Source organism: Polynucleobacter sp. MG-27-Goln-C1 (assembly GCF_018881905.1).
In the GTDB taxonomy this organism is placed as follows: domain Bacteria; phylum Pseudomonadota; class Gammaproteobacteria; order Burkholderiales; family Burkholderiaceae; genus Polynucleobacter.
This window is the reverse complement of the sequence record NZ_JACVPM010000004.1, coordinates 57,672-104,802: the sequence shown is the minus strand read 5'-3', so window position 1 is coordinate 104,802 and position 47,131 is coordinate 57,672. Positions and strand designations below refer to the sequence as shown.

Sequence of the window (47,131 nt, the reverse complement as noted above, 5' to 3'; positions counted from 1 at the left end):
TCTTTAGCAGACATTCAAAGACCAACGGATCGTTGGTCCGTTGGGCAATCTGAATATTTCTAATTTCAACGCTGTTTAAAATCAAGTCAGAAATTTCTAAACCATTTGTATAGCGCCCTCATAACTATCGCTATACCCCCCCAACCGGATGGACACCCCTGGGGGTAGCGACTTATTTGTTTATTCAACTTATTCCAATCACCAACGGTTTGGTTATCCGATGATCTGGCGCAATCGACTAACGGTCTAGCTGACCGATGCTATCTCACCCAAACTCAGCGCTCTAGAAATAAAAAAGCCCCGCAGAGCGAGGCTTAGTAATACTTGGTGGGTCGGGCGAGATTCGAACTCGCGACCAACGGATTAAAAGTACATAACCCTAGTAAATTACTATTAAAATCAATAACTTAAAAATGGTGTGTTTCAAAGTGTGTTTTTAACTAATTCTTTCATTACATTGCAAGCATTACTTAAGTAATGCTTTTCTTACTGTGATTTAGTAAGAACTATAGAAGCAAGTTTATCAACATCAATATCTGTAGTGAGCCATTCATTCCACGCAGCTTCATAAGGCTCTCTACGTTGCTTTATTGCTTCCAACGCTTTTGTAGATGGCATTAGTAAGAGCTCACCAAGCTCAGCGTCATTAACTGAGCTATTTGAAAAGATGTAGGTTGCTTTTGCTAATTCATTCAAATCATCAGCTTTCTCTTTTGATTTTTTTATATCATTAAGTAGCATAAGTGCAGACAACGCCAATATAGCTTTTGAATGAGGTAGCGTCCGCCATCCCACTTGGTTTTATGTGCCTTGGACGCCATTAAGTGCTGCGCTACCAAAATTTGTCCCCATAACAGAATGAAAGCGCTTGGATATGACTGGAAGGATTCAGGCAATCCAATGGGATTCATCACTTAAGTAATGAATATTTATTCTAATTAATCAGAGGTTTAGTGCATCTAACGGCTCTTGCTTAATCCACCACTGTCTAAATCTATACAATGCAAGGTTAAGTCACCCTTTCCGCCAGCCAGATTCTGCGTTTGTAAGGACAAAGAAGATATTCATCAAGCCCCGCCATGACGTGGGGCTTTTTTATTCCAAAGGAGCATTACTGTTGCAGTCGAGCCGCCAAGTACTTCATGATGTTTTTGGCTTTGATCAATTTAGAGGTTCTCAAGAATCTATTGTTGAGCATGTAATAGCGGGCGGGGATGCCTTAGTCCTAATGCCGACTGGCGCCGGTAAATCACTGTGCTATCAAATTCCCTCACTCATTCGCCGCGGTGTGGGGGTAGTGGTTTCACCCTTGATTGCGCTAATGCAAGATCAAGTGGATGCCTTAACCCAGCTTGGTGTTAAGGCTTCGTTTCTCAACTCCAGCCTGGATGCGGCAACATCTCAACAAGTTACCACCCAACTGCTAGCTGGAGATCTTGACTTGATCTATGTGGCGCCAGAGCGTCTGATGAATCCTGGGTTTCTATCGATACTCGATAGACTCAATGCTGGCCCCGGAATTGCCTTGTTCGCTATTGATGAGGCGCACTGTGTTTCGCAATGGGGTCATGATTTCCGTCCTGAATATCGCCAGTTAACTGTTTTGCATGAACGATTTCCTCAGGTGCCACGTATCGCCTTAACAGCTACTGCGGATGCGCCAACCCGAGCAGAAATCGTAGAGCGCCTGTCTCTGGAATCTGCCGAGCAGTTTGTCTCTAGCTTTGATCGTCCCAACATTAAGTATCGAGTTCTACAAAAGCAGAGTGCCAAACAACAGTTAGAGCACTTTTTAAATGCCGAGCATGCCGATGACTCAGGAATTATTTATTGCCTATCGCGTCGCAGCGTAGAAGAAACTGCGCAATGGTTACAAGACCGTGGGTGGGATGCCATGCCGTATCACGCAGGACTAAGTGTTGAAACGCGTAGTACAAATCAAAAACGCTTCTTGCGTGAAGAAGGCGTCATCATGGTCGCAACTGTAGCGTTTGGTATGGGTATTGATAAGCCTAATGTCCGCTTTGTTGCCCATCTAGATCTACCCAAAAGTATGGAAGGTTACTACCAGGAAACTGGACGGGCAGGGCGTGATGGCTTGCCTGCAAACGCCTGGATGGCTTACGGATTTGGGGATGTAGTGAGCTTGCGACAAATGGTGGATGGTGGTGAAGCTTCTGAAGATCGTAAGCGGGTAGAGCGCCAAAAACTCAATGCGCTATTGGGCTTCTGCGAATCCACGACATGCCGCCATCAAGCGATCTTGCGCTACTTTGGAGAAACGCATGCCGGTAGCTGTGGTAATTGCGATAACTGCCTAGAGCCAGTGGCTACCTGGAATGCCACACATGAAGTGCAAAAAGCATTGTCATGCGTCTATCGAACGGGTCAGCGTTTTGGCGTAACCCATTTAATTGATGTGCTCTTAGGTAAAGTAACCTCTAGGGTGAAGCAATTTTTTCATGAGCAAGTGAGTACATTTGGTATTGGTGCAGAGCTCAATCAGGCCCAGTGGAATAGTGTCTATCGTCAATTGGTAGCAGGCGGTTACTTAGATGCTGATATTGCATTGCACGGTGGCTTAAAGCTAGTGGATGACATTGCTTTGCCAGTGTTGCGTGGAGAGCAAGAGGTTTGGCTGCGAAAAGAAACGAGTTACTCCAAGAGTAAGACTACAAAGTCCGGAGTAAAGAAAGGTTCTACACACCCCTTTAGCAATATTGCAGATGAAAACTTGTGGGAGGCGCTCAAGGCTAAACGTACTGAACTAGCGCGCGAACAAGGCGTGCCACCCTACGTAATTTTTCATGACAGTACTTTGCAGGAGATGGTTAACTCTACGCCAACTACCTTAGATCAATTCAGTCGTATTGGTGGGGTTGGGCAAGCCAAGTTGGAGCGCTATGGCGAACACTTCATTAAAGTCATTCGGGAAAACCTAGAATGAAATAAGACTTAATCAGCTATCTAAGATTGCCCATCACAATCTGAAGTACTTGCAGAATCAACAGTAATACCAGGGGTGATAAATCAAGGGCGCCAAAGTTGGGTATTGCTTTCCTAATTGGAGTGAGTAGGGGGTCAACTAATAGCGACACTAAGAACTGAATTTGAGTCCCTGCACCAACCCAAGAAAGAATGATGCTGGCAAAAACTAGACCAACTAGACCCGATAAGGTCAGGTCAAGTAGATCAATCAGTGCAAGTGCTAACCAAGAGACATCTATTGAGGTGGCGCCAGAGATAAATAGCAGGATCGTAATCTTGCACAAAATTAAAAGATAGGCTGCGACGCAACTCGCTAGATCAAAGCGACCAATACTAGGTATGAAGCGTCTTAGTGGAAGAACAATCCAGTTGCTTAAAGGCAGAATATAAGCACCAATGGACTTGCTTTGCCCCGCACCTAAATTGAAGGCAAGCCACTGTAAATAGCAGCGTAAAAGGCAGGCTCCCGCAACAATGCTAACGAGTACCTGAAGAATGAGATTGGCGATTTGTATCAACATCAGCATATTGTAGGGGGTTTAAACCGCATGGTGTGAGCGGCATTATTTAATTGGTGCCACAATTGAATGCAGAACCTTCAATTACTAGGAGTAGTCGTGCTCGATTCCCTTTTATTTAGTCGTATTCAGTTTGGTGCGAATATTTCTTTCCATATCCTCTTTCCAACCATTTCAATTGCGCTGGGATGGTTTCTCTTCTTTTTTAAGATTCAGCATATCCGAACTGGTTTGGATTATTGGCGTGAGGCCTATCAGTTTTGGGTCAAGATTTTTGCCTTGACCTTTGCCTTGGGTGTGGTCAGTGGCATCACGATGAGCTTTCAGTTCGGTACGAACTGGCCTGGCTATATGGAAACTGTTGGGAATATTGCAGGACCTTTGCTAGCCTATGAAGTGTTAACGGCGTTTTTTCTTGAGGCTACCTTTTTGGGTGTGATGTTGTTTGGTGCCAAGCGAGTGTCTCCCTTAATGCATACCGTTGCAACATTTTTAGTGGCTTTTGGTACAAGCCTCTCTGCGTTTTGGATCATTGCTTTAAATTCTTGGATGCAAACCCCGCAAGGCTTCATCATGATTGATGGCAGGGCGCATGCTGTTGATTGGATGGCGATCATTTTTAATCCATCTATGCCATACCGTTTAGGTCATATGTTATTGGCTTCATTTCTAACGGTATCATTCTTTTTGGCTGGAATTTCCGCCTATCGCTATTTACGTAATAGCCGCTCACCGGCCAATTTTCTGGTGATGAAGATTTCACTTACTGTGGCTGCTGTTTTAATTCCTATTCAGATCATGTTGGGTGATGCGCACGGTCTGAATACGCTTCACCATCAGCCTGCCAAGCTTGCTGCCATGGAGGGTATATGGGAAGGTGGCGCTGGTGTTCCTGCTGTCATTTTTGCAATACCTAATCAGCAAACCCGTACCAATGATTACGAGATTAGCATTCCGAAGTTGGCCTCTCTATATCTCACGCATAGCTGGGATGGAGAGGTAAAAGGATTGAACCAATTTGGAGATAAGATCCCACCAGTCGCCCCAGTGTTCTTTGCTTTTCGTGTGATGGTTGGCGTCGGCGTATTGATGCTGATATTTTCATGGCTAGCGCGTTGGCAGTTGCGGCAAGATCGACAGCTTCCTAGATTGATGGCAAAAGTACTGGTATTAATGACTTTCTCTGGCTGGGTGGCTGTATTGGCAGGTTGGTATGTCACTGAGATTGGGCGGCAACCTTACCTTGTCACAGGCGTGCTCACCACTGCTCAAGCAGTAACTACTTTGCCATCGAGCATGGTCTTTTCAACGCTATTCGCTTATCTGACGCTTTATGTGGGGCTACTGTTCGCCTATATTTGGGTAGTGTTTTATTTGGCCCGCCAGGCTGATAGTCAGGATGCTCAAAGTCAATTGACTCCCAAGAAATCAGACTCCTCTTTTAGTCCCTTTGGCGCTTAATCTATGAACACCATGGACCTTACTCAAGCCTCAGTCTGGCTGCCTTTATTTTTCTTTGTTGCGATGGGCATTGCCATGCTCTCTTACGTTGTTTTAGATGGCTATGATTTGGGCATTGGAATGCTGCTCAACCGTGGTACCGATGCAGAGAAAGACATGATGATTGCATCCATTGGTCCTTTTTGGGATGCCAATGAAACATGGATCGTCTTAGGCGTTGGCCTATTGTTGGTTGCCTTCCCTTTGGCGCATGGTGTGATTTTGACCGAGCTATATTTGCCAGTTGCTGCTATGTTGCTTGGACTGATTCTGAGAGGGGTATCTTTTGACTTTAGAGTCAAAGTAAATATCGAACAAAAGCCACTGTGGAATTTGCTGTTTTATATCGGCAGCCTAGTTGCTTCTGTATCTCAAGGAATCATGATTGGACGCCTAATCGTGGGCTTTGATTCTGGAGCTTTAGGGTGGTTATTTTCACTATTAGTGGGTTTGTGTTTACCCGCTGGCTATGTGCTTCTCGGCTCTACTTGGCTGATATTAAAAACCGAAGGAGAGCTCCAGAAAAAAGCATTTCGATGGGCAAAGATCAGTCTATGGCTCACTGGATTTGGTGTTGCTTTGGTATCCGTTGCAACCCCGTATTTCAGTCCTGAAATCATGAATAAGTGGTTTGCTTGGCCTCAGATCATCTGGCTCTCTCCGGTACCTGTCGCTACTGGAATTTTCTTTATGCTTACCTATCGATTTATTGATGCATTGGAAGAGGGGAAATCTAAAAAAGAGTGGCTGCCATTTGCTAGTGTCGTAGCAATATTTTGGCTATCTTTTTTTGGTATCGCCTACAGTATTTTTCCATACGTCATTATTGGAAAAATGACTTTGTGGCAAGCTGCCGCTGCAACTGAGTCTTTATGGGTTATTTTCTGGGGCGCAATTGTGGTATTGCCAACGATCCTGGGCTACACCCTATTTTCTTATCGCATCTTTAAGGGCAAAGCTACTGCGCTGACATACTACTAATAAGAGAGCAATACTTAGTCGCTAAATGTCACAACGTGATCAGCCACTAAGTGGATGCCAATCTTTTCACCAATCGCATGATCATGGTGGCTCGGTACAAAAGCAAAAATCTCAGTGCCGGATGCTAGTTTGAGGGTATACAGAAAGTCAGCGCCTCTAAAGGTCTTACGCACAACCTCTGCAAGCAAGGTGCTGTTGTCATCATGCTGAATATCATCAGCCCGTAAGAGGACATCGATTTCTTTTCCGACCTCTTTACTGCGATCTTCCTCTAAGTCGAGTTCACCCAACTCAATATTCACTTTGTTATTGGCCTGCACAACTCCCTTAACAAATACTCCACGACCAATGAAGTCCGCAATATAGCGATTGACTGGCTTGTGATACAGCTCATATGGGATATCCCACTGCAAGACTTTGCCGTCTGTCATCACGCCGACTTTATCTGCAATCGCAAAGGCCTCAAATTGATCATGAGTTACTAGTAGGGCAGTAATGTTGTTAGCTTTGAGGATCTCCCGCATCTCACCCGCAAGACGCTCTCTGAGTTCAATATCTAAACTAGAGAAGGGCTCATCAAGCAAAATTAAATCTGGTTCTGGTGCCATTGCTCTGGCTAGCGCCACACGTTGCTGTTGCCCACCACTGAGCTCATGAGGATAGGCATCAGCTTTATCTGCGAGGGACACGCGCTTGAGCCACTCAAGCGCCACAGAAGATCTTTGCTTGCTTGGTAAGTGTTGCAAGCCAAAGGCAATGTTCTCTAAAACGTTGAGGTGAGGGAAGAGGGCAAAGTCCTGAAAGACCATGCCTACTTTTCTTTGGTTTGGTGGGATGTGGATAGAGGTAGAGCTCACGACCTGATCGCGGAGGAGGATTTCTCCTGCTTTAACAGGCTCAAACCCACAAATTGCTCTCAGGACAGTAGATTTACCGCAACCAGAAGAGCCTAGTAGGCAGCCAATTTCTCCTTGGGCAAGATCAAGCTGGAGGGCTTTAACTGCAGTGACGCGACCCTGACCATCTCGACTTGGGTAGTCGATTTCGAGTCCTTTGATGGAAAGCAGTGCGTGAGCGGAGTTCATCCCTATAATTTTCTCATTAATACTAGTATTCAATGCTGGTGGTTTAATGCATAGCTAGAGTCTAAACGGATTGCCGATTTCATGAATCGTATTGTCGTGCCACTTGCCCTGTTGTTATTTTTGCCCCTATTTGGCTTGGCAGCACCTTTCCTATTCTCCGGCAATGATTTATTAGCTACCGGCACTCTCAGTCACCTCTGGAACTTTGTGCTGGGCGGATACATTGCCTCAACCTTGGTGCTTATTCTTGGTGTTGGAGTAGGGGTATTTATTCTTGGGGTGGGTAATGCTTGGATCATCGCTAGCTACGACTTCCCAGGTAAGAAAATATTTGAGTGGGCACTCATTCTGCCTTTAGCTGTGCCCACCTATGTCATGGCCTACCTGTTTGTAGATCTCTTGCAATTTTCAGGACCCATACAGAGCACCCTTCGTACCTTACTGGGAATGGATTCACTTTGGTTCTTTCCAGATCCGAGATCGCTGAGCGGGGCTATTTGGTCTTTCTCCTTTTGCCTCTTTCCCTATGTGTATCTCATTACGCGTACTGCATTTTTAGAGCGCAGTGGCCGATTGATTGAGGCTTCAGAAACGCTGGGCTATAGTCCGCTTCAAGGGTTTATGAAGTTGGTATTGCCAATGGCTAGGCCAGCGATCTTTGCAGGCATGGCTTTAGCCCTCATGGAGGTCTTGGCAGATTTTGGCGCCGTCTCCTACTTTGGTGTGCAGACATTTGCGACGGGCATCTTTAAGGCATGGCTTTCTTTTGGAGACCGCGTAGCAGCAGTTCAGCTTGCCCTTGGTCTTTTGAGTTTTGTTTTACTCATCTTCTTTATTGAGCAAAGTAGTCGCTCAAAATTGCGTTATGCCTCATCAGCGCAGGGGAGGCCGGTAGCGAAATCTCTGTGGGGTAAGAATGCCTTTTTTGCTTTTGCATTTTGTGGCGCTACGCTCTTGTGCGGATTTCTGTTGCCAGCATTTGCGCTCCTGCAATTACTTTTCAAACAAGGCCTCATGATCGATATTCGTTATCTTGATTGGTTGAGTAATTCTTTATCTGTTTCGATTCTGACGGCACTCATCTCTGTTGCGCTCGCCATATTCTTCGCTTACTCAGTGCGAATGAATGCGCGCCTAGCCTGGGTAAATCGATTGCTAGGTTTTGGTTATGCCTTGCCTGGCGCAGTATTGGCCATCGGCATTCTCTCTTTCCTAGAGATCTTTCAGCTTGCGTGGTGGATGTCTGCCAGCATGTTGGTACTGATCTACGCTTACTTGGTCCGCTTTCTTTCTTCTAGTCTGCAAAGTGTTGAGGCGGGGCTTGCACGCATAACGCCCTCCATGGATGCTTCAGCAGCGCTGCTTGGGCTTTCGAAGGGGCAGATTCTGAGGCGAGTACATGTGCCTTTGCTCAAGCGAAGCCTCATCACTGCTGGCCTTTTTGTCTTTGTGGATGTAATGAAAGAGTTGCCGGCAACTCTGTTGCTGCGCCCATTTAACTTTGATACCTTGGCTGTCGCCACCTATCAGCTGGCAGCGGATGAGCGTCTAGCCGAGCTTGCCCTCCCGTCTCTAACCATTGTTTTAGTTGGGCTTTTCCCTGTACTGCTGCTTTCTAGGGTCATCTCCAAATCTTAATTGATAATCATTCGTATTTGTGATAAATTAGATTTACTCTAATTCTGATCGTAAATACAGCAATGGCAACTCAAGCGATACACAAGTTCCTAGTCGCAACTTCATTGGTGCTAAGCAGCTTTATGGCTTTGCCATTACACGCTCAAGAAGCCAAAGAGTTGAATCTCTATTCAGCTCGACACTACCAAACTGATGAGGCGCTCTATGGCGATTTCACTAAGAAGACGGGTATCAAGATCAATCGTATTGAGGCTGATGACAATGCGCTGGCTGAGAGACTGAAAAGCGAGGGCGCTAACAGTCCGGCGGACGTGATTTTGATGGTCGACGCAGCGCGATTGTGGCGCGCGCAAATTGACGGATTCTTTAAACCTATTCACTCAAAGTATTTAGAGAGTCGCATCCCTGCAAACCTGCGCTCAAAGCCTGATCCAGAAGGATCAACTTGGTTTGGATTTTCGACTAGAGCGCGTCTCGTGGTTTACAACAAGGCAAAAGTAAATCCACAAGACGTCGACACTTATGAGAAATTGGCTGAGCCCATGAACAAGGGTAAGGTGTGTACACGCTCAGGCGCTCATCCATACATGTTGTCATTGATCGGAGCCATGATTGAGCGTCGTGGTGAGGCAGCTACCGAAGAATGGGCTAAGGGCATGGTGGCAAATATGGCTCGCCCTCCCAGAGGTGGTGATACGGATCAGATCAAGGCGGTTGCTTCGGGCGAATGTGGAGTGGCATTAACAAACTCTTACTACCTAGTTAGACTCTTGCGCTCAACTAAGCCGGAAGATCAGGCTATCGTTTCTAAGATTGGGTTTGTTTGGCCTAATCAGCAGACAACTGGCACGCACATCAACATTGCGGGTGGTGGTGTAGCCAAGAATGCACCGCATTCACAAGCGGCTATTCAGTTTCTTGAATACCTGGCTAGCGATTCGGCGCAAGAATATTTTGCTAACGGTAACAACGAGTGGCCTGTGGTGAAGTCAGTCAAGATTGAAAATGAAGGGCTCAAAATGTTGGGGCCATTCAAGGCTGAAAACATTTCAATTGCGGCGATTGGCAAGAATCAAATTGCTGCACAACGCTTGCTTGATCGAGTTGGCTATAAGTGAAATATATTAGGGAAAACCCTTGACTTTTAAAGGATTTTCGTTTACATTAGTGCTTCGCTGAGAGCCGGCTTTCAGCATAAGAAGCGTACAGACTAGAGTTTTACCGCAGTTGTGGAGACTGTCAGTACGCTTCTTAGAAACATCTTCAAAAGCAGTTGCCAGGTCACATCAGTGATCATCTGAAAATCAGAAATGGGCTACAGCAAATCAAAAAATATTTAAAAAGAATTCAAAATAACAGCAGGGTCTCTGCTCGTTTGCAATTTATATCCTGAGCCTCTGGCTCCTAAAGATCGCTAGAATGGATCCATTCTTTTAAAGACCTGGATTTCTATATGAAAATCATCTCGAGTATTTTAGTTTTTGCCATTTCAATGGCAATGCTGGCCTGTTCAACACCCAAAAGCGATTTTGGTGTCTATCGACAGTCTGATGGAACTATTGGGGTGCATGCACCAAAGTCTGCTAAAGATACGGAAGCTCAGGCGGCTGCGGAGGAGGAGTGTAAAAAACTAGGAAAGCGAAGCGCCACTATCGTTGAAACTCGTAAAACAGTAAACGACCGCTTTCCTATGACCTACATTTTTGTGTGCAATACCTATTAAGTTACAGGCTCTTAACTAAGCAACCATTTCTTAATCGATTTGTTTACGCACATTGCATCTAAAGCTAATCCAAAGAATTCTGAACCATTGGTGACCATGCTTTCAATCGCTTCAACCTTGCCAGATTTCACGCCACGTAAATAAGTTGCTGCACGATAGCGTAGGAAGTGTTCATTCTCACCTTCTTCATTATCTGTAGAGCAGATTTCTAAGCTGCCATAGCGAGTTTCTGGGTTGATATTCAGAATAGAGAGGCCAAGTGCGCCAATGAGTTTTTCTGGTACAGGAATTGGAACGTAAGAGTAGAGGGATACCAACTGCTCTTGCTCATCGACTTCAATGATGTGGTCAACATCGAACACATCTTTTTCTGTCAACTCAGTTTCACCAGAATCGCCGCCACCAAAGGTAGACTCAAATTGCAACATTGCTGTATTGCTATCTTTGGAGATTTCAATCATGTCAGGGTAGCCAAGCAAGCCTTTCCACCAGTACATCAGTGAGAAGGTGCAAGGTTTAACTTCAACTAAACCCTTATCGGTTGATTTGGCAAAGTACAAACCGTAGAACTCATCATCTTCCTCGAGTCCGTACTGATCGACTTTCAGTTTCTTTGGCGCAGCTGCCTTAGGAGACTTCTTGGCAGCTTTCTTTGGGGCAGGTTTTTTGGCTGCTGGCTTCTTAGCCGCTACCTTTTTAACTGCCTTCTTCGCTACTGGTTTTTTCGCAGTCGTCTTTTTAGCGACAGGCTTTTTAGTTGCTGGTTTTTTCACTACCTTCTTTACGGCCTTTTTGGCTACCACTTTCTTAGCGGCAACTTTTTTAACGGCTTTCTTTGCAGGGGCTTTTATTACCACCTTAGTAGCTACTTTCTTTTTTGCTGGAGACTTCTTTGTAGCCATGGTCTATTACCCTTCCTATTGGTAGTTAATGTGCTTAGCGCACTAGTCGATATTACTTCAGTTCTATCTACTTTTGCTGATACTTATATGGGGATTTACCTTGCAATATCAAGAGTCAATCCCCAATTGTTTTTTGGCTGCATTAAAGAAGGGCGGGGTGCTTGAATTTGAGCGCTAACTTGCTACACTGGAGCGGTGCAGTTATGAATAACCTCAACCTAAAGAGAATCTATGTTCCCTGAATATCGCGAGTTAATTACTAAGCTGAAAACATCAGATCGTCACTTTTCTCATTTATTTGATAAGCACAACAATCTGGATCAAAAGATTCAAAGAATGGAGGCCCACTCTGAGCCCAGCACTCCTGAAGAGATTGAGGTTTTGAAAAAAGAAAAACTCTTATTGAAAGACCAGCTATACGCTGTCTTGAAAAAAGCTAGCGCGGCATAAGACTGGCGGACCATCGGAACCCATATATGGGTCTGGTGGTCTCTAATTGAGACTTAGGCTTTCTTCAAAAAGCAGGCTTTGAGCAACATATTGCCTGCTTCGGTTTTGCAGTCCACCTCATGATCACCGGAAACCAGGCGGATTCCCTTAATCTTTGTCCCAACCTTGAGGGTTGTGGATGATCCTTTAACCTTCAGATCCTTAATGAGGGTGACCGTATCGCCATCAGCCAGTAAGTTACCGTTGGCATCCTTCACAATCAGAGCGCCTTCATCTTCTTCTACGCTAGCTGCCATTGGCCACTCATGGCCACATTGGGCGCAAACAAAATTTTCACCGTCAGGGTAGGTCATATCCTCTTGGCAGGCTGGGCATTTTGGTAGATTGGCTGAAGTATTCATGAGGCGTGACCGATGGAAGTAATTTAAGTCTCGATTTTAGTGCACGGTAGTAGGCATAAAGTTAGAATCGACTAACGATGAATAAAAAAATTAAGATTGTTCTAATTTCTATTGCAAGCCTTTTACTGCTAGTAGTGGCGGGGGTTTGGTATGCCTCCACAGCGATAGATCCAGCTCAACTGGTCAAGTTGCTAGCAACGTCTGTGAAAAGTGCCACAGGAAGGGATCTCAAAATTTCAGGGCCTGTATCACTAACTCTCTTTCCATCGATTACTGTTTCCGCTGAGCAGGTGAGTCTTAGTAACGCCCCGTGGGCAACAGAGTCGGACATGTTAAAGCTCCAGCGGATTGAGTTAGACATTAAAACCCTTCCTCTTTTGAGTAAACAGGTTGAGATTAATAGCATTAACTTAAGTGGCTTGGAGCTCTATTTGCGAAAGAACTCTGCCGGCAAAGCAAATTGGGACCTGAGTGTCGACTCAAGCTCAGCCGCATCATCAGCATCCAGCACCTCAGATAGTGGCTCAGCTAACGACAATCTGATGAGTTTGACAAATATTTCTATGCAGAACGCCAACATTCACTATGAAGATGCGAATGCTGTGAAATCTAGCTACCAGGTGCAGCGCCTTTCCGTATTGGGTCGCGGGGATAAGTCGGTCATCACGCTCAATATGAAATACAACTCGGTCGATGTTGGGCTAACTGGTTCAGTCGGCTATCTGTCTAAGGTATATAAGGACTGGGGCAGCTCTGCGCTGGAGTTTCCGGTTGATCTTAATCTCGCGATAAATGGGAAAGTGCTTCAGATAAAAGGTAGCCTGTCTAAAAATGCGCAATCTATGGCTGCGATCAATATGGTGTTGACCTCCAAGGCATTTGAATGGCCTAACCTTACAACTCCAGCTGCCAATTCCTTAAAGGGGGCGCAGCCCAGCTCGCAGCGACCAGCTCCAAGCTCTAAATATTTGTTTAGTGATGAGAGTTTGTCATTTAATTCATTGCCTCAGGCTACTGGAACAATCTCTGTAAATATCGCCGAACTTTCCCTGCCTAAACGCAAGCCCTTGCAGAACTTGACTGCGCAAATTCAGTTAAAGGGTGATGTGATTGAACTTTCTCAGGCTTCATTTCAATTAGGTAGTGGACTCGCCGATATTCAGGGAAAACTTTCCCAATTTACTGGCCAGGCTCCCGCTCTTGCGCTTAAGGGGGTAACTAAAAATTTCACCCTAGAGCAGCTTATGGGTAGCGTTGATCCCCAATCAAAGGTAAGCGGCGGCAATATGAAGCTAGCGTTTGATTTAAATTCAACCGGAATGAGCTTGCATCAGCTGGCTGGAAATTCGAATGGAAAAATTCAGTTGAGCATTAATCAAGCTCAAATGGGGACTAACTTTCTGAATGATGCTGGCGATTTTGTTGTCACAGTGCTTGACTCTATGAATCCCCTGCGCAAAAAAACTACCAACACGACTTTGGAATGTGCAGTAGCTTACCTACCAATTAGTAATGGGCAGATTAATATCGCTAATTCTGTCGGCATGGAAACCGACCGCTTGAATGTAGTGGTAGCTGGCTCGTTGAATCTTAAGTCAGAGACGGTTAACCTTACTATTGATCCCCAGGAAAAGTCAGGATTAACTACTGGCTTAGGTTTGGCTGGCTTAGTGAAAATAGGTGGGACTCTGAGTAATCCTAAGGCGGTGTTAAATCAGGCTGGAGTTGTCAATAGCGCCGTTTCCATTGGACTTGGATTCTTGACTGGCGGCGCAAGTATTTTGGCTGAGAACGCCAGATCAATGACCTCTAAAGGTCATCCTTGCCGCGATGCGCTCCACCCCTGGTCAGATATCTACCCTGGGGCGGAGTGATTCTTAAAACAATATTCCGCTGATAAAGAGGCTGAATAAAGAAATAAAGATGCTGGCGAAGAAAGCGGTCCAGAAACTGGAGATCGTAAAGCCGCCTACCACTGCAGAGACCAGCATCAGCACTAAGGCATTGACTACCAGCAGAAACAGCCCCATGGTAAGAACGGTTAGTGGCAGGGTGAAGAGAATTAATAAAGGCTTCACAACGGCGTTGGCAAAACCAAGCAGGAGGGCAGCAATTAACAGTGAGCCACCATCTGCAAAGCGCAAGCCACTAAAAAGATAGCTAGCGACCCAAAGGGATAGGGAGGTTAATCCCCACTGAAGTAAAAACGGTACTAAGTTACCCATAATGAATGTCCTTTTTTAAAAGTGCTGCGATATTTACCTTAAATGTTATCAGGGCTTTAATAGTGAGGAGGAATTTCGTCTTTTGGACTGGCACTGCCTGCACCATCACTACTGCTGGCTTGCTCCTTAATGGATTTAAGCTCGCGATATAGAAATTCAATCTGTTGTTGTTGCTTGTAGATGGTCTGATTCAGTTGGTCAATCAAATCTTCAGTAAAGCTGAGTTTGATTTCAAGGTTGGTGATGCGATCTTCCGTCATTTCAATTCCTCTGTCTTTATCTTAAGCGTCGACTAATTCAAATCGACCATCTTCCATTTCTGCTTTTGGTCTGATCCAAAAGTCATGCGACTGAAGTGATTCATATACGTAAGCTGGCTCTAGGTTAGCTTCAATATTGGCAAGTAACACCACTTTATAAAATCCACCCGTCTTAATATGTCTTAGCTTGCTGCCTGGCTTAAAGAGGCCGTCATCGGCATCCGCCATTTTTGGTTTGCTCATGTTAAAAAAGTGCTTTCTCGGTATGATCTAAGTATGACAAATGCTGTCCCGTACTCCATTCTAGATATATCTCCAATCCCACAGGGATTTACTGCTGGGGATGCCTTGCGTAACTCGCTGGATGTTGCTCAGCATGCCGAGGCTTTGGGCTACACACGCTATTGGGTAGCTGAGCATCACAATATGACGGGTAATGCTAGCTCTGCTACCGCAGTCTTGGTTGGCTACATAGCTGGAGGCACCAAAACCATTCTGGTTGGGTCTGGCGGTGTAATGTTGCCAAATCATGCCCCACTAGTCATCGCAGAGCAATTTGGTACTTTGGCATCTATCTATCCCGGCAGGATTGAGTTGGGCTTAGGGCGTGCGCCAGGCACTGACCAAATGACGGCGAGAGCCTTGCGTCGTGATTTGTTGGGTAGCGATGATCGCTTTCCGCAAGATGTGCGAGAGCTACAACATTACTTTGGCCCTGTTCAGGAGGGGCAAGCAGTAAAGGCTATTCCAGGTGCAGATACTGAAGTACCAATTTGGATCTTAGGCTCCAGTTTGTATGGCGCTCAACTGGCTGCTCATTTTGGGTTGCCTTATGCATTTGCTTCACACTTTGCGCCCGAGCAGTTGCTTGATGCAATGTCTACCTATCGTGAGTTATTTAAGCCATCTGATAAGTTATCCAAACCTTATTGTGCATTTCTGATGAATGTAGTGGCTGCCGATACTGATGAAGAGGCTGCTCATCTTTTCACTACTTTGCAGCAGAATGTCATTCGAATGCGTCGGAACACTCGTGGTCAATTACCACCACCGATTGCAAATTTAGATGACTTCTGTGAGTCACACGAAAAAGCTACCGCTGCTCATGCTCTCCGCTGCTCTGCCGTCGGCTCAATGCAGACGGTGAGAAAAGAGATGCAGTATTGGCTCGATCAAACTGGCGCTAATGAAATTATCATCACTGGCCAAATTTATGATCATCAAGCGCGCTTGAGATCATTTGAGATCGCTGCTGAAGCGGCCAAGGGATTGCGCTTTAGCTCTAAAGCCTAAAGGCGTTGTAGTCGCTGGTAATTAGAATATCTTCTTGAGCGGCTCGACTAGCAAGGTGAAGCAGGGCATTGTCTTTGCTGATAATTATCGCTGGCTTTAATTGATACGCTAGGTCTAAGAAGATCTGGTCATCCGGGTCTTGGCATTTCCAGGGCGCGGCGGCTAGGTTTGAATCGTCATGCTGCTGTGCGAGAGATTGCCATTGATTCATAATTGCGGCTTGAGTTACTTCATCGAGTTTAAAGAGGGGGCGCGAGATGACGTCGGCAAACTCCAATAAAGTCTTTTGGCTGGCAACTGCAGTAATGCTGCCATCCATAATTGCTTGTTTCAGGTTGATGGCTCGCTCGTCATTAAAGACAAAAATATCTAGCAAGATATTGGTGTCTAAAACTACCGGCTTCATTGCTGTTGATTACGCCAGATTTCTGGGGTGATGGTGACTTGACCCATGTCTGAAGAAACGTAGGCCTCTCCATCTTGAATATTGACATGTAGAACCATGCTGCGCTCGACTAACTTATTGAGTTCTTTAGCTTGCTCTGCTGGAATAGAAATTACCTGAAGGTTGCGAGCGCGAGTCAGCTTGTTCGCAATTCCATCCCACCAGATTTTGCTAGTGTGACCACCATAGCAATAGACGATGACTTGATCAGATCGCCCACAGGCTTTCAGGATGCGTCGTTCATCGGGTTGCCCTACTTCAATCCAAAGCTTGATGGCATCCGTAAGGTCTTTAACCCAAAGGTCTGGCTCATCGGTGTCGCTCAAACCTTTAGTAAAAGCCAAATCTTCTTGGGCTTGGAGGGCAAAGGCGATGATACGTATCATCATCCGTTCCTCGGTTTCCGAGGGGTGCTTGGCGATGGTGAGGGAGTGACTGCCGTAATAGTGGCGGTCAGAGTCTGCGACGTGGAGGTCGGCTTTGTGGATAGTTGCGCGTAGAGCCATGGCGCATTATCGCCTTTAAAAGGGGGTAAGCCGAATCTCCCAGTATTATTTAGAAAATTACCCTGATTTACTGTGTATCGTAGAGCCCCATGATCCGTATTACCGAACTTCGTCTGCCTATTAGCCATGCCCCTGAAGCATTGGAAGAGGCAATCTTGAAGCGCTTGAATATTCAGGCTAAAGACTTGATTCAGGTTGACGTTTTTAAGCGCAGCTACGATGCCAGAAAAAATGTCGCTCTTGCATTTATCTATACCGTCGATTTATCGGTAAAAAATGAAGAAAAATTGCTTAAGCAGTTTGCGAATGATATTCATGTCAGGCCATCCCCCGATACGAGTTACCACTTCGTTGCCAATGCTTCGCAAGTGAAGAGCCCAAGCTTTGAGCGTCCTGTCATCATTGGATTTGGCCCCTGTGGAATTTTTGCTGCCTTGGTATTGGCGCAGATGGGCTTTAAACCAATCGTATTAGAGCGCGGCAAACCAGTGCGAGAGCGTACTCAAGATACTTGGGGTTTATGGCGCAAGAATGTCCTTAATCCAGAATCGAATGTGCAGTTTGGTGAGGGTGGTGCAGGTACGTTCTCTGATGGCAAGCTCTGGAGTCAAATTAAAGATCCAAAGTTTTATGGCCGCAAAGTGATTACTGAATTTATCAAAGCGGGTGCCCCCGAAGAAATTCGTTACGTAGCTAAGCCACATATCGGCACCTTTCGATTAGTGGGCGTGGTTGAAAGAATGCGCCAAGAAATTATTGAGCTTGGTGGAGAGATTCGTTTCTCGCAAAAAGTAGTTGGCTTTGATATTCGAAATGATCAGATTGCGGGTGTCAAAATTGAAGGTCATGCTGATTTGCCCGCTAGCCATGTGGTGCTTGCTTTAGGCCACAGCGCTCGGGATACCTTTGAGACTCTTCATGCGGCAGGTGTTTATATGGAGGCAAAACCGTTCTCAGTGGGCTTCCGAATTGAACACCCTCAGTCTTTGATTGATAAAGCGCGCTTAGGGCCACATGCCGGCAATGAGCTCATAGGTGCAGCTGATTACAAGTTAGTGCACCACGCCAAGAATGGCCGCGCAGTCTATAGCTTTTGTATGTGCCCTGGCGGAACGGTTGTTGCCGCAACGTCTGAGCCCAATCGTGTTGTGACTAATGGGATGAGTCAATACTCTCGTAATGAGCGTAATGCCAATGCCGGTATTGTTGTTGGCATTACTCCTGAAGACTATCCGGGTGGCCCACTAGCAGGTATTGAGTTTCAGAGGGCTTTAGAGTCCAAAGCGTACGAATTAGGCGGATCAACTTACGAGGCCCCAGGCCAATTAGTAGGGGACTTCTTGGCTGGTAAAGCTTCTACAGAATTTGGTTCTGTCATGCCATCCTATAAGCCTGGCGTTCACTTAACAGACCTCGCTGATGCATTGCCTGCTTATGCAATCGAGGCGATTCGCGAGGCGATCCCCGCTTTTGAAAAGCAGATCAAAGGCTTTTCAATGAAAGATGCAGTATTAACTGGTATTGAGACCCGCACATCTTCTCCTTTACGGATTACTCGAGGCACTAACTTTCAGAGTCTGAATGTAAAAGGCCTTTATCCCGCAGGTGAGGGCGCTGGTTATGCCGGTGGGATCTTGTCTGCTGGAGTTGATGGGATTAAAGTAGCAGAAGCGGTAGCGCTCGACTACCTTTCTAAATAATCCAATAAGCTGATTTCTGATGAGTTCTGTAGTGCCTGTAACTACCCCAAATGAAAAAGAAGTACTTTTTCATCCAGAGCTATTACAGAAGTTTGATATCAATGGGCCACGCTATACCTCTTACCCTAGCGCCGATCGCTTTCACAACGTGTTTTGTGAGTCCGATTATTTGGGAGCTTTGCAGCGTGTAGCTAAGGTCAATGAGCCACTATCCCTGTATTTCCATTTACCGTTCTGCCCTAATATTTGTTACTACTGTGGTTGCAACAAAATTATTACTAAAGACCATGGTCGAAGCGCTAAGTACATCAAGTATTTAGCCAAAGAGATGGCAATGGTTTGTGCTGCCATGGGTGCTCAGAAAAAAATACCGGTGACCCAACTGCATTGGGGTGGTGGTACGCCTACATTTTTATCCCATGAAGAGATGACGGAGTTAATGCACCACACGCGTGAGCATTTCGACCTTCTTCCTGGCGGTGAATACTCGATTGAGATTGATCCACGACGAGTGACTGAGGCCGATATTGCCTTATTGGCTGAGTTGGGCTTTAACCGTATCAGTCTTGGGGTGCAAGACTTCAACCTCGAAGTGCAGCAAGCAGTGCATCGCGTGCAGACCATTGAGGAAACTCAGGCAGTAATGGATTGGTCTAGGAAGTATGGGTTTAAATCCAGAAGTGTGGATTTGATCTATGGCCTACCTAAGCAGACCCCGGAGACCTTTAAAGAAACTGTTGATGCGGTTCTCAAGATGAATCCAGATCGATTGTCGGTTTATAACTATGCGCACTTGCCCCATATTTTCAAACCACAGCGCAGAATTTCTGAAGTGGATTTACCGGGGGCTGCAGATAAGCTAGATATTCTGTCGAACACAATAAAAACACTTGGCGACGCAGGTTATGTGTTTATTGGTATGGATCATTTCGCTAAACCAGATGATGAATTAGCAATTGCGCAAAAAGAAGGCAAGCTTCATCGAAATTTCCAAGGCTATTCAACACAGGCTGAGTGTGATCTCTTGGCTTTCGGGATTTCTTCTATTGGTAAGGTTGACGATAGTTACTCGCAAAATGTACGCACTCTGGATGAATACTATGCAGCTATTGACGATGGCCATTTACCCACTCTTCGAGGTCTTCAGTTAGACAAAGATGACTTACTGCGTCGCGAACTCATTGGTGAGCTGATGTGCCAATTTTCTCTCGATACAGAACAGTTTGCTCATGCTCATCAAATCGATTTCCCGGCCTACTTCAAGACAGAAATTGAGGAGCTAAAGCACCTAGAGGAAGCTGGCCTACTCGAGTGGCAGGGCGCCAAGATGGTCGTTCCTATCAAGGGCAGGCTCTTGGCTAGACGAGTGGCTATGACCTTTGATCGCCATCTGAGGGAATCTCAGGCTAAGGGCACTTATTCCAAAGTTCTTTAATCAAATAAGAGCCAAAAATTGATCTATTTGATATGGATCAAAAACTCATCAAAACAGTGTTGCTTTAAAACCAATAAAATATTTCAGGAGCCCTTGCATTTGATGTGTATCAAATGGCTACCTCTTTTTCAATTTGAAAATAGATACATCAAATTGATAACAAAAAGGGGTACATCATGCGCATTAAAACTTTAGTAGCCGCAATGGCAGCATTAGCCTCATTGGCTCCAATCGCTGCTCATGCACAAGCAGCAGAAGAAAATCCTTGGATGATTCGTGTGCGCGCAGTTGATGTCTTATATCAAAATGGTCAAACTGGCGTTGCATCTGATTTGAATCTAAAGGCTAAGAATCAATGGATTCCGGAGTTTGACGTTTCCTATTTCTTTACTAAAAATATTGCTGCTGAGTTGGTGTTGACTTGGCCACAACAGGTAAACATCAACTCAAACATGGGTAATGTTGGAAAAATTACAGCTTTGCCACCATCTTTATTGGCTCAATACCACTTTACTGATTTAGGGGCATTTAAGCCTTACGTTGGTGCTGGTATTAACTACACTATTTTCGGTAACCGTCAGAACTTTCCAGCTCTTGGAAATACCGTTCAGGTTCAGCCATCAAGTGTTGGATTTGTGGGCCAGGTTGGTATGGACTATATGTTGGATAAAAACTGGGGCCTTAATATTGATGTCAAATACGCAACCATGGCTACTAATGTTCAGGCGGTGGATGGCGGCGCAAACCTCGGTAAATTGACTTTGAACCCATGGATGCCAGCTGTTGGTGTTACATATAAGTTCTAAGAATTCAGTTCTTAGTTCTTGAAATAGGGCCCCTGAGGGGCTCTATTTTTTTGTCTGCTATTTATTGAATGAGGTGATCGATTAATTTCTCAAACTTGGCTTCATCGAAGTGCAGATTGTCAAAGCGCTTTATAGCGATGTGCTCTGGTGGTTCAACCCTTCGTTGGGTATATTGATCCCAGTGCTTGAGTTTGTATTCATCTCGAGGATCTGCGCGCTTCTGCATGCGGCTTTTTGCTTCATCCTCATCAAGATCTATCCAGGCAATTCTGACACTCGAGACACTGGGTACTCCGAGCTCTTCGGGATTGAACATTCGACCACTTTGGATTTCACTTGAAAACGGACCCACTAGGATGACGTTGACTCCCAGCTGTAGATTTTCTTTGGCAATGGCGATCAGGCCTGCATATTCCCAATCCCTGAGGTTTTGAAGATAGAAGGGGCTATCGCGATCATTAGGATTATTAGTGGTGAGCTCCATTACGTGCGCGCTATAGGCTCCATACACCGTATCTTTATCCAAAAAGAAAAAGTCCTCCCCAGTCTTTTCAATAATGAGGGGTAGCGCCTTTTTAGCCAAAGTAGTTTTACCTGTGCCTGCATGGCCGGCAAAGAGGATGAGTCGGGGAGCACTGGGGCTGAGCTTGCAGGTCATTTATCTCTTTATTTGGAGGTATTGCTTGAGTAAATTCTACTTCTCAATCCCATGTTTATTGGAAATATCCCCACTTTGGGTGAAGTGACGATAATGTCGCCATGGCTTTAATCGTACTCACTGATGCAAAACTGGCTTTTGGCCACGTTGACCTCCTCGCAAATACTGCTTTCTCATTGGAATCTGGGGAGCGTGTTGGCTTAATTGGCCGCAATGGCACAGGCAAATCTTCTTTATTGAAGATCTTGGCCGGCATAGAAAAAATGGATGATGGTTTGCTGCAATATCAGCAAGGCCTCCGAATTGCCTATGTTCCGCAAGAGCCCATATTTGAGGCTGAGGAGACGGTATTTGATGCTGTATCCAAAGGCGTAGCTCAAGCCAAGGCTCTGCGTGAAGAGTATGAGGCTCTCAGCGTTGGGGAGTGGGATGATGCAGCCCACCATCGCTTAGACGAAGTGCAGTCCCAGTTAGAGGCCTTAAGTGGGTGGAATTGGGAACAGCGCGTTCATGAAACATTAGACCGTCTGCATTTAGATGCTGAAGTGAAGATTAATACTTTATCGGGCGGAACTAAGAAGCGTGTTGCCTTAGCTCGCGCTCTAGTAGAGATGCCAGATGTCTTGCTATTAGATGAGCCTACTAACCATTTGGATTTAGATTCAATTTCTTGGTTGGAAGATTTGCTAAAAGAGTACAACGGCTCTGTAATTTTGATTACCCATGATCGCGCATTCTTAGATAACGTCTGCACACAGATCGTAGAGCTCGATCGCGGTATCTTGCGGACCTATCCAGGTAACTTCTCAGCATACGAAGTATTAAAAGATCAGGAGATGAATTCCGAATCTCTGGCTAATGCACGCGCCGATAAGTTGCTTGCCCAAGAAGAGGTCTGGATACGTAAAGGTGTTGAGGCAAGACGTACTCGTAGCGTTGCCCGTATAGCGCGCCTTGAAGCACTTCGTACAACACGCTCGCAAAGACGTGATGCGGTTGGGCAGGTGAAGCTCGCAGTTTCAGCAGGTGATAGAAGTGGCAAGATTGTTGCCGACCTTCAGAATGTCTCTAAGTCTTACGATCGCCCAATTGTGAAGGATTTCACAGCAACGATTTTGCGTGGCGATAAAGTGGGTCTGCTAGGTCCTAACGGCGCTGGCAAGACGACGCTTCTTAAATTGATTCTCGGAACGATTGCGCCAGATTCAGGTACGGCAACCATGGGTACTCGTATTGAGGTGGCTTATTTTGATCAGATGCGCGAAGGTCTTGATCTCAATGCTTCACTTGAGGATTACATCAGCCCAGGTAGCGAGTGGATTGAAATTAATGGCAATAAGAAACACGTTAAGAGTTATTTAAGTGATTTCTTGTTCGCGCCAGAGCGTACCAATTCACCAGTAAGTACTTTGTCTGGTGGTGAGCGGAACCGCTTATTGTTGGCGCGCTTATTTGCCCGTCCTGCAAACGTCTTAGTTTTGGATGAGCCAACGAACGACTTAGATATCGATACCCTAGATTTACTTGAGCAGCTATTGCAGGACTATAAGGGCACCGTGTTCTTGGTCAGTCATGATCGTTACTTCTTGGATAACGTAGTTACCAGCATCATTGCTAATGAGGGCGATGGATTTTGGCGCGAGTATGAGGGGGGTTACGAGGATTGGAAGATTCAGAAGGCGCGCTCAGACAAGATTCGCGCAGCCAATGGTGGTGCTAAGGCCGAACCAAAACAAGAGGTAAAGACTGAGTCTAAAGTTGAATCAAAGCCTGTAGCTGCTAAGTCTGGGGTGCAAAAACTAAATGGCAAAGAGCGTCAGGAGTTAGAAGTCTTGCCTTTGCAGATCGAAACTTTGGAGACAGAGCAGGCGGATATTGGGATTGCGATGAGCAACCCCGATCTCTATAAAAATGAGCCTGAATTAGCTGCCAGCATGCAAGCACGCTTATCGGAGATCACTGCCGATCTTGATATCAAACTACAGCGCTGGGAACTACTGTTAAGTCGCTCAGAATCTTAATGTGATTTGAGGTATTTGGATTTGAGTCGTGAAAATGCCTCAAGTCCAAAAGATGCCACAAGGGCAATAAGCAGGGCGATAGCACTAGATGGCGCAGTCTTGATTGTATTCATCAGTAGTGCAGTGAATAAACTCAGATTGATTACGATCGCGCACCACAGAATTTTTGGATTCGCTCCAGTATGTTTGTGTACTCGAAGATGTCCGTAGGTAATTACCGCGTAAACCAATAGAAAAGCTAGGCTAGCCATTTGGCCCACTTCACTTAAGGGGAAGATTAGGGCTAGGACAATTACGCCAAGCGATGAGACGGTCAGTGCATGAAGATTATTTTTAAGAACTGTATTTCCTAGGACGCTAGAGACCTCATGCTTTTCTGCAAGGTCGGCTGCAATGTTAGAAGCTGCAAAAATAGTAGCATTGACCGCCGCAGCACAGGCTAGTAATGCAGAAATGCTAATGAGAATAAATCCAAGCTGGCCTGCTACCAATTTTGCTGCATCAGCTAGTACGTGCCCATTATCTAATTGCATGACGTTCAAGGGCAGGAGCATCACAACAGCCATGCTCACGGCTAAATAGGCAATCGTCACTAAGATCAGTGCAGAAAACATTGCTAGAGGCAATTCTTTCTGCGGGCTCTTCATGGCTGATGAAGAGTTGGTCACTACACCAAAGCCTTGGAAATTAATATAGAGAATGCCGGCAGCCACCGCAATCCCCTCTATGGAGCCTCCTGCCATGTGGTAACTCTTGAAGTCCGCATGATTAAACCCCATCGCCGAAAACACTAGAAGACTAATCACAACTAGACCAATGGCAAATGTTTCAGCCTTACCAACCAGACTAGGCCCGAGAAGATTCAGAAATGTACAAATCAAAATGATTGCTGCGGTAATGCATTTCAGAAGAGTGGGTGAGAGATCGCCGCCAAAAAGTGTATTGGTGTATTCAACAAAACCGGCTGCGTATAGAGCAGCAGCAATTAAGTAGGCAATGTATTGAAATAGATTGATGCCGCCAGAAATAAAACCAGGTCCAAAACTCATTACTGTAAAAGTGGCTGCTCCACCGCTGCTTGGATAGGCGGCACCGAGTTTTGCGTAAGAGTAGACCGAGAAAGAAGCTGCAATAGCGCCAATTAGAAAGGCTAGAGGCACGTGGGTGCCCGCATGCGAGCTTGCCAAGCCAAGTAGGGAATAGAGACCTGCACCCATCATTCCGCCGATGCCTAGCGCGGTCGCAGAAAAAAGACTAACGTGCTTTGCTTGTTTGGGGTTGCGTTTAAGTAAGCCTGAGTTCAATGGTGTTTAACCTACATTTGTGCGAAGTAGTTGGCTACGTAAGCGGGTGATTTCATCTAAGAGATCGAGCGCTAATGCGACCCCAGGAGTATTGAGCTCCAAGTCATGAGCAAGATGTGCTGCAGTTTTTGCTCGCTGTAGTGAATCTCCACTAAAGCGCCAGTCTTCTGGTGATGAACCAGTGGGGCTCAGCACACCTTCTGTTACCCAAGACATGATGAGATCCTCTGGTGCGCGTGTGGCTTGTGAAATTTCCACAATGCTCATATGCACCTCTTCTTCAACAAGACTACCTTCAATCCAGGTGATTTGTGTTTGCGTCATGTTCATCATCCCTTCAAGTGGGTTCTGGGGTTGAAATCAAAAGCTTTCTCTAGTGATTGATAAGCTTCTTTCTGCGCATCGGTATCGGCGCCAGGCAAAACAATATTGGGCACTACATATAGGTCACCAGCTTCTTTGCTGGGGATTCCTTTTTCCTTGAGTCGCATCTTGCGGCCCGTAGCTATTCCAGCCGGAATTTTTAATTCCAGAGTAGAGCCTGCAGGAGTGGGGATATTGACGGTTGTCCCGAGAGCAGCTTCCCATGGTGCTAGCGGCAGATCAAGATAAACGTCTTTACCATCTACACGGTAAATCGGGTTTGGATGGAAATCAATCTCAAGATATAGGTCGCCGGCAGCACCAGAGCCCATACCCGGTCCACCTTGACCTGCTAAGCGTAGATTTTGTCCGGCTTTAATGCCTTTAGGAATGCTGACATCGAGTTTGCGCTCTTGAGTGCTGACATGCCCATTGGCATCTTGAGTTGGCATATGCAGGGCAATAGTGCGTTTGGCCCCATTGTAGGCATCAGCTAGATCGATCAATATTTTGGCGTGATGATCTTGGCCTTTGAAGTCCATGCCTTGGCGTGGGTTCCCACCACGACCACCTTGGCGATGTCGACCTCTGCCAAAGAGGGATTCAAAGAATTCACTTTGATCGCCTTCATAGCCGTTGCCAAATCCACCATGACCACCGCCAAAGTTGCCGTCAGAATATTCAAATCCTTCATTCCAGTTTGGTGGTGGAGTGAAGTCTTGACCATTTTTCCAATTGGCACCCATGCGATCGTAAGCAGCACGCTTTTCTGTATCCTTGAGAACGGAATAGGCTTCGCCGACCGCCTTAAATTGTTCTTCAGCGCCAGCTTCTTTATTCACGTCTGGGTGATATTTGCGAGCTAGCTTTCTGTAAGCCGCTTTAATCTCTGCTTCGGTTGCGCCGCGCGCCACACCGAGTGTTTCGTAGTAGTCCCTGAATTTCATAATTCCAATGAATTCCTGATTAAATCAATAAGTTCAATTCTACAGTCCCCGGCGGTGATTTCTGGCTTCTTTTGGGCAAAGAAAAAGCGGGCGTCTTGCCCGCTTTTAGCGATCTTGAGCTGCAGCCACGCTTAACTCATTACCCCAATTTGCCAAGGTACAAACTCGTAATCCCCTAGACCTAATAATTCGCTTTTAGAGGCCTCTCCGGAGGCTGTTCTGAGGAAGAGTTCAAATATACGTTGCCCCATCTCCTGAACTGAAACCGTGCCATCTAAGATCTCACCACAATTGATATCCATGTCTTCGGTAAGTCGCTCATACATCGGTGTGTTGGTAGCAAGCTTGATGCAAGGAGCTGGTTTTGATCCAAACATGGAGCCACGCCCTGTAGTGAACGCAATTAGGTTTGCGCCCCCAGCAATTTGACCAGTTGCGGAGACAGGATCAAAACCGGGTGTATCCATAAATACAAAACCCTTAGCCGTTACTGGCTCTGCATATCGATAGACCTCCATTAAGGGCCCAGTGCCGCCTTTCATGGAAGAACCGAGGGACTTCTCAAAAATATTGGCTAGACCGCCGATTTGATTTCCGGGACTAACTTGCCCATTGATTTGGACATCACGGCCAACAGAGTATTCATCTTTCCACCAACGAATACGTTGGATTAATTTCTCACCAATGGCCTTACTCGCTGCTCGACGAGTGAGAGTGTGTTCAACACCATAAATCTCAGGTGTTTCAGAAAGAATGCCTGTACCACCATGACGCGACAAAATATCAATCGCAGCGCCTAAGGCTGGGTTTGCAGTAATCGAAGAGAACCCATCTGATCCGCCGCACTGTAAACCAACGCAGAGGTGACTTGCAGATACGGTCTGCCGTTTCACTTTATTGGCTTCTGGAAGGAGTGCTTTTACAGCCTCAATACCTGCTTCAATTGTTTTGCGGGTGCCACCAGTTTCTTGCATGATGAAGGTGTGCAAGGTAGAGTTTTCTTGTAAGGCTTCTTGCTCCATCAATCCTTTGAGTTGATTGCGTTCGCAGCCTAGGCCAATGATGAGGGCGGCAGCGAGATTGGGGTGCTGAGCATAGCCCGCCATCGTTCTACGCAGTAGTTGCATTGGTTCGCCACTCATTTCCATGCCGCAGCCGATGTCATGACTAAAGGCAACAACACCATCAACGTTGGGAAAGTCTTTCAGGCGTTCAGGCGTAAACCATTCCGCAATTTTATTGACGACTGTTGCAGAACAATTGACTGTGGATAGGATGCCAATGAAGTTGCGAGTGCCTACTTTCCCATTGGCGCGAACATAGCCTTGAAATGTTGCGCGCTCAGACTCTGGTAGTAGGGCGGTGGGTTTGTATTCACTGGCATAGGCATAGTCGCGATCGAATTCACGAAACTCGGTATTGTGACTATGCACCATCGTGCCAGCTTCAATATCGGTATTGGCAAATCCCACGGTCACGTTGTATTTCAGGATGGGTTCGCCTTTAGCAATTTTCTTGGCAGCAATTTTGTAGCCTGCTGGAACCTGGCTGCGGCTCGTGAAATTTTCGCTTGGTACCACTTCGCCAATAGCCACATCAACCCGTGCAACCACGATGTTGTCGTTTGGATGAAGGCGAATAATGGGGCCTATTAGGCGCTTTTCTGAAATCTCGATCATGGGAATGTATTCAAATTGATAGGTTCGTCAGTTAGAAGATCATCGTAAGACGCAAGCAGCAAATTTTTAATGACTCAGGTCAAAGATAATCACTTCAGCATCACTACCGTTGCTGATGAGTAATTCAGCCTCGTTTTCTATCAGCAGGGCATCGCCACCAGTTAGAGGGATGCCATTGATCTGCAGTGAACCCTTCACAAGGTGAGCATAGGCCTTACGCTCAGGATCCAGATCCAATTTCTGGGATTGGGATTCATCAAATAGACCTGCATACACCCTGGCATCCGCATGAATTTTTACCGCATTACCCAATCCATCTGGAGAAGCAATCAAGCACAGCTTGCCATGCTTATCTGCAGGTGAAATAGTTTTTTGCTCATAACTCGGAGGGATTTCCATTGCATTTGGCTCAATCCAAATCTGTAAGAAGTGGGTGGTTTGATCCTTAGCGTGATTGAACTCGCTGTGGGTAACGCCAGTTCCAGCACTCATACGCTGAACATCCCCGGGAGGAATGCCTTTGATATTCCCCATGCTGTCCTCGTGAGCTAATTCACCAGACAAAACATAACTGATGATTTCCATATTGCGGTGGCCGTGCTTACCGAAACCCATGCCCGCAGCCACCCGATCCTCGTTGATCACCCTTAAATTGCCCCAGCCCATAAATTGAGGGTCGTGATACCCGGCAAAAGAGAAGGAGTGATAGCTTTTAAGCCATCCGTGGTCAGCGTAGCCACGGTCTTGAGCTTTTCTGAGGGTTAGCATGATGAAGGTCTTTTCTGAAAGGGGATAAGCCCATTATGATTAGCTTTTGACATATTTGCTGATTGGCCTTCCATGGGAAGTATCAAACAAGACATTAAAGAAACCTACTTAGGCGTCTACGAGACTGCCCAAGAAAAGTGGAGTGACTTTACCCAGTTTTTGGTAGAGGCATGGCCTATATTGGCAATCCTTTTATTGGGTTTAATGGGGGTTTGGTGGTATGCCGATCCACCGCCACCAAGACATGTTGTGATGGCAACGGGGCAACTCGGAGGCTCCTACCATGCTCTAGGAGAGAAATATGCTGCCTTTTTTGAGAAAAAAGGAATCACCCTTGAGCTTTTGCCAACGAAGGGCGCCGAAGAGAATGTTGCGCATTTAGTTGACCGAAAGGATCCTGTGCAAGCAGCCTTTGTACAGGCTGGTGCGTTTAAACCCCATGACATCGTTGGAGTTCAATCTCTGGGAACAATATCGTATGACCCGATCTGGTTATTTTATCGAGGCACTGAGGTCAACACGAATGATTACCAGGAGATAAAAGCGCGATCTCGTTACTTTCTCAACTCCAAAATATCGGTAGGTATAAAGGGTAGCGGAACTCATGCGCAGGCGATGAAAATTCTGAAGGAGAATGGATTCGAGGAGGGAGCTAACTTTCTTTATCTTTCGGGAGCAAAAGCAGTTGAGGCTTTGCAAAAAGGCGAGATTGATGCGGCATTTATTGTTGACGCTTACGAAGCCCCTAATATTCAGACTCTCTTAGCGGATCCAAGTTTGCATCTATCTGCGTTCCCCAGGGCGGAAGCCTATGCCCGTTTATTGCCTTATATGCAAATTCTCAAGGTTCCAGCTGGTGGATTTAGTTTGATACGCAATTTTCCTTCTAGAGACATTCAGCTGATGGCGTCAACTACCAATTTGCTGATTGATGACAGAATGCATCCAGCACTACAATTTTTATTCTTAGAGGCCGCTCGCGAGATCAATGGAAAAGCCACCTTCTTTTCGGAGCGTGGTGAGTTTCCTGCTTTCAAAAATACTGGCTTACCGCAAAGCCCAGTTGCTTTGCATTACGAAAAAAATGGCTCCCCATTATTGATGACCTATTTGCCCTTTTGGTTGGCTGAGTTAGTCAATCGTTTGATTTTTGTACTCCTGCCATTCTGTGCCTTGGCTTATCCAGTTCTGCTGACATTGCCCGGCTATCGTAATAAGCGCATGCTTCGAAAGATTAATCAGCTTTACGGAATCCTAAAGACTTATGAGCAGGAGTTGATCAATAACTTCCAGCCAGAAAATAAAGACGAGTATCTCAAGAAGTTAGACCTATTGGAGTATCAAGCTCTTCAGTTAAAGGTTTCTAAGAATATGTCCGGTGATTACTACTCCCTGCGTACCAGCATTGACTATGTTCGCAATTGCCTGAATCGGGGCGTTCATCCCTATCAATTCAATGAAGAGAATGGTGGCGTATAGTTTGCTAATACCAATCTAATACGCAATGCTTATGAAACCTTACGACCATCCTGCTCGAAAACAGTTGCATGAAGAAGTGCATGCCCGACCGCCTATCGCGCTTTGGCCAAATGAGAGGGTGCTGTCTCAGTCTTTCTTGCTTGATGCAGATTCTCGTCAGTCTCAAATTAAGTGGATTCAAAAACTCAGTGCTGCATTAGGCATTGCTAATGACGGTGAGCAAGATCACTCTTTCAAGATGCTCACTCTGGCACCTGAGCCAGAGAGGGTGCTAATTAAGTGGGAGCTACATGGCGAGTTTGCAACTATCGCAGCCATTGTGCATAACCCCGCAAAAATTACTGGACCACTACTGGATTCCCGTCTCGCCCTAGAGAAGAGCTTAGATGGTTTGTTTCACAGCCTGGGCTGCCCAACCATTGTTGAGGCAGGCGGCGAAAGAATTTCTGCGCTAGATCTGGCATTTGAGCATCGCCCTTTGTTTGCAGAGGCTCAAGAGGTGTCTGCTATTTTTAGCGGACATACTGTATTGGGTAGCTATATTCTTTCAAGCAAGAAGGCGCAGCTTTGGACAGACTTATATTTGGATGAGGATGGCTACATCTCTTATTTCATTCCTCATGATATTTTGGGCTCACGTCAGGCTGGTCGCGTAGCGCGAGCGATTGCTGAAGCTGAAACCTATCGAATGGCTGCAATGATTGCTTTCCCGGTTGCCAAGAGTCTCTCCATGCCGCTGAGAACTGCTGAGTCGGAATTAGCGGAGTTATCTAAAAATATCTCTCAACTCCAAACTGAATCAGGCGTACATACCGAAAAAGATGGGCAGTTTTTAGGAGAGCTTTCTCATTTGGCGTCAAGAGCAGAGCAGTGGATATCGGGATATGGCTTGCGCTTTACTGCTGCTGAGGCATATAGCCAATTACTCAGCAAAAACTTATATGAGCTAGCAGAGTCTCCAATTCCGGGTGTGCAATCTCTCTCTGAGTTTATGGACCGACGTTTTCAGCCTGCTATGGGTACCTGTATTTGGACTCAGCGTAGATTAAAAGAATTATCCGATCGCATCTCGAGAACAACACAAACTTTGAGAACTCGTATTGAGTTTGTGAATGAAGAGCAGACACAAAAATTGCTAGCTAGTATGGACCAGCGTGCACGTCTTCAATTGCGCTTACAGGAAACTGTGGAGAGCCTATCAGTTCTAGTATTGACTTACTATGCTGTGAGCTTATTAGCCTATGTCGCAAAGGGTGGCAAAGAGGCAGGCTTTGCTATTCATCCGGAAATTGTTGCTGCAATTGCTGCTCCAGTGGTAGCTATCATCTTCTTGTTCATTAGCAAGCGACGACGTAAGAAAATTGTTGAGATGGGTAAATCTCTGTAGACATTAAAAAAGAGGCCGAGGCCTCTTTTTTAATGAACGCAAATACTCCTTAACCTAGGCTATCGGCCCAGATGTTGTGCGCCCAACCCCAAGCATAAACACCCTCAAGGGTGGATGGTGCAGGTGATAAGCCACCAGAACCTGGAACAGTCTTGAAGGTTTTCTCGGCAGCGTTGTATTGATGAACGCTAGCAACGTGAACCACTTCACGATCATTTACAAAGCTGTAGCAAGTATTTGTCAGGACTGGTGCTGGATTGACTTCCCAGCCACTCAACTCTGCAACGATGGCTGCAGCCGCAACTTTGGCATGTTGGTTGGCCATATGACCAGATTTCGGCATTGCTGGCGCAATCTGAATAGAGTCACCAAGTACGTGAATATCTTTGCGTGCAGTCGACTCAAAGTTCAGGAAGTTAACATTTACCCAGCGGCCATTGGAATTAGCTAAGCCAGTTTTAATGGCGATTTCACCAGCAGACATTTGTGGGAGAACGTTCAGTACATCAGCTTTCACATCATCCTCAACTTCGAGCTTGAGCGTTTTGGTTTTTGCATCAACGCCAACTACATTGCTCTTTGGTCGGTATTCAATGATTCCAGCATACTGTTCAGCCCATACCTTCTTGAATAAGGCGCCCTTGGATGTCACATCTTGATTGGCATCCAAAATGACGACCTTGCCTTTAGGGTTGTGGGTCTTGAGGTAGTTGGCAACCTGGCAGGCGCGCTCATATGGCCCAGGAGGGCAACGATATGGAGCTTCCGGAATGCTAATGGCAAAAGTACCGCCTTCACGCATAGCAGCAATTTGCTTATGCAGAGCAACAGTTTCTGGACCCGCTTTCCAGGCCTGGAGAGTGACACCATCTTTGTTAGCTTGCGCAAGACCCTCAATGCTCTTGAAATTCAGTGAAACACCGGGAGACACGATCGCTTTGTCGTAACGCAAAGTTTTGCCTGAGGCGAGCGTTACCGTTTTCTTGTCTGGATCAATACTGCTGACACTGTCTTGAATAATCTTGATGCCATGACGCTTGCTGAGAGTGTCGTACGGAGATGTAATTTCGGCTAGAGTGCGCGAACCACCAATAACCAAATTGGACATTGGGCAGGAAACAAATGCGGTGTTTGGCTCAATCAGAGTCACTCGTGCAGTGTTATTAGAGAACAGGCGCAAATATTTAGCAGCAGTAGCGCCGCCATATCCACCGCCAATGACTAAGATTTCTGCTTTTTGTAAATTCGCTGCTTTTGCTGGACTGGAAAGACCTGCAAGTAGACCTACTGCTGCAGCGCTCTGACCTATAAAATGTCGACGATCCATGGCGCCTCCTTATTGTTTCTTGCCAAGTTGATTGGCAATAGTGGTGAGTTGTTCGTCTGTATAACCTTTGGCAAGTTGCGGCATGATCGTGCCTTCACGAGCGCCAGACTTAAATGCTTTTAACTGGGTCAGCATTTGTTCGCTTGTAAGGGTATTGATCAGCGGCATACCGCCATCAACCACTCCTTTGCCATCTGTGCCGTGACAGTTGGCGCAGGTTGCAGCCAGACCACGCTTATATAGTTGGTCGGCAGTTTGTGCGAAGCTGAGTCCGCTCCACTGGCTTAAGCCAATGAGGGTGCTGACCACCAGAATGGGTTTTAAATACTTCACTTGCATAGGGATAATCTCCGTCTTACATACAGCTGTTCTTAGGATGATGCTGATTGACTCTATCTTAATCAGATGGGGATGGGATTGGTGGTTTTACTTAGATTGATTTTCAATATGCTCAGAACCAAATACAAGGGTACTGCTCATGATGGTTTTTTAGCCTGCACCCTCAAGACCTATAAACTAGCGGTATGCGTGGCTCCTTTACTTACCGAAATGCATTCTTCATCCTACTTCTAGGTGTATTTACCTATCTGTATGGTTTGGATAGTCGCTTTGCCCCAAAGAATGGGGATGAATATCCCTATATGCACATCGTCCGGATGACAGCTGATGCTGGAGCTTGGTTGCCCCTCCAATCCGAGATGGATGGCATTAAAAATACCAAGCCGCCTTTGGTGTTTTGGGAGGGTATTGCTAGTACAGGGTGGGGTAGTGACTGGACGCTCTTGGCGCTGCGTTGGCCCAGTGTTTTATATACCGGCCTAACAGCATTGTTCTTATTTCTGGCGGTAGCTCGGTATAGCGGCAAAAAACAGACTGGCCTATTGGCGGCTTTGGTATGGCTTTCCTTTTTTGCGACCTATCGCTATGGCCGACCATTTTTGACAGATCCCCCCGAAGTGTTTTGGTTGAGCCTGCCATTCTTTGCGCTGCTCTATTGGGGTAGAACTGCATTTGAATCCAAGCTATTTTTTCCGGTGATGGCGGGTGCCTGCTTTGGCATAGCTTTACTCTCAAAGTCTTTTGCCTATATTGCCCCCGCCACATTTGCCTTGGGCTTGTTTTACTGGCGCTGGCGTGAGTGGAGCATTCCGAAGGTCTTGTTGCAGGACTTATATAAAGTGATATTGATTGCTGTTCTGGCTTTGGGTGTATTTGCACTCTGGTTTTTGTTGGACCCATTTCCGGAGGCGGTCTGGAAAGAATTTGTATTGGGTGAGAATGCCGGCAAGTTCGAGGCGCGTAGCTCTAACTACCTTTTAGATCTGGTGCGTGGCGGCGACAGTATTTGGATGTTGGCTTTAACCACCTTAGCCAATGCTGGACTATTTACTTTCGTATTGATCTCCGCATTGATTCAATCTTGGAAACAGCGGCGCTTCATATCGCTTGAAGAGGGCTTATTGCTGCTTTTAGTATTGGCATTCTTTATCGTATTTAGCTTGCCAAGTCAGCGCTCCAGTCGCTACCTATTGCCGGTGATGCCAGCATTTGCCGCCTTGATTGCAATGTACTGGGATCGATTGCCTTTATGGGGATTCCGAATTGCATTGATATTGCAGTTGATATTGCTTTCCGCTCTTGCTTGGGTAGGCGGAAATTTGCAGCTATCAAATTTCTTAGGTCAGCCCGGTATCTGGAATTACTCACCGTGGCACTGGGCCTTTATGGGAGTTGCGATCGCTTTAGTGTTGTTAGGTCTATTCAGCCGAGAGCGCAGTAAGACCATTGCTTTGGCGGCCTGCTTTTTTTGCTACTGTGCGCTTACCAGTAGCTTGGCTCCACTGGAAGGTACCTTGGGTCGATATTCACAATCCACCATCCAAGGTGTTGTCGGGCAAGATGTTTGGGTGCCTTGCGACTATCGCGCTAAGGATGAGGAGTATCGGCTCTTATTGCCGGGTGCAAAGTTACACGGCTATTTAGCAAAAGATGCCAACCAAGTCGATGTATTGAGTAGCACTTACCCATTAGTTGCGCTGCAATCCCCGATCGGCGTAGAGCCTGAGCTTTGTGACTCCTGCAAGGTTGTAGGCAAACGTATGGAGATGAGAGCCCGTCATTCTGATGCGGAGATTCGGGCGATACTCAAAGGTCATATTGGAGAGCACCTATTTGTGAATGAATATTTAGTTTCTACACCTGCAGCAATTGCGTTGCCAGTGGTGGGTAAGGATGCTTGTCGATGAGCCGTGTAATTGCCCTCTGTTTTTTATTACTTGCCTCGGTATTGGGCTACCTCCATATTGATAGTCGCCCAGCATGGGCGCCTTTTGCTGTCCCTTACACAGTCGATAGTGCACATCAATCAGAGGATTCTCCTGAGACACCTGAAAGCAATAAACCAGCAAAGACTTTAAAAAATGCTGCGCCAGTGAAGCTGGCTCAACCTAGTTTGCGGATGGACTGGCTGCCCGATACTGGAGCTCCATCAGTACATGCAGCATCTTTAATCGCGCTAAAGGATGGTGGAGTGAGAGCCTTCTGGTTTGCGGGGAGTCGTGAAGGTGCGCCTGATGTAGTTATTAATACTGCTGTCTTTGACCCGCAGGCGTCTAGGTGGAGTGCTGCAACTGTTGTAATGGATCGAGTCAGTGCGGAAAAAGGTTTGTCCCGCTACATTGCCAAATTGGGTAACCCCGTTCCAGCAAGAATGGCCGATGGTCGCATGCAGTTATTTTTTGTCACTGTTTCTATTGGTGGTTGGGCAGGTAGCTCAATTTCATCGGTGATTTCAGATGACGAGGGTTTAACTTGGGGTCGACCACAGCGACTTATTAGCTCACCATTGATTAACCTCAGCACCTTGGTAAAGTCACCGGCCATGCTATTTGCGGATGGGCGACTAGGATTGCCGGCATATCACGAGTGGATTGGTCGTTTTGGAGAGTTCCTCAGAATTGATGCGAGTCAGGTGATTGATAAGCGACGTATGAGTTCCGGTAGGGGTGCGATTCAGCCTGTTGTCTTTAGTGATGGACCGCAAGATGCAAGTGCTTTTTTCCGTCAAACTCGATCCAGTTCTCAGCCAAAGCAAATCCCCGTAAGCGAGACCAACGATGCTGGGCAGTCCTGGGCGGTAACAAAGGATCTTGAGATCCCAAATCCGAACTCTGCTCTTGCTGCGCTGACTTTGGCTAATGGTACGAGATTGATGGTTCTTAATAATATTGAGGCAGGTCGCTATCGTTTGGTGATGGTAATGCGTGAATCTAATTCTGCTCAATGGCAGGTAATACAAGTTCTCGAAGATGATGAGTCTTTAGCTAATGATCAGCATCGAGAGTTTTCTTATCCATACTTAATTTCTGCCAATGGTGAAGATGCGCACCTTGCCTATACCTGGGATAGGAAAAAGATTAGGCATGTGTATTTTCCGGCCGCTTGGTTTAAGCATGCTGTAAGCAGTCTTAAAGAAAGGGAAGCGCAATGATGACTTCATATTTACAGCCCATTGCCTTGCTGGAGATGTCGCTTACTTGCGCAGTAGTGCTCATTGTTCTTTTAGAAAAGTTAAGCTCAAAAGAGATTCCATTTGCAGTGCGCATTATCTTGGCTCTGCTATTGATCAACTTATTTTTCTGGCCGCTAGGAATGTCATTGGAATTACCTCTATCTGCTTATGTACGCGGCGTTACTGGTGATCTTAGTATTGTGACAATGCTCTTGTTGTGGAGCTCCATACTTCCTGCTGCTAAAAAGACGCCGCTTGGATTTAAGGTGCCACTGGCACTCATTGCAATTGCGTTTTATCCCTTGGCGCTTGGCTTTGGCATGATGGATCCTTATGCGTGGGGCTATGGCTCCATTGGCCTCTTGATTGCTGTCGTTCTCTTCGCCATTGTTTGCGGTCTTGCTGGTTGGACTAAGGGTGTTTGGATTATTTCTTTTGCGATCATTGCCTGGGCAGCGCATTGGCACGAATCAGCAAATCTTTGGGACTATCTCTTGGATCCTTTCTTAGCTACATGGGCTCTGTTTGCCATCCCCAGTGCGATTTATCAGAAGCGTCGTGAGAAGGCGCAGTCGGGCTACCTCTTTAGGGCAGGCTGATTATTGCTGTCTAATTTATCTAGTGAATTTTAGGTAACAAAAAAGCCAGCAGATCGCTGGCTTTTTTGTTTGCTGCTATACCGAAATTAATCTGGAATATTCGCTTTGCGAATGACTGGACCCCAGACGTTGATTTCTTTCTCAAGGTGATCCTTGAGGCCTTTTGCAGAAATCTTATCTGCTGGCACGATATCAATGTTGGCATCTTCCAAGCGCTTCTTCACATCAGGCGTATTCAATGCTTTCTTCAAGGCGGCATTGATTTTGTCCTGGATTGGCTGTGGAACACCTTTTGGAACATACACACCATGCCAAACTTTCACTTCAAAGCCTTTGAGGCCTTGTTCGTTCAAAGTTGGTACGTTAGGAATTGCTGGCAAACGCTTCATAGTTGTTGTGCCGAATGCTTTTACACGACCATCCTTGATGTAAGGAATAGTTTGTGTAGTTTGGTCGCATAAGAGGTCAACTTGACCACCCAAGAGGTCGGTCAAAGCAGGACCGGTACCTTTGTAAGGGATGTTCGTCAATTTCACGCCCATACGACTTTGAAATAATAAGCCGCATAACTGTGACACTGCGCCTGGACCAGCGTTAGCCATCGTTACTTTTGAACCATTAGCCTTGATATAGGCTTCAAGTTCTTTAAAGTTATTAGCAGGCAAATCTTTTTTGCCCAGCAGTACCATTGGTACATCAGCTACTTGGCCAATGTAATCAAAGCTAGTCATTGGGTCATACGGGAGTTTGTCGTACAGCGCGTTTGCTGTAGCCATACCCATATGGTGAATGTACATTGTGTAGCCATCTGGAGCCGCGCGAGCTACCTTGGTAGAGGCAATCGTGCCACCAGCGCCAGGAACGTTCTCAACCACAACAGTTTGACCTAAAGCCTGACCCATAGGTACGGCGATCAAACGCGCGATTGTGTCAGTTGGACCACCAGCTGCAAATGGCACAACCAACTGAATAGATTTAGTAGGCCAATCCTTTTGGGCGGAAGCAATATTGCTACCCAATAAAGTGCCGGCGCTGACTACTGCAGCAATGCCAGCGAATAGGGTTTTTTGTAATTTCATATATGTCTCCGTTAATGTGTAATGCGAGCTAATTTTGCCACCATTATTTACTGTCGGCTTTAGGGTTTACCAGCAACCGCCAGCGTCCTTTGGGCTAATAAGACAACTGGTCGATCAATCATGCGGCCGTCTAATTTCACAGCGCCACCTTTGGATGCCTTGTCCGCTTCAATCACGCGCTGTGCCCAGGAGACCTCCGCAGCCGTAGGCATAAAGGAATCCTTAACTAAAGCAACCTGTTTTGGATGAATACACAGCTTGCCTCCGAACCCCATTCTTTTGGCGCGCTCTGCATCATCAGTAATGCACTCAATATTGTCTGTAGAAGGAGTAACCCCATCAATTGGAGGGGCAATCTGGGCTAAGCGTGAGGCCAGCACAATCTGAAAGCGCGCAGTTTGCAGTTCAGTTTCTTGTGCGTCACACACCATTCCTAAGTCGGCCTGTAGATCAATGTTGCCTAATGCCAAGCGCAATACCTGATCAGAGTTTGCAATCTCATTGAGATGATTAAGGCCGACAGCAGTTTCAATCATCGGAATGATTGCTGTATTTGGCAGAATTTGTGCTGCACCATTAATTTGATCGAGCGATTCACTTTTCGGAATAAGTAAGCAGGCAGCATCCAATTCTTGAACCAAGATAAGGTCAGCTGCGTAAAACTTAGTGCCGGGAGAATTCGAGCGAATAATCAAGCGCTTTTTTTGTTCCGCAGTAAAAGTAGTCCAAGCAGCACGTATAGCTGCGCGGGCAGATTCTTTATCTTCTTCGGCTACCGCATCCTCTAAATCGATGATGACGCCATCAGCTCCACTATCCAATGCTTTTACAAAACGTTCTGGGCGCGTCCCCGGAACAAATAAGAAGGTGCTGCTAAAGCCGATAGGTGTATCAAGTGGGTTCATATTTGTGGCTTTATTGAATGTGAAGCGAAAAAATAAACAACTCAGAATTTATGAGATCAACAGGCCAATCTTGGACTGCTTACGAATATTCCACAAGCGTTCAATGGCGGCACTCATCTCACTTGGCGTTGCGCCACCACTGAATGCAGCAAGACGCATTGCCTTATCTGTAATTTCAGTGCGACTGAGGGTGTTACCAGGATCGCCTTTAGGTTCATCAACGCGGCCCTCTAAAACTTCGCCATTATTTAAATAGACTTTCACTTTGCCAATCCAGCGTTGAGGGTAGGCACCATCTACTTCTGCATCCAGAGTCATGGTGACGCGATCGCGGAAGGCGCAAATCTCCTGATCATGAAAGTGCTGATCGAATTCTTGCAGGCCAGCAAATTGATAATGGGCAATCAGAGCGAGCACAGTACCCATTGAAAACTTGGATTGGTGAACCGTTGCGGGATCGGTGACTGGTCCCAGCACATCAATTGCACCTTGGTGAACCAGCGTTTCTACTTTAGCAATATCACTAGGCTTGAGGTGATGCGCGAGCATGACTTGCAACAGGGCGTCTGCAGCAGGATGGGTATGACGACATGAGGCGTGATATTTAAAGCTAGTCTCCGCAATAGTCCAGCGACTACCCAGTCGATCAGTCAACTTGCTAGGGTCTGCATCGCTCGACATGCCGGCAGCCAAACCTTGCTTGCCTTCTAAGATATGTTCTGCACCAGTAAAACCAGATTGTGCCAAGTAAGCAGACATCAAACCAGTAGAGGCAGCGTGCGCAGTATGTAGTTGCTTAGAGTCAGCGGCATCCCGCAGAAATTCCCAAAGACCGGCCGATTGCGTTCCCGCAGAGCCAAAGGCATGCAACATTTGGGTAGGGTTCAATTTGAGTAAATGACCTACGGCTGCAGCTGCTGCCAGGGTGCCTGCGGTACCTGTAGTGTGAAATATCTTGTAATGCGAGCGACCTAAAAATTCACCAACCCGAATACCGACTTCATAGCCAGCAACAGCAGCAACCAACAGATCTTCACCTGAGGCGCCAATCGTTTGTGCTGTCGCTAGTGCCGCAGGAAACACCACGGTAGCTGGGTGAAATACGGAGCCATTGTGAACATCATCTTGTTCGGCAACATGTGATGCTGCTGCATTAGCGAGTGCGGCTAAGAAGGGGCTTGAGTTGTTTCGGTTAATCAGAATTTCAGCAGAGCCAGGATTAGCAGCATTAAAGCCGCCCATGTTTTGCGCAAACTGCGTAATCGTTTCTACTGGACGTGATCCTTTGCCAGCGATTGCTGAGCCAAACCAATCAACCAATAAATCTTCGGTGCGCGCAATCACCTCGTCGGGAATGTCGCCAATTTTTAATTCAGCAGCAAATGTTGCTAAAGCTTTAGATAAATGCGGGGTAGTCATTGAGTAAAAATTTCCTAAGCTAAAACTGCAGTGGCTTGCATGGTGAGCCAACCTTCGTGGTCTTCGGCCCAAATGGAAATTGTTTTTCCGGAAGGATCTTTCTCTAGATCAGGCTTAGCGCTCACCTTAAACACGTTGATATCAAAAGTAGGCCGTATAGCTCGGAACTCAAAACTCTTCAGTTGGCAACCTGGAATACTCTGACGCACAAGATCTACCAACAAGGTTGCAATTAAAGGGCCGTGAACAATTAAGCCTGGGTAACCCTCTACTTCAGTAACGTATTTGCGATCGTAATGAATGCGATGACCATTGAATGTCAGGGCTGAGTAGCGAAACAATAAAACATCATCTGGGGTAATTGTTTTGGACCACGTAGCTCCAGTGGGTGCTGGAGTTGGCGCAACTGGTTTGTCATCCGGGCCTGGTGCATCGCGATACACGATGTCATGCTCTTCAATTAAAGCTAAGCCATTTTGATTGGAGATTTCATGTTTGACTAATACGAAGATGAGATCACCAGTGCGACCTGCTTTGTGCGTAACGGATTCAATTCTAGAGACGCGTTCGATTTCATCGCCTACAGAAAGAGGCGCTAGCCATTGAACTCGACTGCCAGCCCACATTCGACGTGGCAGCGGAACGGGCGGTAAAAATCCGCCACGCTTAGGGTGACCATCAGGACCGATTTCAGATTGAAGGGCGCACGGTAAGAAATAAAGCCAATGCCACAACTCCGGAAGAAAAGTTCCGTCATTCGGAGCAGGATCGGGTCTATCGAGCGTTGCCGAGAGAGCTCTGACAGGTGCCGCAGTGACGATGTCTTGAAGAGTCTCGGTTTTGCCGAGCCATTCTTGGAGATGGGTGATGGTTTGAGGTTCGATTCGCATAAGTTCCATTATGCCAATTCCAACCTCAAATGCGGTGGAGCTAGGTCAATAAACTCGCCAGCAAATAACTAAGTAAGCCCGCCAGCGCCGAACCAGTTAATACGCTAATCACGCCTTTTTGAAACTTAAACAGCGCTAAACCCGCAAGCAGAGTGATCGCTATTGAAATCCAAGAAATTGAGCCGCCTAGACCATGTGGCAAAAAGACGTGATACGCAAAGAACAGACCTAGGTTGGCGATGACTCCAACCACTGCGGCAGAGATTGCAGTGAGGGGCGCAGTAAAGCTCAATTTGCCATGTGTGGATTCAATCAAAGGGCCGCCGACCAGCACCAGGAAAAAAGAAGGTAAAAAGGTAAACCAGGTGGCAACACAGGCCCCAAGCACGCCAAACCAAAATGGATTGCTATTGCCAATCAGATGTTGGATGTGGCCAGCCAGATAACCAACAAAAGCCACCACCATGATGAGTGGTCCCGGAGTAGTTTCTCCAAGCGCTAAACCATCCATCATTTGACCGGCGCTGAGCCAATGAAATTGATCCACTGCACCCTGGTAGACATAAGGTAGCACTGCATATGCACCACCAAAGGTGAGGAAAGCAGCTTTAGTAAAGAACCAGGCAATTTGTGGATACAGTGTTTTCCAGCCAAACGCTAGTGTTAGGGCAAAAAACGGAATCAACCAGAGCGCTAAAAAGCTTGAGCTCTGCAATGCCAATTTCTTTTTGGAAAACTTGGCATGCTCTGGGGTTGGGGTGTGATCATCAATTAGTGCGGCACCGTGCGTTCCATTCGCTTTGTTGTGAGATGCGGTTTGCTGGAAATACTCTGGGTAGCGTTTGCCGCCCCAAATACCAATTAAGGCTGCAAAGATAACAATGATTGGGAAAGCCAGGTTAAAGATAAAGATCGCTAGAAAGGATCCGAGCGCAATCCAACGTAGTGCTTGATTATGAATCGTGCGCTTACCAATGCGGACTGCAGCATGGAGGACGATAGCAGTGACTGCGGGTTTGATGCCAAAGAAGATTGCGGCAATCCAAGGCACTTGGCCAAAGGTGAGATAGACCCAAGATAGGCCAATCAAAATAAAAAGAGAGGGCAGGACAAAGAGGGTGCCTGCTAAGACGCCGCCCCAGGTGCGATGCATGAGCCAGCCAATATAGGTTACCAACTGTTGAGCTTCAGGCCCTGGTAGCAACATGCAATAGTTGAGCGCATGTAAAAAGCGCCGCTCGGAAATCCAGCGACGCTTCTCAACTAGCTCTTGGTGTAGGACTGCGATTTGTCCTGCAGGCCCACCAAAACTAATAAAGCCTAGCTTGGCCCAAAACTTCAGGGCCTCGCGCAGCGGAACGCTCAAACTTCTTCCATTCCACCAACAACTTGGCTAAATCCGTTATCTACATAAATGATTTCAGCGGTAATGCCGTTTGCTAAATCAGATAGCAAGAATGCAGCGGTATTGCCAACATCATCAATAGTTACATTGCGACGCATTGGGGCAGTTTGTTCAACGGCTTCCAAAATCTTGCCGAAACCTTTAATGCCAGCAGCAGCTAAAGTTTTGATTGGACCAGCAGAGATACCGTTCGCGCGAATGCCCTTAGGTCCCACTGAGCCAGCGATATAGCGTACCGAGGCTTCTAGTGAGGCTTTTGCAAGACCCATGGTGTTGTAGTTAGGAACATTGCGCAGGCTACCGAGGTAAGTCAGAGTCAATAAAGAGGATTTGTCGCGCAACATTGGGAGGGCTTCTTTTGCCATCGCTGGGAAACTATAAGCAGAGATGTCGTGAGCGATTTTGAAGCCTTCACGAGAAAGACCCTCTAAAAAGTCGCCAGCAATCGCTTCGCGCGGTGCAAAGCCAATTGCGTGAACAAAGCCGTCAAACTGAGGCCAAGTTTTTGCTAAATCCTTAAACAGGGCGGAAATCTGCTCATCGCTGCCAACATCGCAGTCGAAAATCAAGTCGGTATTGAATTCTTTAGCGAAATCGACAATCCGGTCTTTAAAGCGCTCACCAACGTAGGTAAAGGCCAGTTCAGCCCCTTCGCGGTGACATGCCTTGGCTATGCCATAGGCAATGGAGCGATTAGAAAGAAGGCCGGTAATCAGAATTTTTTTGCCAGCGAGAAAGCCCATGTTGTTTCCTTTACTTCAAATATGATTAGCTATCTACAATTGTTGCATATATGCCCACCCTAAACCCCATTCGCCAAATAGCCCATTTCTTGCTACTAGCCATGCTAGTAGGGCTTGGGGCCAATATAGCGCAGGCAGCTCAAGGGATTTCCCAGTATGGCAAGCCTAAATATGCTGAAGGATTTGCCCATTTTGATTATGTGAATCCTCAAGCTCCTAGGGGAGGCACCCTGATTTTACCCAACCCAGGGCAAAGAACCAGTTTTGATAAGTTCAATCCTTTTACTTTGCGGGGTGTAACGGCGCCCGGAATTGAATTGATGTTTGAATCTTTGGCTGAGGGAAGTGCTGATGAGGTATCAAGCATTTATGGTTTGCTTGCTGAAGATATTGCTGTCGCTCAAGATCATAAGTCGGTAACGTTTCGCATTCGTCCTGAAGCAAAGTTTTCTGATGGTAGCCCAGTGTTAGCTGCTGATGTGAAACATAGCTTTGATGTTTTGATGAGCGGTAAAGCGCATCCACGCTATAGAACTACCTTCGCAGATATCAAAGAAGCAGTCGTGTTATCGGATCGAACAGTACGTTTTGATTTCAAAAACAACAACACAGAGCTACCTATTTTGGCGGGAACACTTCCCATCTTTTCTCGTCACTGGGGAAAGAAGCCGGACGGCACAATCATTCCTTTTGAGAAGATTGCCTTTGAAGCGCCATTGGGCAGTGGGCCATATCTCATTGAATCCTTTAAAGCTGGTAAATCCATTGTCTATAAGCGAAACCCGCAATATTGGGCTGATCAATTAAGCAAGCCTTTAAATGTCCGTGTTGGTTTTTATAACTTTGATCGCGTGCTATACAAACTCTATAGTGATGATGCTGTTCGTCTAGAGGCCTTCAAGGCGGGGGAGTTCGACGCTATCGTTGAATACCGCGCCAAGATTTGGGCTAAGGGTTATGTGGGCTCCAAGTTTGATAACGGCACCCTATTGAGGAAGGCATTCCTCAATCACAATGGGGCAGGGATGCAAGGTTTTGCAATGAACCTTCGTCGCCCCATTTTTAAAGATGCTCGAGTACGTGAAGCTTTGGGTTACGCCCTAGATTTTGAATGGCTCAATCGTCAAATTTTTTATGATCAATACAGTCGTATCAATAGCTACTTTCAGAATAGCGATTTGAGTGCGAACTTTGATGGACCGCGTAAGCCCACTGAAGCAGAACTAAAACTACTAAGACCATTAAAAGCAAAGTACCCACAATGGGTGCCTGATGCAGTATTTGACCCAATGCCTCCAGCTCCATCCACTAAGTCACCTGACAGCCTGCGTCAGAATTTAAAGAAAGCCCGCGAACTATTGATGCATGCTGGCTGGCAGTTTCGCGATGGCGCATTGCGTAATGAAAAGGGTGAGCCATTTCGTTTTGAGATAGTGGAAGATGGCGGATTCTTTCTTAGGGTAATTTCGGCATACGTGCGCAATCTAGAGAAGTTGGGAGTTCAGGTAGATATTCGAACTAGCGACTTTGCCCTTCATCAAAAGCGGATGAACGAATTTGATTTTGATATGACAACAGTCCGTTTCTCGGATTCACAAAATCCTGGGAATGAATTATGGGATCGCTTTGGTAGTCAGGCTGCCAAAGAAAAAGGATCGGATAATGTGATTGGCGTTCAGTCACCAGTAGTGGATGCCTTGATTCAGGAAATTACTAAAGCGCAAAATCGCGAGGAGTTACGTGCCGCTACGAGAGCTTTAGATCGCGTACTCTGGAATAGTTATTACGTCATTCCACAGTGGTACAACCCAACGCACCGTGTTGCCTATCGCAAAGAGATGCGCTATCCAGAGCCTCCCTTGTACTATTCAGCAGAACCTTGGATTATTCAAAACTGGTGGAAAGAGGAGGCTAAATAATGCAAGGTCAAATGCGCGCCTATATCTTTAAACGTCTACTGTTAATGATTCCTACCTTATTGGGCGTATTGACCTTGACCTTTGCGGTGGTGCAATTTGTACCCGGTGGCCCAGTAGAGCAGATGGTCTTGGAATTAAAGGGTAAGGGTGCTGGAGCAACAGGTGGATCAGAGTCATCGGGTGCTGGAGCAACCTATCGCGGGCGCCAAGGTGTCGATGCACAACGCTTGGAAGAGGTTAAGGCGCTCTACGGATTTGATAAGCCGCCAGTAGAGCGTTATTTCATGATGTTGGGACGTTTTGCTAGATTCGATTTGGGTCAAAGCTATTACCAGCATGAAAGTGTCTGGGGCTTAGTGGTTTCTAAACTGCCCGTATCGATCAGCATTGGTTTGTGGACCTTCTTCATCACATATTTGGTTTCGATTCCACTAGGTATTGCGAAAGCAGTGCGCGATGGCTCTCGCTTTGATGCGGTGACTAGCAGCATCATCTTGGTCGGTTACGCCATTCCAGGATTTGTATTGGGAGTGCTCCTCCTTGTCCTCTTTGGTGGCGGTAGTTTCTTACAAATCTTTCCACTGCGCGGACTGACTTCAGATGACTGGAGTGAGTTGAGCATGATGGGTAAGGTGATGGATTATTTATGGCATTTAGTTTTGCCAATCACCGCTTCGGTTTTAGGTAGCTTTGCAGTAATCACGATGTTGACGAAAAATTCCTTCTTAGAAGAGATTCGTAAACAGTATGTATTGACTGCGAGAGCCAAAGGCCTCACGGAGAAACAGGTTCTTTGGAAGCATGTATTCCGCAATGCGCTCTTGCCTTTGGTAACTGGCTTCCCAGCAGCATTCATCGGCGCCTTCTTTACTGGTTCACTGCTGATTGAGACTCTGTTTTCTTTAGATGGATTAGGTTTGCTTTCCTATGAGTCCGTGATGCGACGTGACTACCCAGTAGTTTTCGGAACACTCTATCTGTTCACGCTGATTGGTTTGTTTACTAAATTGATTTCTGATCTTTGCTATGTCTATATTGATCCACGCATTCAGTTTGGTGCAGGGGGTGGATCATGAGTCGTTGGCATCGCTTCAAAAACAGCCGCATGGGCTATGCCAGCCTTTGGATTTTTATGATTCTGTTTGGCCTGTCTATGTGTGCCGAGCTCATTGCGAATGACAAACCCTTGATCGTGCGCTATCAGGGTAAGTTTTATTTCCCCATTGTGAAATCCCAACCTGAAACAGTATTCGGCGGTGACTTTGCGACACCAACAGACTTTTTGGATCCCGACATTCGTCACAACATTACGAGTAATGGTAATTGGGCGATTTACCCACCCATTCCCTATAGCTATGAGACTTTGAATTACTTTTCAAAAGCACCCAATCCTGCGCCGCCATCATTTGATAACTGGCTAGGCACGGATGATCGTGGTCGCGATGTCTTGTCACGCTTAATTTATGGATTTCGACTGTCGATTTTGTTTGGTTTGGCGCTCACTATTGTGGGGGTCAGCGTAGGCATCATCACCGGCTCTTTAATGGGTTTCTTTGGCGGCAAGTTTGATCTGGTTTCTCAGCGTTTGATTGAGATTTGGTCAGCGATGCCAGAGTTATATCTACTCATCATCTTTGCCTCCATCTTCAACCCGAGCATTTGGCTCCTGATTATTTTGTTAGCTGCTTTTGGATGGATGGGTTTATCTGACTATGTGCGTGCAGAGTTTTTCCGCAATCGCGCCCTAGAGTACGTTCGCGCTGCTAGAGCATTGGGCTTAACGAATTTGCAAATCATGCGCCGTCATATCTTGCCCAATAGCTTGACTCCAGTGATTACCTTTCTTCCTTTCAGAATGAGTGCGGCCATTTT

Annotated in this window: 45 protein-coding genes (1 of these 45 running past the window's edge); 21 read left to right on the top strand and 24 right to left on the bottom strand. The window is 46.3% G+C overall.

What is annotated here, in order from left to right; genetic code table 11:
• Positions 1–486 precede the first annotated feature (486 nt).
• A complete protein-coding gene (locus tag ICN14_RS09715) occupies positions 487–753 on the bottom strand; it encodes a hypothetical protein (protein ID WP_216226269.1) in 267 nt (88 codons plus the stop codon).
• Positions 754–1,117: 364 nt separating this feature from the next.
• Between ICN14_RS09715 and recQ the strand changes: the two genes are divergently transcribed.
• On the top strand, positions 1,118–2,947 hold the full coding sequence (recQ, locus tag ICN14_RS09710; protein WP_216226268.1) for a DNA helicase RecQ: 1,830 nt from the start codon (positions 1,118–1,120) through the stop codon (positions 2,945–2,947).
• A 16-nt stretch (positions 2,948–2,963) separates the two neighbouring features.
• Here recQ and ICN14_RS09705 read toward each other — a convergent pair whose 3' ends face one another.
• Positions 2,964–3,509 carry a YggT family protein gene (locus ICN14_RS09705; protein ID WP_216226267.1) on the bottom strand — a complete coding sequence of 182 codons (546 nt, stop codon included), beginning with the start codon at positions 3,507–3,509 and terminating at the stop codon, positions 2,964–2,966.
• A gap of 96 nt (positions 3,510–3,605) precedes the next feature.
• On the opposite strand from ICN14_RS09705, the gene ICN14_RS09700 reads away from it, so the two are divergent.
• On the top strand, positions 3,606–4,967 hold the full coding sequence (locus tag ICN14_RS09700) for a cytochrome ubiquinol oxidase subunit I (protein ID WP_370624842.1): 1,362 nt from the start codon (positions 3,606–3,608) through the stop codon (positions 4,965–4,967).
• Positions 4,968–4,970: 3 nt separating this feature from the next.
• A complete protein-coding gene (locus tag ICN14_RS09695) occupies positions 4,971–5,987 on the top strand; it encodes a cytochrome d ubiquinol oxidase subunit II (RefSeq protein ID WP_216226265.1) in 1,017 nt (338 codons plus the stop codon).
• A 14-nt stretch (positions 5,988–6,001) separates the two neighbouring features.
• On the opposite strand, the gene ICN14_RS09690 is transcribed toward ICN14_RS09695, so the two are convergent.
• The gene (locus tag ICN14_RS09690; RefSeq protein ID WP_216226264.1) at positions 6,002–7,072 is read right to left on the bottom strand and encodes an ABC transporter ATP-binding protein; all 1,071 of its coding nucleotides are present in this window, start codon (positions 7,070–7,072) and stop codon (positions 6,002–6,004) included.
• An 81-nt stretch (positions 7,073–7,153) separates the two neighbouring features.
• Here ICN14_RS09690 and ICN14_RS09685 point away from each other — a divergent pair, with 81 nt between their 5' ends.
• From ICN14_RS09685 to ICN14_RS09675, 3 genes are all read left to right on the top strand, one after another.
• Positions 7,154–8,710: an iron ABC transporter permease gene (locus ICN14_RS09685; RefSeq protein WP_216226263.1), complete on the top strand. Its 1,557-nt coding sequence runs from the start codon at positions 7,154–7,156 to the stop codon at positions 8,708–8,710.
• Between the two features lie 122 nt (positions 8,711–8,832).
• Positions 8,833–9,828, top strand: a complete 996-nt coding sequence (locus tag ICN14_RS09680) for an extracellular solute-binding protein (protein ID WP_255536042.1) — start codon at positions 8,833–8,835, stop codon at positions 9,826–9,828.
• Between the two features lie 335 nt (positions 9,829–10,163).
• Positions 10,164–10,433: a hypothetical protein gene (locus tag ICN14_RS09675; protein ID WP_216226261.1), complete on the top strand. Its 270-nt coding sequence runs from the start codon at positions 10,164–10,166 to the stop codon at positions 10,431–10,433.
• A gap of 11 nt (positions 10,434–10,444) precedes the next feature.
• Here ICN14_RS09675 and ICN14_RS09670 read toward each other — a convergent pair whose 3' ends face one another.
• Complete coding sequence (locus ICN14_RS09670) at positions 10,445–11,335, bottom strand: hypothetical protein (RefSeq protein WP_216226260.1); 891 nt, start codon at positions 11,333–11,335, stop codon at positions 10,445–10,447.
• 231 nt (positions 11,336–11,566) lie between these two features.
• On the opposite strand from ICN14_RS09670, the gene ICN14_RS09665 reads away from it, so the two are divergent.
• Positions 11,567–11,785 (top strand): YdcH family protein, encoded by a 219-nt coding sequence (locus ICN14_RS09665; RefSeq protein WP_216226259.1) that lies wholly within the window; start codon positions 11,567–11,569, stop codon positions 11,783–11,785.
• 53 nt (positions 11,786–11,838) lie between these two features.
• Here the strand turns inward: ICN14_RS09665 and ICN14_RS09660 are convergent, their stop codons facing one another.
• Positions 11,839–12,186 (bottom strand): zinc ribbon domain-containing protein YjdM, encoded by a 348-nt coding sequence (locus ICN14_RS09660; RefSeq protein WP_216226258.1) that lies wholly within the window; start codon positions 12,184–12,186, stop codon positions 11,839–11,841.
• 77 nt (positions 12,187–12,263) lie between these two features.
• On the opposite strand from ICN14_RS09660, the gene ICN14_RS09655 reads away from it, so the two are divergent.
• Positions 12,264–14,060, top strand: a complete 1,797-nt coding sequence (locus ICN14_RS09655) for an AsmA family protein (protein ID WP_216226257.1) — start codon at positions 12,264–12,266, stop codon at positions 14,058–14,060.
• A gap of 3 nt (positions 14,061–14,063) precedes the next feature.
• On the opposite strand, the gene ICN14_RS09650 is transcribed toward ICN14_RS09655, so the two are convergent.
• The 3 genes from ICN14_RS09650 to ICN14_RS09640 are packed head-to-tail and all read right to left on the bottom strand — an operon-like array spanning position 14,064 to position 14,914.
• Entirely contained in the window at positions 14,064–14,414 is a 351-nt protein-coding gene (locus ICN14_RS09650; RefSeq protein ID WP_216226277.1) for a phage holin family protein, read from the bottom strand.
• A gap of 53 nt (positions 14,415–14,467) precedes the next feature.
• Positions 14,468–14,671 carry a SlyX family protein gene (locus ICN14_RS09645; RefSeq protein ID WP_216226256.1) on the bottom strand — a complete coding sequence of 68 codons (204 nt, stop codon included), beginning with the start codon at positions 14,669–14,671 and terminating at the stop codon, positions 14,468–14,470.
• Between the two features lie 21 nt (positions 14,672–14,692).
• A complete protein-coding gene (locus ICN14_RS09640; RefSeq protein ID WP_216226255.1) occupies positions 14,693–14,914 on the bottom strand; it encodes a hypothetical protein in 222 nt (73 codons plus the stop codon).
• A 33-nt stretch (positions 14,915–14,947) separates the two neighbouring features.
• Between ICN14_RS09640 and ICN14_RS09635 the strand changes: the two genes are divergently transcribed.
• Positions 14,948–15,964, top strand: a complete 1,017-nt coding sequence (locus ICN14_RS09635) for an LLM class flavin-dependent oxidoreductase (RefSeq protein ID WP_216226254.1) — start codon at positions 14,948–14,950, stop codon at positions 15,962–15,964.
• Here the strand turns inward: ICN14_RS09635 and ICN14_RS09630 are convergent.
• Positions 15,954–16,370: a putative toxin-antitoxin system toxin component, PIN family gene (locus tag ICN14_RS09630; RefSeq protein WP_216226253.1), complete on the bottom strand. Its 417-nt coding sequence runs from the start codon at positions 16,368–16,370 to the stop codon at positions 15,954–15,956. The two genes, ICN14_RS09635 and ICN14_RS09630, sit on opposite strands and share 11 nt — an antisense overlap.
• Positions 16,367–16,915: a YaeQ family protein gene (locus tag ICN14_RS09625; RefSeq protein WP_216226252.1), complete on the bottom strand. Its 549-nt coding sequence runs from the start codon at positions 16,913–16,915 to the stop codon at positions 16,367–16,369. Before ICN14_RS09625 ends, ICN14_RS09630 begins: the two co-directional genes overlap by 4 nt.
• Positions 16,916–17,004: 89 nt before the next feature.
• On the opposite strand from ICN14_RS09625, the gene ICN14_RS09620 reads away from it, so the two are divergent.
• From ICN14_RS09620 to ICN14_RS09610, 3 genes are all read left to right on the top strand, one after another.
• Entirely contained in the window at positions 17,005–18,615 is a 1,611-nt protein-coding gene (locus ICN14_RS09620) for an NAD(P)/FAD-dependent oxidoreductase (RefSeq protein ID WP_216226251.1), read from the top strand.
• 19 nt (positions 18,616–18,634) lie between these two features.
• Positions 18,635–20,050, top strand: a complete 1,416-nt coding sequence (gene hemN / locus ICN14_RS09615; RefSeq protein ID WP_216226250.1) for an oxygen-independent coproporphyrinogen III oxidase — start codon at positions 18,635–18,637, stop codon at positions 20,048–20,050.
• Positions 20,051–20,226: 176 nt separating this feature from the next.
• Complete coding sequence (locus ICN14_RS09610) at positions 20,227–20,856, top strand: OmpW family protein (RefSeq protein WP_216226249.1); 630 nt, start codon at positions 20,227–20,229, stop codon at positions 20,854–20,856.
• 61 nt (positions 20,857–20,917) lie between these two features.
• On the opposite strand, the gene ICN14_RS09605 is transcribed toward ICN14_RS09610, so the two are convergent.
• Entirely contained in the window at positions 20,918–21,514 is a 597-nt protein-coding gene (locus ICN14_RS09605) for an ATP-binding protein (protein ID WP_216226248.1), read from the bottom strand.
• Between the two features lie 101 nt (positions 21,515–21,615).
• On the opposite strand from ICN14_RS09605, the gene abc-f reads away from it, so the two are divergent.
• Positions 21,616–23,535, top strand: coding sequence for a ribosomal protection-like ABC-F family protein (gene abc-f / locus ICN14_RS09600; RefSeq protein ID WP_216226247.1), 1,920 nt, complete (start codon positions 21,616–21,618; stop codon positions 23,533–23,535).
• Here abc-f and ICN14_RS09595 read toward each other — a convergent pair.
• The 5 genes from ICN14_RS09595 to ICN14_RS09575 form a co-directional block, all read right to left on the bottom strand.
• Positions 23,532–24,839 carry an APC family permease gene (locus ICN14_RS09595; protein ID WP_216226246.1) on the bottom strand — a complete coding sequence of 436 codons (1,308 nt, stop codon included), beginning with the start codon at positions 24,837–24,839 and terminating at the stop codon, positions 23,532–23,534. The two genes, abc-f and ICN14_RS09595, sit on opposite strands and share 4 nt — an antisense overlap.
• A gap of 6 nt (positions 24,840–24,845) precedes the next feature.
• Positions 24,846–25,163: a chaperone modulator CbpM gene (locus ICN14_RS09590; RefSeq protein WP_216226245.1), complete on the bottom strand. Its 318-nt coding sequence runs from the start codon at positions 25,161–25,163 to the stop codon at positions 24,846–24,848.
• Between the two features lie 5 nt (positions 25,164–25,168).
• Positions 25,169–26,149, bottom strand: a complete 981-nt coding sequence (locus ICN14_RS09585; protein WP_216226244.1) for a DnaJ C-terminal domain-containing protein — start codon at positions 26,147–26,149, stop codon at positions 25,169–25,171.
• A 131-nt stretch (positions 26,150–26,280) separates the two neighbouring features.
• Positions 26,281–27,828, bottom strand: coding sequence for a UxaA family hydrolase (locus ICN14_RS09580; protein WP_216226243.1), 1,548 nt, complete (start codon positions 27,826–27,828; stop codon positions 26,281–26,283).
• A gap of 66 nt (positions 27,829–27,894) precedes the next feature.
• Positions 27,895–28,596 carry a pirin family protein gene (locus ICN14_RS09575; RefSeq protein ID WP_216226242.1) on the bottom strand — a complete coding sequence of 234 codons (702 nt, stop codon included), beginning with the start codon at positions 28,594–28,596 and terminating at the stop codon, positions 27,895–27,897.
• A 72-nt stretch (positions 28,597–28,668) separates the two neighbouring features.
• On the opposite strand from ICN14_RS09575, the gene ICN14_RS09570 reads away from it, so the two are divergent.
• Positions 28,669–30,075 carry a TAXI family TRAP transporter solute-binding subunit gene (locus ICN14_RS09570; protein ID WP_216226241.1) on the top strand — a complete coding sequence of 469 codons (1,407 nt, stop codon included), beginning with the start codon at positions 28,669–28,671 and terminating at the stop codon, positions 30,073–30,075.
• A 31-nt stretch (positions 30,076–30,106) separates the two neighbouring features.
• The gene (locus tag ICN14_RS09565) at positions 30,107–31,462 is read left to right on the top strand and encodes a DUF3422 domain-containing protein (protein ID WP_216226240.1); all 1,356 of its coding nucleotides are present in this window, start codon (positions 30,107–30,109) and stop codon (positions 31,460–31,462) included.
• 49 nt (positions 31,463–31,511) lie between these two features.
• On the opposite strand, the gene ICN14_RS09560 is transcribed toward ICN14_RS09565, so the two are convergent.
• Positions 31,512–32,789, bottom strand: a complete 1,278-nt coding sequence (locus ICN14_RS09560; RefSeq protein ID WP_216226239.1) for an NAD(P)/FAD-dependent oxidoreductase — start codon at positions 32,787–32,789, stop codon at positions 31,512–31,514.
• A gap of 9 nt (positions 32,790–32,798) precedes the next feature.
• A complete protein-coding gene (locus ICN14_RS09555) occupies positions 32,799–33,128 on the bottom strand; it encodes a c-type cytochrome (protein WP_216226238.1) in 330 nt (109 codons plus the stop codon).
• Positions 33,129–33,313: 185 nt separating this feature from the next.
• Here ICN14_RS09555 and ICN14_RS09550 point away from each other — a divergent pair, with 185 nt between their 5' ends.
• The 3 genes from ICN14_RS09550 to ICN14_RS09540 are packed head-to-tail and all read left to right on the top strand — an operon-like array spanning position 33,314 to position 36,899.
• Positions 33,314–35,035 (top strand): glycosyltransferase family 39 protein, encoded by a 1,722-nt coding sequence (locus tag ICN14_RS09550; RefSeq protein ID WP_216226237.1) that lies wholly within the window; start codon positions 33,314–33,316, stop codon positions 35,033–35,035.
• Positions 35,032–36,279, top strand: a complete 1,248-nt coding sequence (locus tag ICN14_RS09545; protein ID WP_216226236.1) for an exo-alpha-sialidase — start codon at positions 35,032–35,034, stop codon at positions 36,277–36,279. Before ICN14_RS09550 ends, ICN14_RS09545 begins: the two co-directional genes overlap by 4 nt.
• Complete coding sequence (locus ICN14_RS09540) at positions 36,276–36,899, top strand: hypothetical protein (protein ID WP_255536040.1); 624 nt, start codon at positions 36,276–36,278, stop codon at positions 36,897–36,899. The genes ICN14_RS09545 and ICN14_RS09540 overlap by 4 nt, the downstream gene beginning before the upstream one ends.
• Positions 36,900–36,985: 86 nt before the next feature.
• Here ICN14_RS09540 and ICN14_RS09535 read toward each other — a convergent pair whose 3' ends face one another.
• Genes ICN14_RS09535 through fabI form a run of 6 tightly spaced genes read right to left on the bottom strand, consistent with a single transcriptional unit; the run spans position 36,986 to position 43,340 of the window.
• Positions 36,986–37,978 (bottom strand): tripartite tricarboxylate transporter substrate binding protein, encoded by a 993-nt coding sequence (locus ICN14_RS09535; protein WP_216226235.1) that lies wholly within the window; start codon positions 37,976–37,978, stop codon positions 36,986–36,988.
• Between the two features lie 59 nt (positions 37,979–38,037).
• Positions 38,038–38,883, bottom strand: a complete 846-nt coding sequence (locus ICN14_RS09530; protein WP_216226234.1) for a CoA ester lyase — start codon at positions 38,881–38,883, stop codon at positions 38,038–38,040.
• Between the two features lie 48 nt (positions 38,884–38,931).
• Complete coding sequence (locus tag ICN14_RS09525; protein ID WP_216226233.1) at positions 38,932–40,302, bottom strand: MmgE/PrpD family protein; 1,371 nt, start codon at positions 40,300–40,302, stop codon at positions 38,932–38,934.
• 14 nt (positions 40,303–40,316) lie between these two features.
• A complete protein-coding gene (locus tag ICN14_RS09520; protein WP_216226232.1) occupies positions 40,317–41,201 on the bottom strand; it encodes a MaoC family dehydratase N-terminal domain-containing protein in 885 nt (294 codons plus the stop codon).
• A 31-nt stretch (positions 41,202–41,232) separates the two neighbouring features.
• Complete coding sequence (chrA, locus tag ICN14_RS09515; protein ID WP_216226231.1) at positions 41,233–42,558, bottom strand: chromate efflux transporter; 1,326 nt, start codon at positions 42,556–42,558, stop codon at positions 41,233–41,235.
• Positions 42,555–43,340, bottom strand: a complete 786-nt coding sequence (gene fabI, locus ICN14_RS09510; RefSeq protein ID WP_215334701.1) for an enoyl-ACP reductase FabI — start codon at positions 43,338–43,340, stop codon at positions 42,555–42,557. Before fabI ends, chrA begins: the two co-directional genes overlap by 4 nt.
• Before the next feature lie 50 nt (positions 43,341–43,390).
• On the opposite strand from fabI, the gene ICN14_RS09505 reads away from it, so the two are divergent.
• The 3 genes in view from ICN14_RS09505 to ICN14_RS09495 are tightly spaced (at most 11 nt apart) and all read left to right on the top strand, a layout consistent with a single transcriptional unit that may run on beyond the window.
• A complete protein-coding gene (locus ICN14_RS09505) occupies positions 43,391–45,259 on the top strand; it encodes an extracellular solute-binding protein (protein ID WP_216226230.1) in 1,869 nt (622 codons plus the stop codon).
• A gap of 11 nt (positions 45,260–45,270) precedes the next feature.
• Positions 45,271–46,335, top strand: coding sequence for a microcin C ABC transporter permease YejB (locus ICN14_RS09500; protein ID WP_216179590.1), 1,065 nt, complete (start codon positions 45,271–45,273; stop codon positions 46,333–46,335).
• Positions 46,332–47,131 carry the 5' portion of an ABC transporter permease gene (locus ICN14_RS09495; protein ID WP_216226229.1) on the top strand. The gene runs 226 nt beyond the window's last position, so the window shows 800 of its 1,026 coding nt (coding positions 1–800); its start codon is at positions 46,332–46,334; its stop codon lies off the right edge, out of view. The genes ICN14_RS09500 and ICN14_RS09495 overlap by 4 nt, the downstream gene beginning before the upstream one ends.

Excerpts from the sequence above, each read along its gene's own strand:
- ICN14_RS09705 (WP_216226267.1), bottom strand. The coding sequence starts at position 3,509 with ATGTTGATACAAATCGCCAATCTCATTCTTCAGGTACTCGTTAGCATT.
- ICN14_RS09695 (WP_216226265.1), top strand. The coding sequence starts at position 4,971 with ATGAACACCATGGACCTTACTCAAGCCTCAGTCTGGCTGCCTTTATTT.
- ICN14_RS09690 (WP_216226264.1), bottom strand. The coding sequence starts at position 7,072 with ATGAACTCCGCTCACGCACTGCTTTCCATCAAAGGACTCGAAATCGAC.
- ICN14_RS09685 (WP_216226263.1), top strand. The coding sequence starts at position 7,154 with ATGAATCGTATTGTCGTGCCACTTGCCCTGTTGTTATTTTTGCCCCTA.
- ICN14_RS09680 (WP_255536042.1), top strand. The coding sequence starts at position 8,833 with ATGGCTTTGCCATTACACGCTCAAGAAGCCAAAGAGTTGAATCTCTAT.
- ICN14_RS09675 (WP_216226261.1), top strand. The coding sequence starts at position 10,164 with ATGAAAATCATCTCGAGTATTTTAGTTTTTGCCATTTCAATGGCAATG.
- ICN14_RS09670 (WP_216226260.1), bottom strand. The coding sequence starts at position 11,335 with ATGGCTACAAAGAAGTCTCCAGCAAAAAAGAAAGTAGCTACTAAGGTG.
- ICN14_RS09665 (WP_216226259.1), top strand. The coding sequence starts at position 11,567 with ATGTTCCCTGAATATCGCGAGTTAATTACTAAGCTGAAAACATCAGAT.
- ICN14_RS09660 (WP_216226258.1), bottom strand. The coding sequence starts at position 12,186 with ATGAATACTTCAGCCAATCTACCAAAATGCCCAGCCTGCCAAGAGGAT.
- ICN14_RS09655 (WP_216226257.1), top strand. The coding sequence starts at position 12,264 with ATGAATAAAAAAATTAAGATTGTTCTAATTTCTATTGCAAGCCTTTTA.
- ICN14_RS09645 (WP_216226256.1), bottom strand. The coding sequence starts at position 14,671 with ATGACGGAAGATCGCATCACCAACCTTGAAATCAAACTCAGCTTTACT.
- ICN14_RS09640 (WP_216226255.1), bottom strand. The coding sequence starts at position 14,914 with ATGAGCAAACCAAAAATGGCGGATGCCGATGACGGCCTCTTTAAGCCA.
- ICN14_RS09635 (WP_216226254.1), top strand. The coding sequence starts at position 14,948 with ATGACAAATGCTGTCCCGTACTCCATTCTAGATATATCTCCAATCCCA.
- ICN14_RS09630 (WP_216226253.1), bottom strand. The coding sequence starts at position 16,370 with ATGAAGCCGGTAGTTTTAGACACCAATATCTTGCTAGATATTTTTGTC.
- ICN14_RS09625 (WP_216226252.1), bottom strand. The coding sequence starts at position 16,915 with ATGGCTCTACGCGCAACTATCCACAAAGCCGACCTCCACGTCGCAGAC.
- ICN14_RS09620 (WP_216226251.1), top strand. The coding sequence starts at position 17,005 with ATGATCCGTATTACCGAACTTCGTCTGCCTATTAGCCATGCCCCTGAA.
- hemN (WP_216226250.1), top strand. The coding sequence starts at position 18,635 with ATGAGTTCTGTAGTGCCTGTAACTACCCCAAATGAAAAAGAAGTACTT.
- ICN14_RS09610 (WP_216226249.1), top strand. The coding sequence starts at position 20,227 with ATGCGCATTAAAACTTTAGTAGCCGCAATGGCAGCATTAGCCTCATTG.
- ICN14_RS09605 (WP_216226248.1), bottom strand. The coding sequence starts at position 21,514 with ATGACCTGCAAGCTCAGCCCCAGTGCTCCCCGACTCATCCTCTTTGCC.
- abc-f (WP_216226247.1), top strand. The coding sequence starts at position 21,616 with ATGGCTTTAATCGTACTCACTGATGCAAAACTGGCTTTTGGCCACGTT.
- ICN14_RS09590 (WP_216226245.1), bottom strand. The coding sequence starts at position 25,163 with ATGACGCAAACACAAATCACCTGGATTGAAGGTAGTCTTGTTGAAGAA.
- ICN14_RS09585 (WP_216226244.1), bottom strand. The coding sequence starts at position 26,149 with ATGAAATTCAGGGACTACTACGAAACACTCGGTGTGGCGCGCGGCGCA.
- ICN14_RS09580 (WP_216226243.1), bottom strand. The coding sequence starts at position 27,828 with ATGATCGAGATTTCAGAAAAGCGCCTAATAGGCCCCATTATTCGCCTT.
- ICN14_RS09575 (WP_216226242.1), bottom strand. The coding sequence starts at position 28,596 with ATGCTAACCCTCAGAAAAGCTCAAGACCGTGGCTACGCTGACCACGGA.
- ICN14_RS09570 (WP_216226241.1), top strand. The coding sequence starts at position 28,669 with ATGGGAAGTATCAAACAAGACATTAAAGAAACCTACTTAGGCGTCTAC.
- ICN14_RS09565 (WP_216226240.1), top strand. The coding sequence starts at position 30,107 with ATGAAACCTTACGACCATCCTGCTCGAAAACAGTTGCATGAAGAAGTG.
- ICN14_RS09560 (WP_216226239.1), bottom strand. The coding sequence starts at position 32,789 with ATGGATCGTCGACATTTTATAGGTCAGAGCGCTGCAGCAGTAGGTCTA.
- ICN14_RS09555 (WP_216226238.1), bottom strand. The coding sequence starts at position 33,128 with ATGCAAGTGAAGTATTTAAAACCCATTCTGGTGGTCAGCACCCTCATT.
- ICN14_RS09550 (WP_216226237.1), top strand. The coding sequence starts at position 33,314 with ATGCGTGGCTCCTTTACTTACCGAAATGCATTCTTCATCCTACTTCTA.
- ICN14_RS09545 (WP_216226236.1), top strand. The coding sequence starts at position 35,032 with ATGAGCCGTGTAATTGCCCTCTGTTTTTTATTACTTGCCTCGGTATTG.
- ICN14_RS09540 (WP_255536040.1), top strand. The coding sequence starts at position 36,276 with ATGATGACTTCATATTTACAGCCCATTGCCTTGCTGGAGATGTCGCTT.
- ICN14_RS09535 (WP_216226235.1), bottom strand. The coding sequence starts at position 37,978 with ATGAAATTACAAAAAACCCTATTCGCTGGCATTGCTGCAGTAGTCAGC.
- ICN14_RS09530 (WP_216226234.1), bottom strand. The coding sequence starts at position 38,883 with ATGAACCCACTTGATACACCTATCGGCTTTAGCAGCACCTTCTTATTT.
- ICN14_RS09525 (WP_216226233.1), bottom strand. The coding sequence starts at position 40,302 with ATGACTACCCCGCATTTATCTAAAGCTTTAGCAACATTTGCTGCTGAA.
- ICN14_RS09520 (WP_216226232.1), bottom strand. The coding sequence starts at position 41,201 with ATGGAACTTATGCGAATCGAACCTCAAACCATCACCCATCTCCAAGAA.
- fabI (WP_215334701.1), bottom strand. The coding sequence starts at position 43,340 with ATGGGCTTTCTCGCTGGCAAAAAAATTCTGATTACCGGCCTTCTTTCT.
- ICN14_RS09505 (WP_216226230.1), top strand. The coding sequence starts at position 43,391 with ATGCCCACCCTAAACCCCATTCGCCAAATAGCCCATTTCTTGCTACTA.
- ICN14_RS09500 (WP_216179590.1), top strand. The coding sequence starts at position 45,271 with ATGCGCGCCTATATCTTTAAACGTCTACTGTTAATGATTCCTACCTTA.